Here is a 57,671-nt window from a genome sequence, read left to right as displayed (position 1 = left end):
CGGTCGAACAGACGCGTAAGAGCTTTGACCCTAATACACCCGCAACGCGCAGTGAATACACCCTTGAAGATTACAACAATGGTAATGTGGTCGCTGGCGTGCCAGGCGCACTGAGTAACCAACCGCCTGCCGATGCTTCCATTCCTCAAGATGTGGCCCAAATGAAAGATGGGTCGCTACTTGGCCAAGGTTCTGTGCATAAAGAGGCGACGCGCAACTTCGAACTCGATACCACCATCAGTCATGAGCGTCGTCAAACAGGTGTCGTGAATCGCCAAACGGTCGCCGTCGCGATAAAAAATCGTGCTGTGGTCAATCCTGAAACCGGTGAGACGACCTACCAGCCGCTCTCGGATGCTGACTTAAATTCGATTCGACAAGTATTGGTCGGCGCTGTTGGCTTTAACGAAAATCGCGGTGATTTGTTGAATGTGCTGAGTATGCAATTTGCCGAGCCAGAGATGGACATCGTCCAAGATGTGCCACTATGGGAACACCCGAATTTCAACGACTGGGTACGTTGGTTTGCTAGTGCGCTCGTGATTATTGTGGTGGTACTGGTGCTTGTGCGCCCAGCCATGAAGAAACTGCTCAACCCAGCATCGGATGACGATGAACAACTGTATGGCCCAGATGGCTTACCGATTGGCGCCGATGGTGAAACAAGCTTAATTGGGAGTGATTTAGAAGGTGGCGAGCTGTTTGAGTTTGGCTCAAGTATTGACCTTCCAAATCTACACAAAGATGAAGACGTGCTGAAAGCGGTTCGTGCATTGGTTGCGAATGAGCCGGAACTCGCGGCACAAGTTGTGAAGAACTGGATGCAAAATGCCTAACGAAATGGTCCCACAGGGGGGCGGTGAAGAATCAGAAAACACCGTGGATATTGAATCAATACCGGGTGAGGAGCGCGCGGCGATTCTATTGTTGAGTCTCAATGAAGAGGACGCAGCAGGCATTATTCGCCACTTAGAGCCCAAACAAGTACAACGCGTGGGTAGCGCTATGGCGCGCGCGTCGGATTTAAGCCAAGACAAAGTTGGGGCGGTGCACCGCGCTTTTCTTGAAGATATCCAAAAATACACCAACATTGGTATGGGTAGCGAAGACTTCATGCGTAATGCCCTAGTGGCGGCGCTCGGTGAAGACAAAGCGAATAACTTGGTTGACCAAATCCTGCTGGGTACGGGCTCGAAAGGCCTTGATTCCCTCAAGTGGATGGACCCACGTCAAGTGGCCAGCATCATCGTCAACGAACACCCGCAGATTCAAACCATTGTCTTGTCCTACCTAGAGCCCGATCAATCGGCGGAGATTTTGTCTCAGTTTGCCGAGCGCGATCGTCTCGACCTGATGATGCGTATTGCGAACCTCGAGGAAGTCCAGCCTTCAGCATTGGCCGAGCTAAACGAAATCATGGAGAAGCAGTTTGCGGGTCAAGCAGGGGCGCAAGCCGCCAAGATTGGTGGCTTGAAAGCCGCAGCCGAAATCATGAACTACATGGACAACAACATCGAAGGCGTCTTGATGGAGCAGATGCGCGATCAAGACGAAGATATGGCGACACAGATCCAAGATTTGATGTTCGTGTTCGAGAACTTGATCGAGGTCGACGACCAAGGTATCCAAAAATTGCTGCGTGATGTTCCGCAAGATGCGTTGCAGCGTGCACTCAAAGGTGCCGATGACGCATTGCGCGAGAAGATCTTCAAGAACATGTCTAAGCGTGCAGCTGAGATGATGCGTGATGATCTTGAAGCCATGCCTCCGATCAAGGTGTCGGATGTGGAAACCGCTCAAAAAGAAGTCTTGGCGATTGCGCGTCGCATGGCCGATGCGGGCGAAATTATGCTTGGCGGCGGCGCAGACGAGTTCTTGTAATGGTTTGGGTCATCACCGCTCAACCGAGTGATGACCGCAACGCAAATCAACGCGAAGAGCGATCAGTAATTCAGTGAACGATCAGTACCTCAGTGAGTAAAAGTGTTATGGCCGGAGAAAGAAAGCGCGGTTTTTTACGATTGGATGATGAAGAAGTGGTGGTCCAAAAAGCGGAGCGCTGGGGCATGCCTGACTACACGTCACACACTCACCAGCAAGCCAAAGAAACGGCGCTGAATTACGATCCGAGCTGGATGCCTTTGCCCACCGAACCTGAAGAAGAGGCGCCCGTTGAGCTGACCGATGAGCAAATTGAGCACATCAAGCAGCAGGCGTATCAAGATGGATTGCTGCAAGGTCAAGAAGCCGGTTTCAAGCAAGGCTATGAGAAAGGCAAAGAGCAAGGCTTAGCGGAAGGCCATCAAGAAGGGCTCGAAGCGGGCCGTCAAGAAGGTGTCACGGCAGGCGAAGCCTTTATCAAAGAACAAGTCGATACCTTCATCAACTTAGCCAACCAATTCGCTCAGCCGCTTGAACTGATGAACGCCCAAGTGGAAAAACAGTTGGTCGATATGGTCCTCATCTTGGTGAAAGAGGTGGTGCATGTCGAAGTTCAAACCAATCCTCAAGTCATTCTAGACACCATCAAACAGTCGGTGGAATCTCTGCCTATTTCCGGTCACGCGATTACCTTAAAACTTCACCCCGACGATGTCGCTATTATCCGTTCTGCCTATGGCGAAGACGAATTGAACCTGCGTAATTGGAACTTGATGAGTGAGCCTGCTCTCAATCGGGGCGATGTTCAAATTGAAGCGGGGGAGTCGAGTGTCAACTATCGCCTTGAAGATAGGATTCGCAGCGTGATCCAAAGCTTTTGTGGTGTCAATCGCCATCAAGGTGGTGAGTGATGCTCGAGCTCGCTCAGCGTCTTGGCCAGTACAAAACCCACGGGTTAACGTGTCGCCCAGTGGCGTCCGGTAAGTTGATTCGCGTGGTGGGATTAACGCTCGAAGCGACCGGGTGCCGGGCTCCGATTGGCAGTTTGTGTACCGTGGAAACCATGCACGGTGAAATGGAAGCCGAAGTAGTCGGCTTTTCTGGCGACAACCTTTTTTTGATGCCGAGTGAGCAGATCACCGGCGTGCTGCCCGGGGCGAAAGTGACGCCGCTGACCAGTGATGCAGGCCTGCCTGTTGGTATGGAGCTTCTTGGTCGAGTGATTGACGGCGTAGGCAACCCACTCGATGGTCTTGGCCCGATTTATACCGAGAAAAAAGCCTCGTTTAATGTGGAACCGATTAATCCGCTGGCACGTAAACCGATCACGGAGCCGCTGGATGTCGGCATTAAAGCGATCAACGGCTTATTGACAGTGGGCAAAGGCCAACGTATTGGTCTGTTCGCCGGTTCTGGTGTCGGTAAATCGGTGACACTCGGTATGATGACTCGAGGCACAACTGCGCAAGTGGTGGTGGTCGGCTTGATCGGTGAACGTGGCCGAGAAGTGAAAGAGTTTATCGAAGAAATTTTGGGTGTGGATGGTCGCCAGCGCTCTGTGGTGGTCGCAGCGCCCGCCGATGCCTCGCCGTTGATGCGTTTGAAAGGGTGCCAGACCGCCCTGACCATTGCGGAATATTTTCGCGATCAAGGGCTCGATGTGCTGCTTTTAATGGATTCCTTAACCCGTTTTGCTCAAGCGCAACGTGAAATTGCGCTATCGGTTGGCGAACCGCCGGCAACCAAAGGTTACCCGCCTTCGGTCTTTGCCAAATTACCCGCTTTGGTAGAGCGAGCCGGTAACGGTGGCCCCGATCAGGGCTCCATTACCGCATTTTTTACCGTACTGACCGAAGGGGATGACCTGCAGGACCCGATAGCAGACGCATCGCGAGCCATTCTCGATGGTCACGTTGTGCTCTCGCGAGAAATGGCCGATGCGGGTCATTATCCAGCGATTGATGTCGAAAAATCGGTCAGTCGTGTCATGCCACAGATCACCACCGATGAGCATATTTTGATGTCCAAAGCGGTGAGACAAATCCTCTCGATTTGTCGCAAGAATCAAGATCTGGTCTCTATTGGTGCTTACAAACCGGGTACCGATGCAGCGATTGATGGCGCGTTTACTATCAAGCCGAAACTCGATGGTTATCTACAGCAAGGAATGAAAGAGAGCGTGCCGTACGATATGTGCGTAAATATGCTCAAGAACTTGCTGCAAGGGGAGTGATAGTCGATGGATAACGCGTTGGCATTCTTGCTAGAGCAGGCGAAAGAACAGGAAAATCAGGCGGTCATGGCGCTTACACAGGCTCGCGGTGAGCTAGAAGGCTATTACCGACAGCTCAAACAGATTGAGCAATACCGCCTAGATTACTGCCAGCAACTGGTTGAACGAGGTCAGCAAGGGTTAACGGCTAGCCAATATACCCACTTAAACCGCTTTTTAACCACGCTCGATGAGACCCTCGCCAAACAGCAGAAAGCCGAGCACCATTTTAAGAGTCAGGTAGAAAGCTGTGAGCAGCACTGGCTGGAGCGTCGCAAACAGCGACGTTCGTATGAATGGCTGATGGAGAAAAAACGCAGTGAAAAAGCGCGTGAACAAGAGCATCGCGAGCAAAAGCTGATGGATGAGTTTGCCACCTTGCAATATTCACGGCGGAAGCCGAACTGATCGCTCATTATCATCGTAAAAACTTCGTATTAGCTTCCAACTATGGCGTGATTTTTGCTGATATCCTAGCTAACCCCTGTTCCGTCTCTGCGCTGTTTCGAGATGATTAACTGTGAGTAGCTCAACTATGAATATCAATTTATCGTCTGTTTCTGACAGCGGAAAAGCCGCTAAGGTCGCGCCAAGCACGGGTGAGGCCAGCACTGAGAAAAACAGTGGAGAAGGCTTTTTTTCTAAACTCGCTGCGCTGATTAAAGGTGAAGGCGGAAAAGGCGACGGCTCAGGTGATGGGGTAAAAGCGCAAGGCAAAGTCCCTGTAGAGAAAGCACCCGCAGAAAAAGCCCCCACAGAGCAAGCAAGCGCGAGTGAGGCGTCTAAGTCAACGTCTAACGGCGATAAGTCGACATCGACCGCCAATCAATCTACCGACGAGTTACTCGAGGCCGAATCGGTAAGTTCGAAAGCCGACGGTGCAAAAGGCGAAAGCGATCGCGCAGCCTCAGCTAAGGTGTTGGCTGCGACGGATGATAGCGACGCCTCCCTACCGAAAGACCAAGCGGCGAAAATTGTGTCCGACAATGACCAAGTATTGCAGCGTCTGGATGAATCTAATCGTGCCCTCAAGGCAAAAGACGGCAAGAACTTGCCTCATGAAGCCAATGCCGCCAAGCTCGATCCTGCAACGGATACGCCTAAAGTGTCTGCTGAAGGGCAAGTGTCTGTTCAAGCCGCCGCCATCTCCGCTCAAGGCGATGAAAAGACCCAACCAGAATCCTTTGTGCGCTCAAATGAGAGTGAAACGGTGAGAGTGCACGGCGAAACCCTGCACGCAAATAGCCAGGCGAGAGATGAAGGTCAAGATGCAAATGCAGTGCAAGCCGCCGCGTCTTCGGCCTCGGCTACTGGCAGCGATGGCGAATCGCTTGCTGTAAGCGAGGTATCTGAGCAGGCGAAAGCGGAATCGGCGAAAAAGTACCTTAATGTGGAGTCTCCACTTGTGGATAGCGAACAAGATGGTGCTTCGCCTCAGGTTGCCGCTGCAGTGACCGCGAGTGTGGCGGCAAAAGCGGGACAAGAACCCACACCAACCGATGCACTGCCTGTAGATAAGTCGACTCAACACGGTTTCAACACCGAGCAACATCAAGCCGATGCGACCGCAGCGCCAAACGCACTGAATGTCAGCGCCATGACGGTAGGCACGGAATTAAGCGAAGCTGGCGTTGATACGAACAGAGCAGAGCAAGCGGCCAATGTCTCTGCAGCCTCCTTGACTGCAGAGCCCCAAACCGTATCGGCCGATACTCTTACGGATACCGAAACGCCAACGCAAGCAACAGCCATTCCATGGGCCGTACAAGGTGAGGCGGTGGTCAAAGAGGAGGTCAATCTGGCCCGAGATCCGCAAGTGAAATCTCAGCAAGCGATGCTCGCGCACTCAGTACAACAAGCGATGCATCAAACGCAGTCAGTGACACCTACGCCGCTGCAACAGGCTGCCACTTCGCCTATTCCTAACGCTGCCGCGCAAGCGATTCCCACATCGCCCATACCCACCGACCTAAGCGCCAGCGCGATGCCGAATGTGGCAGCGAACCCGGCACTGCAAGAGCAGGCACTGTTAAAATCGGCGTTGGGAGCGAAAGTCGCGATGGGCGCCGCCCAAAGTGGGGAGAGCAAAGAGGCGGCATCGGTCGAGCATTTTGCTCAGCAGTTGGCTGCCGCGAGTGGGCAGCAGCTTGGCACTCAACCTAATGGCATGCGTGCGGAGCAAGCCAATCCTGCGCAAGTTCCTTTGCAGCTCAGCCGTGATGTAGCCGCGGATCAAGTGGCAGAGCGCGTACAGATGATGATGTCGAAAAACTTGAAAAACATCGACATTCGCCTTGATCCCCCTGAGCTAGGCCGCTTGCAAATTCGCATGAACATGAATGGTGACGGCGCCACAGTCCACTTTACCGTCGCCAACCAAGGCGCGCGCGATATTATCGAGCAATCGATGCCAAGACTGCGTGAAATGCTCGCTCAGCAAGGGGTTCAGCTGGGAGACACCTCCGTTCAGCAACAGGCCTCTGGCCAGCAGCAAGGACGCTATGCAACAGGCAGTGGGCAAGGAAATGGTCAAGGGAGCAGCAATCACGCCTTTGGCGGTGAAGAAAACCTTGAACCAGACACCAATCTTGATTTGAATGTAGCAACAAAGCGTGATGGAATCAGTTATTACGCTTAAACTGTTAGAAAAACTAGGATTTAGAGACCGTTAAGTTATGGCAGACGAAGATATCACCGCAGAAGCTCCCAAAGGGAAAGGCAAATTACTGATCATAGTGGCCGTTGTTGTTGTCTTGCTGCTTGGCGGTGGTGGTGCCGCGTTCTTTTTGATGGGGTCAGATGAGCCCTCGGGTGAACAGGCTGCAACGCAACAGCAAGTGGTGACGCCCGCCGAGCCTGTCTCTTATGTCAATATTCCTCAGCCGTTTTTGTTTAACGTGACGGGCGATAAACGTGACCGCATGGTACAGATCAAAGTGCAGTTGATGGTGCGTGGCAGCGAAAATGAAAACCTGGCCCGCTATCACTCGCCACTGATCGAGAGTTCCCTGCTGAGCACGTTTGCTTCGGCAACGGTGGACCAACTACGCAGCGTCAACGGACGCGTGGAGTTGCGCGACAAAGCGACGGATGACATCAAGGCCAGTTTGACCAGAGCTGTGGGTCAGCCTGTGATTGAGCGTGTGCTATTTACTGATTTTGTAATGCAATAGGTGACGCGTGACTGATCTATTAAGCCAAGATGAGATCGATGCGCTGCTTCACGGCGTCGATGACGTCGATGAGATAGAAGAAGAGAGTAACGAGCAAGACGCGAGCGCCGTCGATTTTGACTTTTCCTCTCAAGACCGCATTGTTCGTGGTCGGATGCCAACCCTCGAGCTGATTAACGAACGCTTTGCTCGTCATATGCGTATCAGCCTGTTCAACATGCTGCGTAAAACCGCCGAAGTCTCGATCAACGGCGTGCAGATGATGAAGTTCGGCGAGTATCAAAATACACTTTACGTACCGACCAGTCTCAACATGGTGCGCTTTCGACCTCTAAAAGGTACGGCGCTGATCACCATGGAGGCACGCTTAGTGTTCATTTTGGTGGAGAACTTCTTTGGCGGTGATGGCCGTTTTCACGCGCGGATTGAAGGGCGTGAATTTACCCCGACCGAGCGTCGAATTGTTCAATTGTTGCTCAAAATCGTCTTTGAAGATTATAAAGAAGCATGGTCGCCTGTGATGGGGGTCGAGTTTGAGTATCTCGACTCCGAAGTGAACCCAAGCATGGCGAACATTGTCAGCCCGACGGAAGTGATCGTTGTGAGCTCGTTTCATATCGAAGTGGATGGCGGGGGCGGCGATTTCCATGTCGTGATGCCATACTCAATGGTAGAGCCGATCCGTGAGCTACTCGATGCCGGTGTTCAATCGGATAAGATGGAAACTGACGTGCGCTGGAGTACGGCGCTACGCGAAGAGATCATGGATGTCCCAGTGAACTTTCGCGTTAACTTGCTCGAGCAAGATATTTCCCTACGCGACCTAATGGAGCTGCGTCCTGGCGATATTATCCCGATCCATATGCCAGAGCACGCCACCATGTTTGTGGAAGAGTTACCGACCTATCGGGTCAAAATGGGCCGTTCAGGGGAAAACCTTGCGGTACAAATATCGGAAAAAATTAAGCGTCCCGATGTAGTGAAAACCGATATTGCCTTCTTGGGCAAAGATGTTATCTCCGAGTTAGAAGATGACGAAGGCGACATTGAAGATTAATTGAAGAGTAGGAATTAGGTATGGAACCAAGTGACGATCAGAAACTGGCGGACGAATGGGCGGCAGCCCTAGGAGAAGATCCCAACGCGCCAGAGATCGATGTGGATGAAGTGATGTCAGCGCAACTGGATGAGTTAGAAGATACCTCCTCACCCATTTCCGATGACGAGCGCCGTAAGCTCGATACCATCTTGGACATTCCGGTTACCATCTCTATGGAAGTGGGCCGCTCGCAGATCAGCATTCGTAACCTACTGCAACTCAACCAAGGTTCAGTGGTCGAACTTGAGCGCTTGGCCGGGGAGTCACTCGATGTATTGGTCAACGGCACCTTGATTGCCCACGGTGAAGTGGTGGTGGTCAATGACAAGTTCGGTATCCGTTTGACTGACGTTATCAGCCAAACTGAGCGTATTAAGAAGCTTCGTTAAGCCATGGGGCCTGCAACCGATAGCCAGTTAGACATAGCGACCACCTTTGGGTCGCTGTTGTTCGTTGTCGCTTTTATTTTGTTTTTGGCTTGGCTACTCAAGCGAATGCGCGTTCCCGCTATTGGCAATCAGCCGGGGTTGAGTGTGGTACGCCAAATCGCGGTGGGCACTAAAGAGCGTATCGTGATTGTTCAAGCCGGAGAAGAGCAGTTCTTAGTCGGCGTGACGGCGCAGTCTATCCAGTTGATTGCGAAGTTGGATAAGCCACTTTCTCAGGAGGAGTTAGCCACCAGTCCGTTTGCAAGCCAACTGACTCAGCTATTGAAAAAGAATGATAAATCGTAGTCGAACTTTTTGGGTCTGGATGACCTTGCTATGGTCTCTTCTCTCTACGGCGGTGGTCGCACAGGAGGAGTTAGCGACATCGGTACCGAGTAATGCGGCGGGCGCATCGTCTGTGACTGTCTCGGCGATGGAGCGTGAACAAGGCGCTTCCGGTAGCAGCGCACAAACGTTGTCGACCGGTAGCTTGACCGGCGGTGGCGGCGGTATCCCTGCCTTTACCATGACCACCAACCCTGACGGCACAGAAGACTATTCCGTCAATCTACAGATTCTCGCTTTGATGACCATGCTGGGCTTTTTGCCCGCCATGGTCATTTTGATGACCTCATTTACCCGCATCGTTGTGGTGATGTCTATTTTGCGTCAAGCGATGGGTTTGCAGCAGACGCCGTCGAACCAAGTGATCATTGGCATTGCTATCTTTCTTACTTTTTTCATCATGTCGCCAGTACTGAGTAAAATTAACGACGACGCGATTCAACCCTACATCAATGAACAAATCACGGCACGTGACGCGTTCGATTTGGCGCAAGTGCCAATGAAAGATTTCATGCTCAAACAGACGCGTGTTAAAGATCTGGAAACCTTTGTCAACATTTCGGGCTCCGACGCAACCGCTCCAGAAGAGGTGTCGATGGCGGTGCTGATCCCGGCGTTCATTACTTCTGAGCTCAAGACGGCGTTTCAAATCGGCTTTATGCTCTTTTTGCCTTTCCTCATCATTGACCTAGTGGTCGCTTCTGTCTTAATGGCCATGGGTATGATGATGCTCTCACCCATGATCGTCTCGCTACCATTCAAACTGATGCTGTTTGTGCTGGTGGATGGTTGGAACCTGATTTTGTCGACCTTGGCCGGCAGTTTTGCGTTGTAGCGGGAGGAGACCATGACGCCAGAGGTTTTTGTCGAAATGTTTCGCGGCGCACTGTGGATGGTGCTCATTATGGTGTGCGCCATCATTATCCCAAGCTTGCTGATTGGTCTTGTGGTGGCGATTTTCCAAGCCGCAACGTCGATTAACGAACAAACGTTGAGTTTCTTGCCACGTTTGATTGTCACATTGCTAGCGTTAATGCTGTTTGCTCACTGGATGACACAAATGCTCATGGAGTATTTCTTTGCCATGGTTGAGCGACTACCTCAGGTTCTCTACTAGGAGCGGGTATGGAATATCCCGCTAGCGTCGTCCTCGACTGGATTGCCAACTACTTTTGGCCCTACACGCGTATTGCTGCCATGTTGATGGTGATGTCGGTCACCGGCGCGCGGTTTGTCTCCACTCGCGTGCGACTCTATTTGGGCTTAGCCATCACCTTTGCCGTTATGCCCGCTATTCCCGCCGTCCCCGATAACATAGAGCTACTCTCATTCGCCGGCTTTATGACGTTACTTGAGCAGATCATCATCGGCGTGGCGATGGGTACCGTCACCCAATTTATGATTCAAACCTTCGTCATTCTAGGCCAAATCTTAGGTATGCAGTCGAGCTTGGGTTTTGCGTCTATGGTAGACCCTGCCAATGGACAGAATACGCCGCTGCTCGGTCAACTGTTCATGTTTTTGGCAACGCTATTCTTTCTGGCGACGGATGGCCACCTAAAGATGATCATGCTGGTGGTGATGAGTTTTCAATCTCTACCCATAGGCTCAGGGTCGCTGACGAATGCCGATTTTCAAGAGTTGGCGAGCTGGCTGGGGATCATGTTTAACGTTGCACTGAGTATGTCGCTATCTGGCATTATTGCGCTACTTACCATCAACCTGTCGTTTGGTGTTATGACGCGTGCGGCGCCGCAGTTGAATATCTTCTCGCTCGGTTTTGCTTTTGCGCTGATGGTGGGGTTGCTGCTCTGTTGGTACATTATCGCCGGCCTGTATAGCCACTATGAGCTATTCTGGTTACAAGGTGAAGCGCAAGTGTGCCGCTTCATCCGGTTGGATTGTTAAGGGAGCGCGATGGCAGAATCCGACGGTCAAGAACGCACCGAAGACGCCACGCCCAGGCGCTTGCAACAGGCTCGAGAGAAAGGGCAGGTTGCAAGGTCTAAAGAACTGGCGTCGGTTTCCGTCCTTGTGGTGGGCGCGATTGCTTTAATGTGGTTTGGTGAAGGGTTGGCACGTGGCTTGTTTCAAGTAATGCGCCGCTTGTTCACTTTGTCGCGTGAGGAAGTGTTTGATCAAGTCAAACTGTTCGACATCGCCCTCGGGTCGTTAGGCAGTTTGATATTACCATTATTGCTGATTCTGGTGACGCTGTTTGTTGCCGCGCTGATTGGCGCAGCGGGTGTTGGTGGCATCAGCTTTTCTGCAGAAGCCGCGACGCCCAAGTGGTCAAAAATGAACCCGCTGAGTGGTTTTAAGCGCATGTTCGGTCTGCAAAGCTGGGTCGAGCTACTGAAATCCATTCTCAAAGTGGCGCTGGTGACCGGCGTGGCGATCTTTCTTATCAACTCAGCGCAGCAGGATTTGTTTCAGCTGAGTATGGACGTTTACCCGCAAAACATCTTCCATGCGCTCGATATCTTACTCAACTTTGTGCTCTTGATTAGCTGCTCTCTATTGGTGGTGGTCGCCATCGATATTCCGTTCCAAATCTGGCAGCACGCCAACCAATTGAAAATGACGAAGCAAGAGGTCAAAGACGAGTACAAAGAGACCGAGGGTAAACCTGAGGTAAAAGGCCGTATTCGGATGCTACAACGGGAAGCCGCGCAGCGGCGGATGATGGCAGAAGTGCCGCAAGCGGATGTGATTGTTACCAACCCAGAGCACTTTTCCGTGGCGCTCAGGTACAAGCAAGATAAAGATCGCGCGCCGATTGTGGTCGCGAAAGGGACCGATCACATGGCGCTTAAAATTCGAGAAGTGGCGCGAGAGCATGATATCTACGTGATCCCCGCTCCGCCATTGGCTCGGGCGCTGTATCATTCAACAGAGTTGGAGCAAGAGATCCCAGATGGGCTGTTTACCGCAGTGGCTCAAGTGTTGGCGTATGTGTTCCAGCTCAAGCAGTACCGCAAACGTGGCGGTCAAAGGCCGAAGCTCAAGGCGTCCGAACTCCCAATCCCGCCAGATTTGCGCCAGTAACGATTATTTTTCGGGGATCGAGAGTAAAACCAGCAACGCGCCATCGCCACCAAACTCAAGCGGTGCTTGGTGAAACGCCATCACATCAGGGTGCTGGGCCAGCCATAGCGGCGTTTTTTGCTTCAGGATATGTTTGCCGATGCCATGCTGAACACAGGCACAGGCAATTTCATTTTTGATGCAATAGGCAATCATCGCGCCGAGTTCACGCTTGGCCTCCAGTTGCGTCATGCCGTGCATATCCAAAAAGACATCAGGCACGTACACGCCACGGCGGAGTCGCTTCACCTCATACTGTGACACGTCGTCGCGGGCGTAGCGTGTTGGCCCTTCTTCATTGAGGAGCGGTACAAACTCGTCAGAGAAGTAAAACTCCGAGTCGCTCGCTTCACGTGCGCTGCGTGTGATTTCTTTCTGCTTAGTGTTTCTTTTTGGCTGTTGGACTATGGTATCCTGTCGCAACTTTTTTACGCCTTGTACTGCATCCCTGAAGAGGGCGAAATCGTCATCAATATCGGTGTCTTTTTTGTTCATGGGTGATTTCAATAGGTATGATTAATGCTATTGGCAGTATTGTAGCGCTTTTCGGAGGCAATTTTGGATAAGATTTTTGTAGAAGAAGCGGTATCGGAACTGCATACCCTTCAAGATATGATTCGCTGGACGGTCAGCCGTTTCAACGCCGCTCACCTATTTTACGGTCACGGCACTGACAATGCTTGGGATGAAGCCGTTCAGTTGATCCTACCCACACTCTATCTGCCGATTGATGTGCCTCCCCATGTTCTCAACTCTCGTTTGACCAGCAGTGAGCGCCTGCGCGTCGTCGAGCGTGTGGTGAAACGCATCAATGAGCGCACGCCTACCGCCTATCTGACGAATCGTGCCTGGTTCTGTGGTTTGGAATTCTTCGTCGATGAACGTGTCTTGGTGCCACGCTCTCCGATTGGTGAGCTGATTCAAGCTCAGTTCGAACCTTGGCTAATCGAAGAGCCGACGCGCATTATGGATATGTGTACCGGCAGTGGTTGTATTGCCATCGCTTGTGCGTACGCCTTCCCAGATGCGGAAGTGGACGCTATTGATATTTCATCCGACGCGCTGCAAGTGGCAGAACAGAACGTTCAAGATCACGGCATGGAGCAACAAGTCTTCCCAATTCGCTCGGATCTGTTCCGCGATTTACCGAAAGAGCGTTACAACTTGATTGTCACGAATCCACCGTATGTGGATCAAGAAGACATGGACAGCTTGCCGCAAGAGTTCACCCATGAACCTGAACTGGGCTTAGCGGCGGGTAGTGATGGTCTCAAGCTGGTGCGCCGCATTCTTGCCAATGCCCCCGATTATCTGACCGATAAGGGTATTTTGATTTGTGAAGTGGGCAACTCCATGGTGCACATGATGGAGCAATATCCAGACATCCCATTCACTTGGTTAGAGTTCGAAAACGGCGGACATGGTGTCTTCTTGTTGACGCGTGACCAACTGGTCGCTTGCGCCGATGAATTCAAGTTGTACAAAGACTGATTTGTTGCCAACTGTGCACGCCTAAACGCCGAGCTTTTGCTCGGCGTTTTGCTCTCTAGCGTTTTCGCGGCAAGCTGAACAAAAATAGTTCTGGCTTGGGGCTTTACATCAAACCGTAATAAAGACACTATGAAAAAACGAACAATTGACGTGTAAAGCCTATTTGACAAGGCTGAAATAATACGAGGAAGTAATGGCAGGAAACAGTATCGGACAACATTTCCGAGTGACCACATTCGGAGAAAGTCACGGTATCGCACTAGGATGTATCGTTGACGGATGCCCTCCAGGTTTAGACCTCTCAGAAGCAGATATTCAAACGGATCTCGACCGTCGTCGTCCAGGCACTTCTCGCTATACCACTGCACGCCGCGAACCTGATGAAGTAAAAATCCTTTCCGGTGTGTTTGAAGGGAAAACGACCGGGACTTCGATCGGTTTGCTGATTGAAAATACCGACCAACGCTCAAAAGACTACTCAGAGATCAAAGACAAGTTCCGTCCCGGTCATGCTGACTACACCTACCATCAAAAGTATGGAGTGCGTGATTATCGAGGTGGCGGCCGTTCGTCTGCTCGTGAAACAGCGATGCGCGTAGCGGCGGGCGCGATTGCGAAGAAATACCTTAAGCAAGAGTTTGGTGTCGAAATTCGCGCTTACCTATCGCAGATGGGCGATGTCGCCATTGAGAAAGTCGATTGGGATGAGATCGAGAACAACCCATTTTTCTGCCCGGATGTGGGTAAGGTCGAGCAGCTCGATCAATTGATCCGAGATTTGAAAAAACAGGGCGACTCTATCGGTGCCAAATTGCAAGTGGTCGCCACTGGCGTACCCGTTGGACTTGGCGAGCCAGTATTTGATCGCCTAGACGCCGACATTGCGCATGCACTGATGAGCATCAACGCGGTGAAAGGCGTCGAAATCGGCGATGGTTTTGATGTGGTAAGCCAAAAAGGCAGCCAGCATCGTGATACTCTCACGCCAAGCGGTTTTGGTAGCAATCATGCTGGTGGCATCTTAGGCGGTATCTCGACTGGGCAAGACATTGTCGCGAATATCGCGCTCAAACCAACGTCGAGCATTACCGTACCGGGTGAAACCATCACCAAGCAAGGGGAGTCGACAGAGCTGATTACCAAAGGCCGCCATGACCCTTGTGTTGGCATTCGCGCAGTGCCGATTGCTGAAGCCATGCTGGCGATTGTGTTGCTGGATCACTTGCTGCGTCATCGCGGTCAAAACCACGGTGTCACGACGCAAACCCCGAAAATTTAATCGTACAAACGGCTTCGCAAGGAAGCCGTTTTCTTTTCGCTGTAGCGCGTCTTAACGCTGGCTGCAGAGTCGGGTACAATGGCGCGCATCGTTACTTTGAACTTCCACATAGATGACCCACGATTATCGCGATTTGATTGCACTCTTCAATCAGACCTTTTTTGAGCAGTATCAGACCCGTCTTGAACTTGGCGGTGATGAGCCTATCTATCTTCCCGCGGATGACTCTACTCCTTACCATCGCATCGTGTTTGCACGAGGTTTCTATGCGTCTGCACTGCATGAAATCGCCCATTGGTGTGTGGCAGGTCCTGAGCGCCGTTTACTGGAAGATTTTGGTTATTGGTATCACCCCGATGGCCGCGATGAACAGGTTCAAGCGCAGTTTGAACAAGTGGAGATACGTCCGCAGGCGTACGAGTGGATCCTATCGGTCAGCGCTGGCTTTGCATTTAGTGTCAGTTGCGACAATCTCAATGGCGACGTTGAACCTGACCGCCTCGGGTTCATGCAAAAAGTCCATCAAGAAGTGATGTCCATTTTAGCAACGGGGTTGCCGCCGCGTGTGCTGGCATTGTCTGAGGCATTACGTGCCTTCTACCAAACCCCGCCACTTAAACCTGACGCCTTTATCGTCAAATAGAGCTTGGAATCAGCCACACCGCCTCTGACTCGCCCTGATGTTGGTAGGTGTATGAGGTTGGTACGCTGCCTTCTTCCATAACCCACACTACAGCAATCAGCGATGACCAATGGTTGGCGACGCTCAAATCAATCTGCGCCAAGCCGTTATTAAGTGAAGACTTCACTAAGCATTGGTCATAGTCAACCAAACTGAGATCGCCTTGTGCCGTGCGATTGTCGCATACCGAGAGGTAAGCGATTTTGCCATTCAATTCATTGAGCATCACGTCGATATTGAGCGTGTAGACTGACGCAAGGTCATTGTCATAACTGATCGAGAGCGCTTGGAGTCCCTCGGTGGTTGCCGCTGGCGTAGCGGATGGGGATGGCTGCACGGCATCGGCGCTCGCGGAGCTTCCCCCCTCGTCACCGCCGCCTCCTCCGCCACAAGCAGAGAGGCCAAGGGAGGCAAGCAATAGTGCGCCTGTAAAGTAAGGGTTGAAGTGTGTAGGCTGTCTCATCGGGCGTCTCCTTTAGTCGATGTAAATTCGGCTGGGTACTGCGAGTGTGTACCAGTTGGTGGCGGTGGTGCCGTTATCATCTTGGGCGAATTCATCAAAACTTGGGTAGGCGTTGAGAATATCGACCTGCTCCAGTGGGTGGGCCCAGTTTGTGGGGATTTCAATCGCCCAAGGTAGCCCGTTGCTGGTGTGAAAGTAAGTGTCACCGGACGAGGCGTCGACGCCATTTGCTCGGTAGCGGGGATCAAACTTGACCGTCGGTGCTTCATTCTTTAGGTGGATCTCTAAGCTACGGCCAGGGTGAGAGCCGGACAATTGATGGCCAATATCACCATGGTAATGGCCGGGTGCGGCAAAGATGAATGGGTCATAGGGAATCGGGCATCTGCGCTAAGCTCGGCGCGTTGAGTAGGGTAACGTGCAGGGTCCAAGTGGGGCGGTAGCTCGTGCCACACTGCTCCTGAGTGGGACATTGCGCAAAAGGCACCTCAGCACGCGCGCTGTGATGTGCTACGGCGAGGGATAAGGCGACGAGAACGTTGACGGACAATCGGGACATCTTCATAGCAATTCCTTGGTTGTTTGCGGTGCATAACTCCCTATTGCAACCGATATGCCAGAGGACAACCCCTTGTGAACACAAGCATTTGCCTTGGGTTTCTCAATGTGAGAAGCTTTGGCCTCTTTTTGAGAATCAAACTGATTTTAGGTAGCTACAAAGAATGATCACGGAATACGAAGAAGCGTTGCTTGCGCTAATTGATGCGCGTATTGAGACAGCATCGGAAGATGAGTTGTTTGCAGGTGGCTACCTGCGTGGGCACATTTCTCTCTCCGCCGCGGCGTGTGAAGAAGAGGGGATCGTCGATCTTGACGTGTTCAAGCACCGCATTCAAGCCAGTTTAGATGAGGCGCGCAGCGAGTTGTCACCTGCTGATCGCACCATAGTGAATGACCTATGGGCCGAGTTAGCTGACCAAGCCTTACGTGCGTGACTCTTAAGTACCTGAGTCTTAAGAGTCTAAGCCAGCCAATCGGGCCTTGTTGACTAAAGCCTATTACAACTCAGTAATAGGCTTCCCCTTTCTTAATTTTCTTACCCACATCCGACTCGGGTGACAGGCGTCGAGGATGTCGACAGGCAGTGGCATCGGATCGCCACACATCTGTGAAGCGAGTGTTTCCGCCAGCAACGGTGCGCTGCTCAATCCACGCGAACCTAGCCCCAACATGCAATATAGATTCGGATAACTTGGTACCGGCAGCGCCTCATCCTCTTGCTGTGTTGCTAATGTTTTGTATTGTTCCACCGTCGCGCTCTGCACACCCACCGCACCGATAAACGGCAGATGGTCGCGGCTCACGCAGCGAATGCCTTGGCGAGATTTGTTCTCACTGGTATCGACATCCTGAGTCCAATCTTGGTTGGGGAGGCAGCGCTTGAGTTTTTCGCCATTGTCGATTTGCGCAGCAGAATCAAACTCTGTATCAAGGCTCGTGCGATCGTAGCTAGCGCCAATACAATGCTGCTGGGTCTTCGGGTTTACTGGCGTCATGTAGCCATCGTAACAAAGTACGTTGCGCAGGCTGCTTAATCGATCGGTGGTCGGGATATGACTTACTTGTCCTTTCACTCGTCCAAGTGGCAGAGTGGAGGTCTGCGTAAGGTCGGTAAATTGATGCCCATTGGCGACCACCACCACATCAAAGGTGCGGGACTCCTGTTGGCTGCATACCGTCCAAGTGCCCTCTGAGTGCGCTTTTAGCTCGGTGACCTTATGCTCAAAGCGAACCTCGAAAAGAGGGTGTGCCGATAAATCGTCAATCATTCCTCGACTAAACTCTGACGGGCAGAGCCAGCCGCCCAATGGATAATGCACGCTAGGCATGGTCAACGGTAAGCCGACGGTTTGCGCCGTCTGCGCTGGGTCCAATGGCGTAACCAGTTGAGCATCAAAGCCCACTTGATTCAGTTTGCTCAGTTTGGTGTGTGATTTTTCATCCCACATCAATTGAGTGACGCCGCACCAGTCGTGGTCGAAATGAAAGCGTTCACTGGCTTGCTCGACAAATTGACGGGCGAAGAGAAAAGCAGGGGCGAAAAAGCGTGACACGCCGCTGTGGGTGCCATTGAGCAGTGGGTACACCGCGCCTTGTCGATTGCCAGAGGCGCCCATTGCTGCGGCTTTATCTTGGCAATAGAGCGTGACGCGTTTCCCGCGTCGAATCAGCGCCGTGGCTAAAGTTGCGCTGGCAATGCCACCACCAACAATGGCGATCGACTCTGCGTCTGCGCTATTTGGCCGCGCAAATAGGGGGGAGAGGTTGCTGTAAGGTGTGCGTTCACTCAACTCACCCGCAATCATCTCTCTTTTGGTGCCAAAGCCTTTGACTTTTTTCATCGCAAAGCCCGCTTCAATCAGCCCTCTACGGACAAAACCGGCGGCAGTAAAGGTGGCGCAGTGACAGCCTTGTTTGGCGAGCCTCGCCATGCCGTCAAACAGCGTTTGATTCCACATTTCTGGGTTTTTACTCGGAGCAAATCCGTCGAGAAACCAGGTGTCGACGAAACCTTGCTCAGGCACTGGAACCAGAGGGAGGCAATCTTTAATGTCACCAAACCAGAGATCTAACGTCACGGCACCGTCATCGAGCACAATACGGTGACACTCAGGCACTGCAATCGGATAGTGCTTTTGCAGCTTTTGCGCGTAGCTGGCCAGCTCAGGCCACGCGAGGTGGGCCTTGGCCAAGTCTTCTTCACTTAGGGGGTACTTCTCAAAACTGACAAAATGCAGCTCTTTAAGTGGCGCATCAGGATGGCGCTGTCTAAATTCATCAAACCATTGCCACAACGCAAGGAAGTTAAGCCCTGTGCCAAAGCCGGTTTCTGCCACCACAAAACGGCGTTGGTCATATTCCTGCCATCTTTGCGGAAGATGATTTTGGGTCAGGAAAACATAACGGGTTTCTTCAAGACCATTGACGTTGGAGAAGTAGACGTCGTCAAATTGGTCGGAAACTGGTGTGCCAGCTTCATTCCAGCCAAGCTGGGCGTGCGAAATAGTGGTCATAGAGAGTCAGAATTCTTTCTATTTAGACATTAAAAGTGTGAAGATTGTACGGATTTATGGGAAAGCTGACCACTTTTGCAGGGCAACTTCGTTATTATCTAGCGGAAATTTAATTTATAGGATTGTCATAATGAAACGTGTCGTAATCACCGGTATGGGTATTGTTTCGAGTATCGGTAACAACGCCGAAGAAGTGTTAGCGTCTCTAAAAGCAGGAAAATCTGGTATCACTGCCTCTGAGCAGTTTAAAGAACACGGTCTACGTTCGCAGGTTTGGGGTGATCTAAAAATCAACCCAGCAGAGCATATCGACCGTAAACAGATGCGCTTTATGGGTGATGCGGCTGCGTATGCTTACCTATCAATGGAACAAGCGATTGAAGACGCAGGCCTGACTCCAGAGTTGGTCTCTAACGATCGTACCGGTATTGTGGCAGGTTCAGGTGGCGCATCTGCGCTCAATCAAACGGTGGCGACTGACACCATGCGTGCCAAAGGCGTGAAACGTGTTGGCCCATACATGGTGCCTCGCACTATGTCATCGACGGTTTCTGCGTGTCTTGCGACACCGTTTAAAATCCGCGGCGTGAACTACTCAATGAGCTCGGCGTGTGCGACTTCTGCGCATTGTATTGGTCACGCGATGGAGCTGATTCAATTGGGTAAACAAGACATCGTATTTGCTGGTGGTGGTGAAGAGCTCGATTGGTCTCAAACCATGATGTTTGATGCGATGGGCGCTCTGTCGACTAAGTACAACGAGACACCAGAAAAAGCGTCTCGTACCTACGATGCGGACCGTGATGGTTTCGTTATCTCTGGTGGTGGCGGTATGTTAGTCATTGAAGAGCTTGAGCACGCGCTTGCGCGCGGCGCGAAAATTTACGGCGAAATTGTTGGCTACGGCGCGACGTCTGACGGCTACGATATGGTGGCGCCATCAGGTGAAGGCGCGGTGCGTTGTATGAAGATGGCGATGCAAGCTGTCGATAGCATTGATTACGTCAACACGCACGGCACCTCTACACCGGTTGGTGATGTTAAAGAGCTTGGTGCGATTCAAGAGCTGTTTGGTCAAAACAGCCCAGCAATTTCAGCAACGAAAGCGATGACAGGTCACGCATTGGGCGCTGCAGGCGTGCATGAAGCCATCTACTCAACCTTGATGCTGACTCACAACTTTATTGCCCCAAGTGTGAATATCGAAAATCTCGACGAAGCGGCTCAAGGCCTTGATATCGTGACTCAAGCGCGTGACGCTGAGTTGAACACTGTGATGTCAAACAGCTTCGGCTTTGGTGGAACGAACGCGACGTTGGTGATTAAAAAGTACCAAGCTTAATTGCTCGCGCTGGTTCGCCAGACACCCGTTTCCAGGACTGGTGGTGAAGAGTTTTACTCACCGCCGAACAGACGCAGACTCTGACCCATGGAGAGCGGGTTAGGATCCTTTTGTTCTGGATAATTGCCCGGCCATGCGCCGGGCTTTTTTACGTCAGGCGGGGCGTGCTACTCGACACCGAGCCTGCTTTTCTGCACAATCGCCCCAACGCCCTTTAATCAAAGACAGCACACCATGAAAATTCTAATCGATGAAAACATGCCTTACGCCGAAGGGCTATTTAGCCAACTGGGTGAGGTGGTGTTGAAATCAGGCCGACAAATCACTGCGCAAGACCTTATCGATGTGGATGCGCTCATGATTCGCTCCGTCACCAAAGTGAACGCAGAGCTTATCGCCAACGCCAATAAACTGAAATTTGTCGGCACCGCAACGGCGGGGATGGACCATGTCGACCAAGCACTATTGCGTGAACGAGGTATCTTCTTTACCGCCGCTCCCGGATGCAACAAAGTCGGCGTTGCTGAATATGTGGTGAGTGTGATGATGGTGCTAGCGCAGCAACACGGTTTCTCGGTGTTTGATAAAACCGTTGGCATTATTGGTGCTGGTCAGGTAGGCAGCTACTTACAAGCGTGTTTGGAAGGGATCGGCATTCAAGTGCTCATCAATGATCCACCAAAACAAGCGCAAGGCGATATTCGTTCGTTTACTCCGCTGGATAACTTGCTCGAGCAAGCGGATATTATCACCATCCATACGCCGATTACGAAAGAGGGTGAGTATCCTACCCATCACCTTATCGATGAAGCGGTACTCAACCGTTTACGCGGTGACCAAATCTTGATCAATGCGGCGCGGGGTCCCATCGTGGACAACAGTGCACTTAAGGCGCGGCTTGCGCGTCGAGATGGCTTTATTGCAGCACTGGACGTGTTCGAATTTGAACCTGAGGTTGATATGGAGTTGCTGCCTCTGCTAGCATTCGCGACCCCTCATGTGGCTGGATATGGGCTTGAGGGGAAAGCTCGTGGCACGACGATGATCTTTAATGCCTTTTGTGAGTTTTTAAATCAAGAGTTGAGCGCGAACGCCAGTGATCTGTTGCCGATCGCGCCGGTTCCTCGTCTTGAGCTTAATCGAGCGTGGGATGAGGCGACGCTACACACGATCACACAGCTCGTCTATGATGTGCGTAAAGATGATGCACTGTTTCGCCGAGAAATCGGTCAGCCCGGCGCCTTTGACGCCATGCGTAAAAATTACTGGGATAGACGCGAATACAGTGCCATCACGCTAGTGGGGACGGCTGATTGTCAGTTGTCACCCCTAGCCAAACTAGGTTTTCAGGTTGAGGTAAATCAATGAGCCAGCAATACAATGTTGCCATTTTGGGCGCGACAGGCGCCGTCGGTGAGACGATTTTAGACGTTTTACAAGAACGTAAATTTCCCGTGGGTGATCTTTACCTACTTGCCAGTGAGCGTAGTGAAGGCAAAAGCTACCGTTTTAATGGCAAGACGATCAAAGTAGAGAATGTTGAGAATTTTGACTGGTCTCAAGTTCATATTGCGCTGTTTTCTGCTGGGGGTGATTTGTCGGCGAAATGGGCACCCATCGCTGCAGAGGAAGGCGTTGTCGTGATCGACAATACGTCACATTTCCGCTACGAATATGACATTCCTCTTGTGGTGCCTGAGGTCAATCCAGAAGCGATTGCGGAATTTCGTAACCGCAACATCATCGCTAACCCAAATTGCTCGACCATTCAAATGCTGGTGGCGCTCAAGCCAATTCATGATGCTGTCGGAATCGAGCGCATCAATGTCTCGACTTACCAATCAGTGTCAGGAGCAGGCAAAGCCGGTATTGATGAGCTGGCAGGGCAAACGGCCAAGTTGCTCAATGGGCTACCTGCTGAAACCAACCAGTTCTCTCAGCAGATCGCGTTCAACTGTATTCCACAGATCGACCAGATGATGGAAAACGGCTACACCAAAGAAGAGATGAAGATGGTGTGGGAGACGCAAAAAATCTTTAATGACCCATCCATTACGGTGAACCCGACCTGCGTTCGCGTGCCGGTGTTTTATGGCCATGCTGAAGCGGTCCACGTAGAAACTCGTGCGCCGATTGACGCAAGCGAAGTCGTGCAGATGCTGGAGCAAACCGAAGGGGTTGAAGTATTCCATGGCGAGGATTTTCCGACCCAAGTTCGCGATGCTGGCGGCAAAGATCACGTCATGGTCGGACGAATCCGCAATGACATTAGCCACCACAGTGGCGTCAATTTGTGGGTGGTGGCTGACAACGTCCGAAAAGGCGCGGCGACCAACGCGGTACAAATCGCCGAAGTGTTGATTCGCGATTACTACTGAGTACTGAGTGTGCGCTTCGCTTTTAAGAGCCTCGCCCTTGTGCGAGGCTTTTTTAATCAAAGTAAGAAAATTAGTGTGAGATTCATGCGATTATGGCGTAGGACACACATTTTTTGGCTCTCAGCCTATAGTTTTACTGCGTTTATCCGATATATTTAACAGATCAACGTTTTCAAACTATTAAGCACATAGCTGAGCCTTTTATGCTTCATATTTTTAAGCGCCTGCTTTTGCCCTTGGCATTGGTGGTCGTGACTCAGACATCCATCGTTAGTGCAGAAAGCATTCGCCTAAAGGGTCCAAATGGCGAAATTCAGTCTTCTCCACAGTTTGCACAGCCGCTTGCGCGTCGCTCTGGACTATCGAATGAACCGTCACGCTTCTACGGACCGACTGGCGAACAAGAGACCTTATGGAGCATAGCTTCGCAACTGAGACCCTCTAATCAAGTCTCTGTGCAGCAAACCCTCTACGCTATTTATCAGATCAATCCCCAAGCTTTCGACAACCAAAATATCCATGAACTGATCCCAGGCAGCAATCTTCGTATCCCTTCATTAGCGCAAATCCAGAGTGCTACCACTGAACAAGCGGTCAATGTGATGGCGGCGCACCAAGCGCGCTTAACACCGACTCAACCCGTCGCCCCAGTGCCTCAGCCTCAACGGGCAACCCCTGCGGTCACGGCGCCAGTCGACGCTTCGGTCGTTGAGTCTACAACGCCTGACATGATAGACAAACCGGCGCAAGATGTGCCGAGTACGCCTGAAACTCGCCCACAAGACAGTGCCTCACAAATCAGCGATCTTAAAGAGATGGCCAATCAAGAGCGCCAAGGTGAAGTCTCGACGCTAGAAAATCAGCTCAAAACCTCTGAAACAGAGTTGATGGCGTTGGAGGAGAAAAACCACAAACTGCGCCTGATGCTTGCACAGGTTCAATCGGAAGTGGACGTACTCAAAGACTCCTTGGGCGATGAATCACGCATTCGCAACGAAGTTGAAAAACTGCTGGAAGCCGAACGTCTCAAGCTGGCGGAAGAGCAAAAAATGGCGCCAAGCCAATGGGATAAGTTGCTATCGAACACTTGGGCAGTGGCCGCAATGGCGGTGGTTCCTGGTTTGATCATTGGTTTGTTGGTCGTGTTGTTACTCGGGCGCCGTTCTAAATCGGAGCCTCAAGCAGAAACCACACCGGAAGCGACACCAACGGTTGCACCTGTTGTCCCCGATACCCTCAATGAAGATATTGGTGATGATCTTCTGCTTGATGATGACTTGTTTGGCGAGTCAGATGACGGTGAAGCGCTGTTCTCCGATGAGTCGGAAGAGCAAAGTGATGAAGCGGATGTGTTTGCCGACCTTGATGACAGCGATTTAGACTTCAACCTCGAGGGCGAAGAGGGTGAGGACCCATTCGCCGGTATCGGCGATGACGGCGATCTGGATGAAACCCTTGCCGATGAAGTGGACAGTGCCAACGGTATCAGCGTCAAAGGGGACGATAAAGCGCTCAGCTTGGAAGAGATGGAACGTGCGCTTGATGATGTCGTGATGGACGACGATGAAGATGACAGTTTCGACCTCTCGGATGGGGGTGACTTTAGTCAAGATGACATTGACTCGTTGCTCGCCGGTGACAGCGATGACGACTCGCTAGAAAGTAGCGAGCTCGATCAATCCATGTTGGATGACTTGTTTGAGCAGAACAAAGAGAGTGATGAAGGCGATGTTGACTTCGATGAGTTGCTTGATGAAGCGGAAAATGCGTTTGACTTGAGTGATGAGGCCGATGACGAACTGACACAAACCTCAATTGCATCCGATGATGATATTGATGCGCTGTTCGCAGAAGCGGAGGCGCAAGCTAACTTAGAGGAACTCGAGTCTAACTCGGTCGATGACGCCGCTCTGCTTGACGAAATGCTAGAGTCAGACTTCCAGCTCGATGATGACGAAGAGGATGACTTCGACGACTTGATTGGCACTGATATTGAGGAGAGCGTTGAGCCTGAGAGCACCGAGTTACTCGACGAGTTGCTGGAGGTCGATGAAGAGGACCCGTTTGAGGATTCACAATCTCTACTCGATAGTGAACTCGATGAGCTGATTGGTACCGATGAGTTAAATGCCCCTCTTGATGCCGGCACGGATCTGCTCGATGAACTGGTAGGGCAAGATGGCGAAGAGGATCTCAACGATGACGCCACTGATTTGTTCGAAGAGCTGCTTGATATTGAGCAGAGTAGTGAAGAGAGCCTAGAAGCCACTGCTGACGACGTGTCGCCTAGCATGAGTGAAGATGTCGATACCTTGCTTGACCAAGCGCAAGCAGAGGAACAGACTTTACCAGAACCAGAACCAGAACCAGAACCAGAACCAGAACCAGAACCAGAACCAGAACCAGAACCAGAACCAGAACCAGAACCAGAACCAGAACCAGAACCAGAACCAGAACCAGAACCAGAACCAGAACCAGAACCAGAGAAAGGTTTTTCTAGCGAAGAGTTCATCGACGATATGATGAGTGTTGCCCCACAAGGTGACCCATTGCTCGACGCACAAGAACAAGACCCTGATTTATCTACGTTAGCGCTTGACGAGCAGGACGAGTCTGATCTCATCCCTGCAGAGCCAGAGCCAGAGCCAGAGCCAGAGCCAGAGCCAGAGCCAGAGCCAGAGCCAGAGCCAGAGCCAGAGCCAGAGCCAGAGCCAGAGCCAGAGCCAGAGCCAGAGCCAGAGCCAGAGCCAGAGCCAGAGCCAGAGCCAGAGCCAGAGCCAGAGCCAGAGCCAGAGCCAGAGCCAGAGCCAGAGCCAGAAGAAGAAGACGACTGGTTAAGCGCCGCTATCGACGAAGTGGAAAATCCTGACTATGACTCAGAGACGCCGCTCGATAGTGACGAGTTGTTGCCGCAAAGCGGCAGTGAGGAAACGCCAGCAGAGCCAGCTACGCAGAGTGATGATGACCAAAGTGATGATGCTGACGATGATGATTGGCTGACGTCTGCCGTTGAAGAGGTTGAGCAGCCACACGTTGAAGAGAGCCCATTAGAAGAAAGTCCGGTTAAGGAAGAGTTAGCGACTGAGCTAGAACCAACACAATCTGTAGAGGATGAGAGTACACCTGCCGTTGATGCTGGATGGGACCAGGACAGTGATCAACCAGCTTCTAACACACAGGAGAGTGAAGCGGTAGAAGCACCGGAATCGGATGAGAAGGAATCATCAGACGAGCTGGAGCTTGCGCCATCATCAGCCCCTGAAGTCGCTGCGAATGAGTTTGGTGTTCCGCAAGATGAAGATTGGCTGGTGGAAGACCCAACACCAGAGATACAAACTGATGCGGATACATTGGACAGTGCAGATCCACTGTCGCAATCTGTCAGTGATATCTCTGACGTCGATGATTTGGAACTTCCAGAACGTACTGAAGAAGATGACCTCGCGGATGTGGCCAATGAGCCTGCAACATCAGAGCCAGAGAAATCAGTCAGTGACGATGAGACTCACGATTTTGATGATTTAGAGCTTCCAGAATACAGTGAAGACGATGCGCTTGCGGATATGGCCAACGAGCCTGCCGAACCAGAGGCAGAGAGATCAGTCAGTGACGATGAGACTCTCGATTTTGATGATTTAGAGCTTCCAGAATACAGTGAAGACGATGCGCTTGCGGATATGGCCAACGAGCCTGCCGAACCAGAGCCAGAGAGATCAGTCAGTGACGATGAGACTCTTGATTTTGATGATTTAGAGCTTCCAGAATACAGTGAAGAAGACGCACTTGCGGTTATGGCCAACGAGCCTGCCATACCAGAGCCAGAGCAATCAGTCAGTGACGACGAAACTCTTGATTTTGATGATTTAGAGCTTCCAGAGTACAGTGAAGACGATGCGCTTGCGGATATGGCCAACGAGTCTGCCACATCAGAGCCAGAGACATCAGTCAGTGACGATGAGACGCTCGATTTTGATGATTTAGAGCTTCCAGAGTACAGTGAAGAAGATGCGCTTGCGGATATGGCCAACGAGCCTGCCACACCAGAGCCAGAGAAATCAGTCAGTGACGATGAGCCTTTCGACTTCGATGCTCTCGAGCTTCCCGAATACAACGAAGACGATGCTCTGGCGGATTTGGGCGATGAGCCATTCATTGATCTTGAAGAGAAGGCGCTAGCGTCGAGTGCAGACTCTCCTCAAGAGGAGCAAGCGACGGAATCAGTCGATACCGATGAGCTTGAGCTGCCTGAATATAATGAGGATGACGCACTGGCAGATATGGCTTCAGAGCCGATGTCTGATGGCCAAGGCGAGCCTGTTGGGCAGGAACTGACCGAGTTTGATGAGCTGGAATTGCCTGAATATGGTGAAGACGAAGCGCTGGCTGACATGCCGACCACAGATGGGGACGTAGAGAGTGCCGATGAGGTCAATTTCAATTTAGACGATTTGGAGACGCCTGAACTGTCGGAAATTCCTTCCGAACGCCGCGTTGATATCGACGTCGCTGAGGCAATGGCTGCACAAGAGTTTGATGAGCAGGCGTTTGATGAGTTGCTTGCAGACAGCGAGGATGCCACACCTAGCTTCTCATTTGACAGCCCGATCGATGCCACAACGTCTGACAGTGCCGGTATGGATATTGACGCTATGCTCGAGATGGGCGGCGAAGATTGGAACGGCTTTACGCTCTCTCCCGAGCAGCAGGCACAGATTTCGGATGACATTCCTGAAGAAGAGCGTGGGGTTTGGGATCAAGATAATGCTTTAGAGCAACCTGAGGTCAGCGATGAAGATTGGAGCATTCAAGACAGCGCCGACGATTTCAGCCCACAGCAAAATCAGTTTAGAACCATTGATGAACTGATGGCAGAAGTGGAGATGGAAGAGCAGCAAGAGTTGGATGACGAGCTCAAGTTGGATGTTGGCCTGAATGATTTCCCTGATGTGATCGGTGACATTGGTGATGAGATTGATGTCGATTCAAACGCAGAGGCGGCAGGAAAACTTGATCTCGCCAAGATTTACGTTGAGATGAATGACGCGCAAGGGGCCATCAAACTGCTCGAAGAGGCGATTGTTGATGGCAGTGACGAGATTCGTCGAGAAGCCAAACGTCTGATTGACAAAATCAACCGCGGATAGGCGAGTTAGAGTGAGGTAAGAGGGCTGCGGCCCTCTTATTTTTTATCCCTATTAAAGGTATACTGCCCGGCCCATTTTTAAAGAGATTCTGCAGATGAGAATAGCGTTAGGTATCGAATATAACGGTACTCAATACTATGGCTGGCAACGCCAAAAAGAGGTGAAAAGTGTTCAGGAAGCGCTCGAGAAAGCGTTGAGTGTTGTCGCCAATCACCCCGTTGAAGTGCAATGTGCTGGCAGGACAGATGCAGGCGTACATGGCACAGGCCAAGTGGTTCACTTTGATACCACGGCAGAAAGAAAAATGGTGGCGTGGACTATGGGCGTGAACGCCAATTTGCCATCGGATGTCTGTGTTCGCTGGGCGAAAGAGGTACCGGAGTCGTTTCATGCTCGTTTTTCTGCGACCGCGCGACGCTACCGCTATATTATCTTCAATAGCCCTCTCAGACCCGGGATCCTCTCGTCAGGCGTGAGCCACTACCACGGTGAACTGGATGAAGCATTGATGCACCAAGCTGGGCAGTATTTGCTCGGCGAAAACGACTTTACCTCATTTCGAGCGGTGCAATGCCAATCTCGTAGCCCTTGGCGCAATGTGATGCACCTGCATGTGTCTCGTCACGGGCAATATGTCGTGATTGATATTAAGGCCAATGCCTTTGTGCATCATATGGTACGTAACATTACCGGCAGCCTTATCTGCGTGGGACGTGGGGAACAAAAGCCCGAGTGGATAGAGTGGTTGCTTGGCGTGAAAGACAGAAAATTGGCGGGCGCCACAGCGAAAGCAGAAGGATTATACTTGGTGGATGTGGATTATCCGGATGAGTATCAGTTGCCACGCGTACCGATCGGACCTCTGTTTTTGCCAGACAATCTGAACTAATTCGTGATAAATTGTCGAATCAATCAGGACGTTAGGGCGTGAGACAGAGAGTCAGAAAATAGGTACAACCAGTTTTTTGTCTACACTTGGCATTTAATATGCTTTAATCCTCACGCGTAAATTCAGAATTTGAATCCCTGTATTGAACGGGGATCGAGAGAGAAAAGGTCTTCCATGAGTTGGCTTGAAAAGATTTTAGAAAAGAGCAATATCGGCACATCGAGAAAAGCGTCAATCCCTGAAGGGGTATGGACCAAATGTACATCGTGTGAACAAGTGCTTTATCACGCTGAACTAGAGCGAAATCTAGAAGTTTGTCCTAAATGTGATCACCACATGCGCATGTCGTCGCGTCGTCGTCTTGAAACATTTTTGGATGAAGGCAATCGTACTGAGTTAGCCACTGAGCTTGAGCCACAAGATAAGCTCAAGTTCCGCGATTCGAAGAAATACAAAGACCGTATTTCTGCTGCGCAAAAGAGCAGTGGTGAAAAAGACGCGCTCATCGTTATGCAAGGCGAGCTGTTGGGTCTACCTGTGGTTGCGTGTGCGTTTGAGTTCTCCTTTATGGGTGGCTCGATGGGTTCAGTCGTTGGCGCTCGTTTCGTACGTGCGGTTGAAGCGGCGATGGAAAACAACTGTGGTTTAGTTTGTTTCTCGGCCAGTGGTGGTGCGCGAATGCAAGAGGCGCTAATGTCTCTGATGCAGATGGCAAAAACCAGTGCAGCGTTAGAGCGACTATCGCAAAAAGGATTGCCGTTCATCTCAGTGATGACGGACCCAACCATGGGCGGTGTATCGGCGAGCTTAGCGATGCTAGGCGATATCAATATCGGTGAACCCAAAGCACTGATTGGTTTTGCTGGTCGCCGTGTGATTGAACAAACCGTTCGTGAAGATCTTCCAGAAGGCTTCCAGCGCAGTGAGTTCCTATTGGAACACGGGGCTATCGATATGATTGTTGATCGCCGTGAAATGCGTCAACGCATCGGCAGTTTGTTGGCCAAAATGACCAATCAACCGTCGCCACTGGTGGTTTCTGTGAATGATGCGCCAAATGAACCTGCATATGAAGTACCAGAAGCGGACGAAAAAGGGTAAAGTAACACACTAACAAACCACCACAATTTATGGTTTCAGTTAGATGAGTCAAACCCAAATTCCACAAGCCACATCCCCTCTTACGATGTGGCTTGATTATTTAGCCAACATTCACACCTCAGCGATCGATCTCGGGCTAGACCGAGTCCAAGCCGTCGCACAACAAGCCAACTTAACCAAACCCGCTCCGACAGTCATTACCGTTGCTGGTACCAACGGCAAAGGTTCTACCTGCGCTTTGATGGAAGCGATTTTGCTCGACGCAGGGTATAAAGTCGGTGTCTACTCTTCTCCTCATTTAATTCGATACAACGAGCGCGTGCGCGTCAATGGCGTCGATTTAGCCGACGAGAAGCATTGCCAAGCCTTCGATTTCATTGAACAGCAGCGCGGGGATATCAGCCTAAGCTTTTTTGAGTTTGGCACGCTTGCGGCGTTACGCCTGTTTCAAACCGAGCAAGTGGATGTTGTCTTGCTTGAGGTCGGTTTGGGCGGGCGTTTAGACGCCACTAATGTCGTCGATCATGACGTATCCGTGATTACCAGTTTAGCCATCGACCACGTCGATTGGCTGGGCGATGACATTAACGTAATTGGTTTTGAGAAAGCCGGCATCTTTCGCGCAGGCAAACCAGCGATTTGCGGTCAGCCGAAAGCGCCATCAACCGTGGCAGCACACGCCGACGATATTCAGGCTGAGCTCTTTCAAGTGGGGATTCAATACCACTATGAGCAACAATCAGAGACACAATGGCGCTGGCAACTTGGCACTTTTGAATTAAACGAGCTACCCATTCCCGGACTGCCACTGCAGAACGCGGCGACGGCCTTAACGGCGCTGGCAAACGCCAATCTGGATATCACAGATATCAATATCGTCAACGGCCTTGAAAACGCCACCTTGCCAGGGCGCATGCAAATTCTGCACACTTCGCCAGTGATACTTTTGGATGTCGCGCACAATCCACATTCAGCGCAATACTTGGTTGAACGTGTAGCAAAGCAATACCCAAAACGTGTGATTCATACTGTGGTGGGCATGCTGCATGATAAAGACATCAAGGCGACGCTGGCTATCTTGAGCGAGCTTTCTTCGCATTGGTATCCAGCTTCACTGCATGGCCCTCGCGCCGCGCACGCTAATGAACTGGCAAGTCATTTACCAGCCGCGACTCAAACCTTTGATTCTCCGGTGCTGGCTTTTGAAGCCGCGATGACAAAGGCGGGCCAAGACGATGTGATACTGGTTGTTGGCTCATTTCATACCGTTGGGGAAGTGTTGGCGCATTGGCAAACACAAGGAGATTAAATGGCGAGCAAATTTCAAAACCGCTTAGTCGGTACCATCATCTTAGTGGCGATTGGCGTCATCGTATTGCCCGATGTGCTCGATGGCAAGAAAAGCCACTATCAGGAAGAGATCGCCAGTATTCCGCTAAAACCGGAGCTTGAAAGCGATCTGGAATCGTTTGAGATTCTCGAGCCGGTGGATGACTCGAAAGCGCTGCCCGATACGCCTGTCGCGGTCGTCACTCAAGAGGAGAGTGCAGAAGAGGCGCCACTCGAGGTGATCGTTAAAGCCATCCCTGAACGCAATGAGTATCAAGACAGTGCATGGATCATCCAACTGATGGCGTTAAAAAACGCAGAGAATGCGCAGAGCGTCGTGGATGATTTGCAAAAGCGCGGATACCAAGCACACACCAAATTAGAGAATGGTTTTACCCGAGTAATTATTGGTCCTGATGTGTCGAAGAGTAAACTCGAACGCCAAGTGATTGAACTGGAAAAGATCACTGGCTCAAAAGGTCGATTGCTTAAATTTAAACCACTAAATCCATAAGAAAACGTTTGCGTCAGCGTTTTTTCTGTTAAAATGCGCGCCAACTTAAGATGTAGAACAACATGAACTGGTTAGATATTGTCATTTTAAGTGTGATCGGCCTCTCAGCGCTGATCAGTTTAATTCGTGGCTTCGCGAAAGAAGCACTGTCTCTTGTTATCTGGTTTGGCGCCTTTTTTATTGCCAGTCAGTACTACGCGAAATTGGCGATGTATTTCACCAATATCGAAGATGACATGATCCGAAACGGATCCGCGATCGCTGCTCTGTTTATTGCAACTCTGATTGTCGGTGCTATCGTCAATTATGTGATTGCTCAATTAGTGCAGAAGACAGGTTTGTCTGGAACGGATAGAGTCCTTGGTATCGTGTTTGGCGGTTTACGAGGTGTTCTTATAGTGTCAGCGGCACTATTCTTCATGGATGCGTTTACGTCGTTTCCAGACTCACAGTGGTGGAAAGGGTCGCAGTTGGTACCGGAATTCAGCCGCATCATCGCACCTTTTTTTGAACACCTACAAGCAACATCTAGTTTCTTATCTGGGGCGTTATAGCGCTCCAGCCATTGTCGAAAATCGAGGGTTAAGACATGTGTGGTATTGTTGGAATCGTGGGCACAACGCCTGTAAACCAGTCTATCTATGACGCATTGACGGTATTGCAGCATCGTGGCCAAGATGCCGCGGGTATTTGTACCATAGATAGCAATCGTTTTCGTCTTAGAAAGGCGAACGGTTTAGTAAAGGATGTGTTTGAAGCCAAACACATGCAAAGACTTCAAGGTACAGTGGGTATCGGCCATGTTCGCTACCCAACAGCAGGAAGCTCAAGCGCGTCTGAAGCGCAACCTTTCTACGTGAACTCACCATTTGGTATCACACTAGCTCACAACGGTAACCTCACAAACGCACACGAAATTCGCGAAAAGTTGTTCGAGAAAGATCGTCGTCACATCAACACCACCTCTGATTCAGAAGTGTTGCTTAACGTGTTGGCTCATGAGATTGATACTGTCAAAGGTAACGTTACCTCTGAAGATGTGTTCCGTGCTGTCACCAATGTGCATCGCGCGATTCGTGGTGCTTACGCGGTGACGGCTATGATCATCGGTCACGGCATGATTGCGTTCCGCGATCCTAACGGCATTCGCCCACTGTGTTTAGGTAAACGCGAGGTTGAAGGTCGCACCGAGTACATGGTTGCCTCTGAATCAGTAGCCCTAGATGCGGTCGGTTTTGACTTTATGCGCGATGTCGCGCCAGGTGAAGCAATCTATGCGACGTTTGATGGTCAACTGCATACTAAGCAGTGTGCGGACAACCCTCGACTCAACCCATGTATTTTCGAATTTGTTTACTTTGCACGTCCCGACTCCTTTATCGATAAGATTTCGGTTTACAGCGCACGTGTAGAGATGGGTAAGAAACTGGGCGACCGAATCCGTGACGAATTTGCTGATTTGGACATTGATGTGGTTATCCCGATTCCAGAGACCTCGTGTGACATCGCTCTACAAATCGCTCAAGCGATTGAAAAGCCTTACCGCCAAGGTTTTGTGAAAAACCGCTATGTTGGCCGCACGTTCATCATGCCGGGTCAGCAGCAGCGTAAGAAGTCAGTACGTCGTAAACTCAACGCGATTCGTTCAGAGTTTAAAGACAAGAATGTCTTGTTGGTTGATGATTCTATCGTACGTGGTACTACGTCAGAGCAGATCATCGAAATGGCCCGCGATTCAGGTGCGAAGAAAGTGTACATGGTCTCTGCTGCGCCAGAGATTCGCTTCCCGAACGTGTACGGCATTGACATGCCAAGCGCCAATGAGCTTATCGCCCATGGCCGAGACAACGAAGCGATCTGTAAGCAAATTGGTGCCGATGAGCTCATTTTCCAGACGTTGGAAGACCTTACGGACGCCGTTGGCCTAGGCAACACAGACATCTCTCAGTTCGAAACGTCGGTATTTAGCGGTGAATACGTAACCGGCGACATCAATCAGCAGTACTTAGACTTTCTTGAGTCTTTGCGCAGCGATGATGCAAAAACGCAACGAGAGATTCAGCAAGAGCTTGCTAACCTAGAGTTGCATAACGAAGGTGCGTAACCTCCACGCCCTCTACGTAAACGTATTTAATGGTCATCCAACGGATGACCATTTTTTATTGCGCCATCCGGCTGCTGTCAGATGACAATAACGTGCGATTACTTTTTGGGTTTAAAGCCGTAATTAGCTGAACACGCGTTATCTCATTTCTGCCCCAAACCGCCTTATTGCTATTACTCAGCAACGAGTTACGCTGCGGAGTTTGTGATACGTGAAGTTATGGCAGACACCAGAACAGCGCTGCACGGAATCTCCCATTTCCAATCAAAAACGATGCCCTTACCCAGAAAATATCACCTGAGTTGTTATGCAAATTCACAACCGGACAGAAGTTTATTGGAGTAGCATCCCATAGTGTTGCTTTCAGGAACTCCTTCGTACCCAAAAACGTAAAAGGCCACCGTTTGTAGCGGTGGCCTGTTTGCTCTGAACTAGAAGGAAACGCGCATCATGTAAATGTCTAATTCACTATTGCGGTACACGCTCATTCTCCTTGAGTAGATATTTTTAGTTTGTTGATACTGCTAACTTTACACCCAGACCAGCAAACATTGTTCCGACAGCACGATCTAACCAGATGCTGAGTTTTTTACTGCTTCTAACTCGTTCAGAAATCTTGTCTGCCGCAAGAACATATGCAGCTTCCACAACGATAGCAACCGCAATAACAAGTAACCCGAGATAGAACAACTGGAATGATACAGAGCCTGCGTCTTCACGAACAAACTGTGGTAGAAACGCCATAAAGAAAATAGCTACTTTAGGGTTTAGAATGTCGATTAGTACCCCTTGCTTAAATGCTTCAAATGCTGTTTCTTTGCTCTGATTTGAGCCATCGGCATTTAACTCAAATCCAGATGATCTAAATGACTGATAAGCAAGATATATCAGATAAGCCGCACCAACATACTTAACAATGCTAAATGCTAGTGCAGAAGAGACTAAAATAGCAGATAAGCCAATGGAAGCAGCAAACACATGGAAAAGCGCTCCGGTACATACACCAATAGCCGATGCTAAGCCTACCTTTTTTCCATTGCTAATTGTCTTCGTCAGGATGTACAGCAGATCAGGCCCCGGAGCGACATTTAGAGCAAAAGCGGTGGTTAGAAACAATAACCAAAAGTTAAAATCAGACATTCTTACCTCAATATATATTATGGAGGCTACTAGAACAGCGATGCAGGATGCAAAGCTTTGGGGGGACACATATAAACTGGCTCACCATCCATCTGTAGCGCTCCATAGAAAACGTGTTTTTGTCATCCTAACGAGTTTACTATGGCAGTGCTGTACCTATTCGATACAACCCCAGCACTACGGGGTGACGCCCGTGGCACTTCGGCATTGACTCCTTTCACTCAGGGTCAATGGTTGTCAACCTAAACTGAGCTACTGATAGGTAATGCGCCTCTACATTGCTGCACTGATTTTCGCCAATACAGCTTTGCAAATGAAGATAAACTATAAGGTAGAATGATTGCAAATATTTTTTGCGTCGCTTAAACCTCCCAACGGAGCTCTGGGAAAATCAATTCGGGCCGAACGAGATTCTGCATACTTTGCGGCGAATTCTGCATATAGAGAATCTAACAATGTAGATCGCAGGTGGAAGATTATGTCCAATTCCGCGCAGACAGACCATCGCTGACAACGGTGGTCTTTGACGTTTTGGGGTACGAAAAGTTATCCGTAATAACCTAAATTAGCAGTGTTCCAGCTAGCAGAAAGAATTACCAACTCATTCATGCTCTGTATCTTTCCCAAAATCTCGATCAATATTTCGTTATGGCAAGTGCACTAATATTACAAATTATCCTTAATTTGCAGGGTCTCTCATATGCTCTAGTTTGAAAATTCTACTAAGAGTTAAGGTAATCTCAGATAAAAGAATTTAAAAACAATAAGTTAAAATAAAATTTAAGAGAGCTATTGACCTGAACCAAGACCCTTTACAACCATTAAATAGCATGGTCTATTTGTATTATTAAATTGTTTGAACTTATCCACAGTTTAACAAAGCCGACGCGATTCAGACCACATTCCAAGGGCGAATCAGTTTTCTCGCCCTCTTGTGTGTTGCTAACCTTGCCTCATACTCAAATACCCTACGAAAGAGATACTAATGAAAAAGTCACCAATTGCATTTATTTTAGGTTCATTACTATTCGCAAGCGCGACAACGAGCCACGCAAGCACAGAACAAGTTACCCAACCGACAGCAGTTATGGTTGATCAAGGTGTTGCTGTTGCTTCTGCACAAGAGGTACTGGAGCTACGCGAGAGCATCAACAACGCGCAAGATGGCGATGTGATTAGCATCAAACCAGGTCGCTATGCCGATTTAGGTCGTGTGACGTTATCAGCGGACAACGTCAAGATTGTCGCTCAAGAGCCTGGAACTGCCATTTTTAACGGTTCAACTCAGTTCTTGATTAAGGGTGACAATAACCTAATTGAGAGCTTAGTCTTCACTGAAGGTGGCGCAACGCTAAGCACTGAAAGTCATGATGCAAACATCATGGGCGTGTTTGGTATCTTTGGTAAAAACAACACCTTAAATAACTCTGTTATCTACAAGTTCAACGACTACGAATACGTAGCGGATGAGAAAGGAAAATACCCTAACATCCGTTGGATCACGGTTGGCGGCGAAAATAACAAGATTACCAACAATACTTTTGAAGGTAAGTACAAGCGCGGCGCGATGCTTGTTGTGGCAACATCAGACAAGTTAGAGAAAACTCTGATCGAAGGTAACATCTTTAAAGACCTGACGGCTTTAGATATGGAGCTGATCGAAAACTCAAACCCGAAAATGGTGAGAACCAACCGCAACGACAGACAAGCGATCCGCGTGGGTGACAGCCACAACTCACTGTTTGATTCACAAAGTATTATCCGCAATAACTACTTCGACAATATCAGTGGTTATGTCGGTAAAAACGGCTCTGGCGAGATCGAGCTTATCTCAGTGAAGGCGAGCGGCATCACTTTTGATGGCAACACAATCAAAAACAGTACTTCGATGATTTCTTTGCGTCATGGCCATAATAATGTTGTGACAAACAACGTGATCTTACCGGGTAACACGGCTAACTCAGGCGGTATCCGTATCTATGATGAGAACCACATAATTGAAAACAACTATATCGAAGGTACATTAGGTAAAGGTACTTACCGTGGTGCTCTTGTGCTGAACACAGGCATCATCGATGTAGCGAATGGCGAAGTGCTAAGTAAAGATTCAACAGACGGTAAAACACTGCAAAAGCAGTGGACACCAAAAGACGTTGTTGTTAAGAACAACACGCTAGTAAACAATACACAAGGCATCTTTGCGAGTAATGCGATTCACCGTGTGAGCTTAACCAACGATGAACGTGTTGAAACAATCTTCCCAGCTGTTAATACGCTATTTGAAAACAACCTGTCTATCGCAACTGAAGATGGTACAAACGCATTCCGACAATTTGAAGGCGAAAAATTCCAGATGGTTGGTTCTAAGTTTGTGAACAATATCTTCTATGGTCAAATCGAAGGCTTAGACCAATTGCCTGAGGGTATTACTACAGACGCACCAGCAATGGAGCGTGACGAGCAAGGTCTATTGAAAGCGGTGGGTACAGTAGGTGCGTCTAACCTAACAGTACTAAATGAAGAAATGGTTGGTTCAACTATCGTTATCAACTAATCGATTTCCATAATTTAATTTGGTTCGTTCAGCCATCTATTCTCTGAACGGGCCGGCCATCCGGCTGTGACATATTCACCATTCACAAAGATCTGAACGTAAAAAAGCCCAACTTATTTTAAGCTGGGCTTTTTTGAATTTGGCTCCCCTGCGGGACTCGAACGGGCCGGCCATCCGGCTGTGACATATTCACTGTTCACAACGCTCTGAACGTAAAAAAGCCCAACTTATTTCTAAGCTGGGCTTTCTTGAATTTGGCTCCCCCTGCGGGACTCGAACCTGCGACATACGGATTAACAGTCCGCCGTTCTACCAACTGAACTAAGGGGGAATTGCTCTAAAGCGAGCGGAATATTAGCAGTACCAGAAAATCTGTCAAGTTTCATTCTGCGTAAAAACGCAAAAATTAATCATAAAAAAAGCTTTACTTTTCTGTAGCCCTTGCGGCATTTGGGCTCTATTTACTTATCCACCAAAATTGTGGATAAGTGTGTGTATGAGATCTGATCAAGTAATATTTCCGTCAAAATTAATGCCTTTACTCTAATTTGTAACGTGAAGAGTTTGGGTTACAACACCTTGTTCTATCAGATGATAATCGAGAAAATGCCTGAGAAACAGCGAGATCTTAGCCTGTGTATAACAAAAAGAGAATGTAACAAATTAGCTTGAAATGTGAGTAAGCTGTGGAGTAAAAGAGAGGAGTTTTAGGAGTAGATTTCCTTTAGGGGGAGGAATATTAACAGGAATGAATATCATGATCTAGAGTAAATTCTACAGATAAGAAAAATCGGTAATTTATTTTTCTCTCGCCTATTGAGTCTGTATATCTATACAGCCAAAATAGACGAAATTGTCTCACGGTGTACATGCGTATGAATAAAGTATTTGATCTGGTCTCAGACTATCAGCCATCAGGGGATCAGCCAACCGCGATCAAGCAGTTACTCGAGGGCCTTGATGCAGGGCTTGCCCATCAAACACTGCTCGGTGTTACGGGCTCTGGCAAGACGTTCACACTGGCTAATGTGATTGCTCAAGCACAAAGGCCAGCCATTCTACTTGCACCGAATAAAACACTGGCTGCGCAGCTGTACGGAGAGATGAAGTCGTTTTTCCCTAATAATGCTGTTGAGTATTTCGTCTCTTACTACGACTACTATCAGCCTGAAGCCTACGTACCCACCACCGACACCTTTATTGAAAAGGACGCCTCGGTTAACTCGCACATAGAGCAAATGCGCCTGTCGGCCACCAAAGCGCTACTTGAGCGTAAAGATGCCATCATCGTCGCGTCGGTGTCTGCGATCTATGGTTTGGGCGATCCTGAATCCTATTTGCAAATGATGTTGCACATCCGTCGCGGCGATGTGATGGACCAACGTGACATCCTACGTCGTTTGGCCGAATTGCAATACAGCCGCAACGACGTTGCGTTCGAGCGCGGCCAATTTCGAGTGCGTGGAGAGGTGATCGACATCTTCCCGGCTGAATCGGATCAAGATGCGGTACGGATTGAGATGTTTGATGATGAGATAGATTGCATCAGCGTGTTTGACCCGCTCACGGGTGTGGTGAAACAGCGAGACCTACCGCGATTTACCATTTATCCCAAAACGCACTACGTTACCCCTCGAGATCGTATTTTAGATGCGATAGAAAAAATCAAGGTAGAGTTGGAAGGGCGTAAGAAAACGTTGCTGGAAAACAACAAATTGCTTGAAGAGCAGAGGATCTCCCAGCGTACTCAGTTTGATATAGAGATGATGAACGAGCTGGGTTTTTGCTCGGGGATTGAAAACTACTCCCGCTACCTCAGTGGTCGAAATGAGGGAGAGCCGCCGCCGACCTTGTTTGACTATCTACCGCACGATGGCTTGTTGGTGATTGATGAATCGCACGTTACAGTTCCGCAAATCGGCGCGATGTTCAAAGGGGATCGCTCACGAAAAGAGACCTTAGTGGAGTTTGGTTTTCGTCTGCCTTCGGCGCTCGATAATCGTCCATTGAAGTTTGAAGAGTTTGAATCATTGGCACCGCAAACCATTTTTGTTTCAGCGACGCCAGGTAATTATGAGCTAGAGAAATCGGATGGGGAGATCGCCGATCAGGTCGTTAGGCCGACGGGTTTGCTTGACCCACAACTTGAAGTGCGCCCCGTGGCGACTCAGGTGGATGATTTACTGTCAGAAATTCGTATTCGAGCGGCGAAAGATGAACGTGTGTTAGTCACGACGCTGACCAAGCGAATGGCGGAGGATCTCACTGAGTACTTGAGCGAGCATGACGTTAAAGTGCGTTATTTACACTCAGACATCGATACGGTGGAGCGGGTCGAGATCATTCGCGATCTGAGACTTGGCGAGTTTGACGTCCTAGTGGGTATTAACCTTTTGCGAGAAGGGCTCGATATGCCGGAGGTCTCTCTCGTAGCGATTTTAGACGCCGATAAAGAAGGCTTCTTGCGTTCAGAGCGTTCCTTGATTCAGACCATAGGCCGCGCGGCGCGAAACATTGAGGGTCGAGCGATTCTGTACGCGGACACCATCACCAAGTCGATGAAGAAAGCGATGGACGAAACGAATCGACGTCGCGAGAAACAGCAAGCTTACAACGAGAAAATGGGCATAGAGCCACAAGCATTAAAACGTAATATCAAAGATATTATGGAGCTAGGTGATATCACGAAGTCGAAGCGTCAGAAGAATCAAAACGCCGTGCCTTTGTCCAAAGTCGCCGAGTTGTCTCAATCCTATGGCAATATGAGCCCACAAGAGTTAGAGAAAGCGATCAGTCAGCTCGAAGCGCAAATGTATCGTCATGCGCAAGAGTTGGAATTTGAGCTTGCTGCTGAGAAGCGTGACCAAATTGACAAGCTGAGGCAGCAATTTATTGCCAACAGCTAATCCCAGATCACAAGACAAAAAAAAGCCAACAGAAATCAGTTCTATTGGCTATTCTTGTGAATACTTTGTTCACTAACAACGTCAGTTGGCTAGGTGACCCATGAGGGTCACAGTATTTATTGCATCTAGCGTGCCAACTTTTAAAGCGTGATTTTCATTCAATTACGTGCTTTTTAGGTGATAAATTTGCAAAATGCAATGCGCAATGCAATCATTTAGTCGAATGCAAAATAAAAATAGACGGCTAGGCAATGAATACTCAAAAATCCAAATACCTACTCATGGTAGAAGATACGGCGTCCGTTGCGGCGCTCTATCGCTCGTATCTCACGCCGCTGGGGATAGACATCAATATCGTCGGCACTGGGCGTGATGCGATTGAGAGCCTCAATTTTCGCACACCGGATCTCATCCTACTCGACTTAAGACTTCCCGATATGACGGGGATGGACGTATTAACCGCGGTGAAAGCGAAAGTTCCGGATGTCCCTGTTATCTTTATGACTGCCCACGGCTCGATTGATAGCGCGGTAGAAGCGATGCGTCTTGGCGCGCAAGACTTTATGATTAAGCCGTGTGAAGCTGATCGCCTGCGCGTAACCGTGAACAACGCGATTCGTAAAGCCACTAAGTTGAAAAACGAAGCCGATAACCCGGGAAATCAGAGTTATCAAGGGTTCATCGGCAGTAGCCAAACCATGCAAGCTGTCTATCGCACCATAGACTCTGCCGCAACCAGTAAAGCGAGTATTTTTATCACTGGTGAGAGTGGCACAGGTAAAGAAGTGTGCGCCGAGGCTATTCATGCCACCAGTAAACGTGGCGATAAGCCCTTTATTGCGATCAACTGTGCGGCGATTCCTAAGGATTTGATTGAGAGTGAGCTGTTTGGCCACGTGAAAGGGGCGTTTACGGGCGCATCAACCGACAGGCAGGGCGCCGCAGAGCTGGCCGATGGAGGAACACTCTTTTTGGACGAGCTGTGCGAGATGGATCTAGACTTGCAAACCAAATTGCTGCGTTTTATCCAGACCGGTACTTTCCAGAAAGTCGGGTCGTCTAAAATGAAAAGCGTGGACGTGCGTTTTGTGTGTGCAACTAACCGCGACCCTTGGAAAGAAGTGGAAGAGGGGCGTTTTCGGGAAGATTTGTACTATCGCCTGTATGTGATCCCATTGCATCTCCCGCCACTGCGTGAGCGTGGCGAAGATATTATAGAGATTGCCTACTCGCTGCTGGGTTTCATGTCCAATGAAGAAGGGAAAGACTTTGTTCGTCTGGCACCGGATGTGGTCGAACGTTTTAAACGTTATGAGTGGCCGGGCAATGTGCGTCAGCTGCAAAACGTGTTACGGAACGTCGTTGTGCTTAATAATGGCCGCGAGATCACCTTAGACATGTTGCCGCCGCCGCTAAACCAACCGGCGACCAATGAAATCCGAGTCTCTTTACCGCAACCGGAGACGATTTCAGTGCATGAGATTTTTCCGTTATGGTTGACTGAGAAAAACGCCATTGAGCAGGCGATCGCCGCATGTGATGGCAATATCCCGAAAGCCGCAGGGTATTTGGATGTCAGCCCGTCAACGCTCTATCGAAAATTACAAGCGTGGAACGCTAAGGAAAGCTAATGGAACCTGTTTTGAATCAGGCTAAAGTCGATAAGTTGGCCGATGAAATCGGCCAAGAGAACGTCCCCGTGCTATTAGACATCTTTTTAGGGGAACTGAGCAGTTACATTGAGCATCTCTCCGATGACGGTGCAACGGACGTGTTAGAGTACCTTAAAGAGATCAGCCACGCGTTGAAAAGTAGCGCCGCCAGTTTTGGCGCCGATGCCCTGTGTCATCTCTCTACGCAAATAGATACCAAAGCCAAAACCGGGGCGGAGTTGGACGTAGAGCAATCAAAGCATGCCATGATTACTCTGTTGCACGAGACCAAGCAAAGTTACCACTCGTTATTGGTCAACTAAATGTTCAATGGCGCGCTGCAATTTCACTCGGTCGTGACGCCAGTCGCGATTGGGTGAGGCAAGGGGCGTCGTCACACAGTTCCACTCGCTGAGCTCAGGGTGAGGCGTATCACCGAGCACCACATCAATCCTACGCCCTTGGCATGCGCGTTCACACCATTCGAGCTTTTCCTTTAAGGACATTTTCCCCGCAGGACCATGCTCCTTGGATAAGTTTTCGACGAAAATCAGTGTCGCTTTGCGATTGAGCGCGATGGCTTTGCTTAATTCAGGCAGCAGCAGCGGGGGCATAATGCTGGTCAGAAAACTGCCAGGGCCAAGTACGATTGCATCTGCCTGTTCAATAGCGAGGACGCCCTCTTTCGTCGCCGGTACCTCTGGCTCTAAGTCTAAACGAATCAACTTATCTGGCATTTCATCGACACTGGTTTCACCGGTGACCCAGCGTCCGTTAGGTGCAAGGGCTTTCAAGTCAGAAGGGTGCTCTGACATGGGGATGATATTGACATCCACTTTAAGCATATTGCGAATGAGATTGGTCGCCTCCAGTGGGCGTACGGACAGGTTATCCAGTGCCGTGAGCATAAGATTGCCAAGGTTATGACCATCGAGCTCTCCCGCGCCTTTGAAGCGATATTCGAACATCATTGAGCTGATGGAGGGTTCGGTGATCAATTGGTTGATACAGTTACGAGTGTCGCCCCAGGCAATGCCGCCTTGGCAGTGGCGAATGCGCCCAGTTGAGCCACCGTTATCTGTCGTCGCCACGATCCCCGTGGCGTTACTACCGAAATCTTTTAGAGCCGCCAACATGCGCCCTAGACCGTGACCGCCGCCAACTGCGACCACTTTTTTTGTATTGTATAACGTCATGTGTGTGTCATTGTAATTATCACTATGGACTACAATGTAGAGTAATCGAGGCGCCGCAAGTACTCAATAGTGGGTATTTTGGGCGCGAGATTCGGTTTTTTTACGCCAAAGGTAGAAAGGCCCACAAATTTTAAGTATTTTATCGCTTAGCTGCTGGTTCAAAACGGAACCGGTTGCCATAACTCCGAGCTTATCGGGCTAAGTTTTCAACAAGAGAATAAGCGCGCTAAGCCAGTGACATAAGGTCACAAGGGCTTGATTGGAAATGGTCATGCCTCCCGTGTTTGGAAAGGTGTTTCGTGGCGCAACAATTCGAAGATAGTTTTCAACGCAAGTTTTACTACTTGCGTCTCTCTGTTACAGATGTCTGTAACTTCAAATGTACCTACTGCTTGCCTGATGGTTATCAACCTGCGGGGCGTCGTAGCTCGTCTTTTTTATCGATAGAAGAGATCCAACGGGTCGTCAATGCGTTCGCTGAGTGCGGCACTAACAAGGTGCGCATCACAGGCGGAGAGCCCAGCTTACGTAAAGACTTCACGGATATCATTCATACCGTCTCAAGTACGCCGGGCATCAAGAAAGTCGCCACTACGACCAATGGCTACCGGATGGAGAAGCAGGTTGAACAGTGGAAGCAAGCTGGGTTGACTCACATTAACGTTAGCGTCGATAGCCTTGACTCGCGCATGTTCCACCAGATCACCGGTGAGAACAAATTTACCCAAGTCATGGCGGGCATTGATAAAGCGTTTGAAGTGGGGTATTCGCAGGTCAAAGTGAACGTCGTGTTGATGAAAGATCTCAATGCGCAAGAACTGCCGGCGTTTCTCGCTTGGATAAAAGACCGGCCAATCCAGTTACGTTTCATTGAACTGATGCAAACGGGTGAGATGGACGAGCTGTTTCAACGACATCATGTCTCCGGTGTGGCGATTCGCAATCAGCTTATTGCCAACGGCTGGCTGCTCAAGGCTCGAGCCAGTAACGATGGCCCGGCTCAGGTGTTTATTCACCCAGATTACCAAGGTGAAATTGGTTTGATCATGCCTTACGAGAAGGATTTTTGCCAAAGTTGCAATCGTCTACGAGTCTCGGCAATTGGTAAATTGCACTTATGTCTGTTTGGCGAAGAGGGGGTGGATCTGCGAGATTTGCTCCAAAGTGATGGCCAACAAGCGGCGCTGACGTCGCGTATTCAGCAAGCACTTCAAACCAAATCCGTCAGTCACTTTCTTCATGATGGCAACTCAGGTGCTACACCTCATTTAGCCTCTATCGGTGGATAGTCACGTCAGAATGACGAAAGCGAAATTGTGATCACGGGGGGACACTCGTGATGGAAAAAAAACAACGTAAATTATGTGAAAGGTGAACAAATGGGTCACGCAGAAAGCAAATTTCAACCGGCGACAATCGCGGTGTTAACCGTGTCGGATACCCGTAACGAAGAAAACGATACCTCGGGACGCTACTTGGTCGAGCAAGCTCAAGAGGCAGGACACCAAGTGGTTGATAAGCAAATTGTGATTGATGACATGTATAGGATTCGTGCCATCGTCTCTCAGTGGATTGCGGATGAGTCAATCCAAGCGGTGATGATCACCGGCGGTACGGGGTTTACTTCTCGCGATAGTACGCCTGAAGCACTGAAGCCTTTATTTGACAAAGAAGTGGAAGGGTTTGGCGAGCTATTTCGCATGGTCTCTTTTGAAGAAATCGGCACTTCAACGATTCAGTCTCGCGCCATTGCTGGCTTTGCCAATCACACCGTGATTTTTGCCATGCCGGGTTCGACAGGGGCGTGTCGCACAGGCTGGACTAAGATCATCAAGCAGCAGTTGGATGCCAGCCATCGTCCTTGTAACTTTATGCCTCACTTATCGGTATAAGGGGATCGCATGAGTGAACTGACTCACATCAATGCTTCGGGTGAAGCGAATATGGTCGATGTGTCGAGCAAAGCAGACACAGTGCGCGAGGCGCGCGCTGAAGCTTTTGTTCACATGGCGCCAGAGACGCTGCAACTGATTCTCTCTGGAGAACATCACAAAGGTGACGTGTTTGCCACCGCTCGTATTGCCGGTATTCAAGCCGCGAAAAAAACCTGGGACTTGATTCCGTTATGCCACCCGCTGCTCCTGTCCAAAGTGGAAGTACAGTTGGAAGCGCTGACCGAAAAGAGTCAGGTGCGCATCGAGTCGGTGTGCAAGCTCGCCGGCAAAACCGGTGTGGAGATGGAAGCATTGACCGCGGCTTCAGTGGCGGCGCTGACCATCTACGACATGTGTAAAGCGGTGCAAAAAGACATAGTGATCGGTTCGGTGCGGCTTTTGGAGAAAACGGGCGGAAAATCCGGGCATTTCAAGGTGGATTATGATTAACGTATTGTTTTTTGCGCAAACGCGCGAGTTGGTTGGCGTTGATACATTAACGCTCCCTGACCAATTTGACACCGTAGAGTCATTGCGTGCGCATCTTGCGCAGCAAGAGGGCAAATGGTCTCTCGCACTCGAAGCGGGTAAACTGCTCGCAGCGGTGAATCAAGCAATTGTGCCGCTTACCCATCCGCTGAAAGATGGCGATGAAGTGGCCTTTTTCCCGCCAGTAACAGGGGGCTAACGATGACGGTGCGTATCTCTGTTCAAGCGGATGATTTTGATGTCGGTGAGGAGTATGGTCAGTTGGCGCAAGACGCCAGTATTGGCGCAGTGGTGACCTTTGTCGGCAAGGTTAGGGACATGAACTTGGGCGACCAAGTGACCGGTCTTACCCTTGAACATTACCCAGGAATGACGGAGTCATCGCTGCAAAAGATTTGCGACAGCGCATTGGCGCGTTGGCCGCTGGATTGTGTGCGTGTGATCCATCGTATTGGCGATCTTGATATTGGCGATCAAATTGTGTTTGTCGGTGTAACGAGTGCGCATCGCAAAGCCGCGTTTGAAGCGTGCGAATTTGTGATGGACTACCTCAAGACACAAGCGCCGTTTTGGAAAAAAGAGCGCACGACAACCGATACGCGTTGGGTGGAATCGCGTGAGTCCGATGCGCAAGCCGCACAGCGCTGGCAACAACCTTAGTTGATGCCTTGCTCTACCACTGATTGATTTGATGAATCGTACCCCGGCGCTGTTTTTTGGCAAAGAACAGCGCTTTGTCAGCTGGAAGTACTTGGTACTGGTCCAGCCCGGCAATGACTCTTGGTTCATGGTGACGCGTCGTATCGCGTCCACCCCACGCCTCCACATAGACGCCCGTTTTGCTGATTAAAAAGGTCGGCTCAGGCAAAGAGGCAAACACTGTATGCATCAACGCGGGGGTCACTTTCATCAATTCAGTCAACGTTGAGTTCACGGGCTCATGCCTCTCCATCGCTATCACTAATTACAGTTTAGTCATTAAGTTGAGGGTCGGTGGAAAAATGCGCAGCGCCATTTGTGAAATCAAGAAATTAGACGACAATATATAGTATGACCCGCCCAGAGCACGGACAAGGAGACGCAGATGGAATCATTAAAGGTCAGAGACTATATGACGTTACAAGCGGTGACATTTACCCCCAATATGTCGTTGAGTGCGGCGCTTGAAAAGGTGATGAACTCAAATTATCTCGGTGGGCCCGTGATTGACGAGAGCAAAAAAGTGATTGGTTTTCTCTCGGGCCAAGACCTGTTGGATAAACTCATCAAGGTGAGTTACTACTGCCAAGATACCCATATCGTATCGGACTGTATGAGCAAGGAGGTACTTTCAGTGACTCCTGATACCTCTATTATCGAGTTGGCGGATATGATGAAGGTCGGTAAGCCTAAGGTCTACCCTGTCATTGATAATGGTCGATTGGTTGGGATCATCACGAGAAGAGATGTGTTACGCGCGATCGGTAAAACCATCAACGATTGCTTTAAGCATCCGGTTTAATCAACGTCTCGCCGTTTATTTCGCTCTCGGAGGCATCGCTGTTGACCTCGGGGTGATGGCCGTAGCGATGAGAAAACGTGAGATCAAACGGCGGTTTTATGTGCAAAATTGACGATATTGCGCATTAAAGTGTGATGCAAAACGGTTTATTGTGAAATTGAATGTTTTGTTGCTTTGTTATGTGTGATCTAAATCACTCTATATTGCTGCTGACTTGGTTAGAGTAGCCGGGTACCCAAACAAATGTAAGAACAGGCCGCCACCCATTCGATGAGCCTGTCACTATAAGGAGCCTCCCCTATGTCTCAAGCTGTTTTCCACCTTGGTGTTACGAAAGATGATCTTGCTGGTGCGACACTCGCGATCATCCCTGGCGATCCTGCACGTGTGCAAAAAATTGCTGAAGAGATGGATAATCCGGTGTTTCTCGCCAGTCACCGTGAATACACGCTGTACCGCGCTGAATTAGAGGGCAAGCCTGTTGTTGTGTGTTCAACCGGTATTGGTGGCCCATCGACTTCTATTGCGGTTGAAGAGTTAGCGCAGTGTGGTGTGCGTACCTTCCTACGTGTTGGTACCACTGGTGCAATCCAACCGCATGTGAATGTTGGCGATATGATTGTTTCAACCGGCTCTGTGCGTCTCGATGGTGCCAGTCTGCATTTCGCGCCTATGGAGTTCCCAGCGGTGGCTGATTTTGATGTGGCAACAGCGATGAAGGCGGCGGTAGAAGAGACAGGTGCAACGGTTCACATGGGTGTCACGGCTTCCAGTGATACCTTCTACCCTGGTCAAGAGCGTTACGATACCTTCTCCGGTCGCGTGGTGAAACGTTTCCAAGGCTCGATGAAAGAGTGGCAAGATATGGGCGTACTGAACTTCGAGATGGAGTCAGCGACCTTATTGACGATGTGTGCAAGCTCAGGCCTAAAAGCAGGTTGTGTGGCGGGTGTCATCATCAACCGAACTCAAAAAGAGATCCCTGATCACTCTACGCTAAAAGAAACCGAAGCACGCTCGATTAAAGTTGTCGTCGAAGCGGCGCGCAAAATGCTCTAAGTAAAAATGATCTAAATATCAGAGTCTTTAGCGCATATTCGCGTTGAGCAAGCAATGATGAAAACGGCCAGGTCTTATCACCTGGCCGTTTTATTTACAATAGATTGGCAACCATAGATTTTGCTAAAACGTGTATCGTTAGCCGTTCACGCTATCGCTACTCGAGGAAGTGGCAGATAGAGTGTTTCCGTCATGTCCGATAACACTTGGTCATAGACTTGCGAGATGACCGCAGACACGTCACTGGTCAGTTCATACAAGGCTTCTTCTGTCCAATCTAGCTCTTCGCTGATGGCGATTTCAGTCAGATCACGCATCGCGGCACTGCTGGCTGGCGAGGCAACACTCAATGGACTGATGATCGACAGTTGGTTAAGTTTACGACGCGTTTTGTCACAATAGTATTTAACGCGCAAGCGACCATCAATAGTATCGATTTCTGGAATGCACAAACGCAGTTGAGTCAGCACTTCCATACTGTCGAGGATTTGTTGCCAGTTCATGTGGTACTCATCACTGAGATCTTCACGCTCAGACTCAATCAACCATGCAATCGCGACTTCATCCATCAAGAACATGCAGTGACGAATGGTTTTACCGTGGATGACTTGGTTGCGAATCACGGTTCTGTCTTGCCACTCTTTATGCATGCCTTTGAGTTTCAATTGGAAAATTCGGTACATGGGTTTGTTGTCAAAGGGCGCGTTGGCCACCAAGCCATTGGTGATATCGACCATTTGATCGTAGAGCGCTTCAATCTCTTCCAGCTCACTATCCGTCACCTCCTTGGTTAACGCTATGTGGGTCGCGCTACGATGTTTGCGGCTAAGCAACATCACCTGTCGCAGCAAGACCAGTGTTTCAAACTTGCGCTCTAAAGTGCTTTGACGCTTTTTAGAGAAGTAAAGCATGACAGCCAATACGGCTATCGATAGAACCACTGAAATCAACACAAACATAACGTACTCCTTGTACTCGCCTACTACTAAGTGGGTAGAGCAGGAACCGTGCCAACTTATAAGTTGTTTAAATACAGTGGGTTACATTCTGTAGGGCGAAGGGGTTGAACGGTTTTGGTGCAAAGTAAGCCCTAATATTGTGATTGAGGGCACAAAAAATCCCCGCGGACGGTGTCACGCGGGGATGAGTGATACGAGCCTGGTGATTACATCACGCGCATACCTGGCTGTGCGCCTTCATGAGGCTCAAGAATCCATAGCTCGCTGCCACCAGGGCCTGCTGCTAGGATCATGCCTTCCGACATACCAAATTTCATCTTACGCGGCTTAAGGTTCGCAACCATCACGGTGAGTTTGCCTTCAAGCTCTTCGGGTTTGTAAGCAGACTTAATACCAGAGAAGACTTGACGAGTTTCACCGCCGATATCGAGCTGGAACTTAAGCAGCTTGTTGGCTTTTGGCACTTCTTCGCAAGAGATGATACGAGCGATACGCATGTCCACGGCGGCGAATGCATCAAATTCAATCTCATCGGCGATAGGATCTTTATCCAGCTCAGTTTGGCTCGCTTGGTGCTTCGCCGCTTCTGCTGCTTCCTTCGCTGCCACTTCGGCTGCCGCATCTTCTTTAGACGCTTCCACCATCGCTTCCACTTTCTTCGGATCAATGCGATTGAACAGCGCTTTGAACTTAGTGATTTCGTGATCGGTCAGCGGTGACGCGACCCCTTCCCACGTCAGCTCTTCGTTTAGGAAGGCTTCAGTGCGTGCAGCGAGCGCAGGCATCACAGGTTTTAGGTACGTCATCAATACGCGGAATAGGTTGATACCCACAGAGCAGATGTCTTGCAGCTCTTGGTCTTTACCTTCTTCTTTCGCAATCACCCACGGCGCTTTCTCATCGACGTATTGGTTTGCTTTGTCAGCAAGGGCCGTGATTTCGCGGATTGCGCGACCAAATTCACGGCTCTCATAAAGCTCTGCGATGCGAGAAGCCGCTGTTGCGAACTCGTTGTATAGTTCTGGCTCTGCAAACTGTGCTGAAAGCTTGCCGTCAAAGCGCTTGCTGATGAAGCCTGCGTTACGTGATGCTAGGTTAACAATCTTGTTCACGACGTCAGCGTTCACGCGCTGAGTGAAGTCTTCAAGGTTGAGGTCGAGGTCATCGATGCGGCTGTTGAGCTTCGCCGCGTAGTAGTAACGTAGACACTCTGGATCTAGGTGATCTAGGTAAGTAGCTGCTTTGATGAAGGTCCCTTTAGACTTAGACATCTTCGCGCCGTTAACCGTTACATAGCCGTGGACGAATACGTTGTCTGGCTTGCGGAAACCGCTGCCTTCAAGCATCGCTGGCCAAAACAGAGAGTGGAAGTAAACAATGTCTTTACCGATAAAGTGGTAAAGCTCTGTTGTGCTGTCTTTTTTCCAGTACTCGTCGAAGTCGAGATCATCACGCTTGTCACACAGGTTTTTGAACGAGCCCATGTAGCCAATTGGCGCATCTAGCCAAACATAAAAGAACTTGTCCTTTTCACCTGGGATCTCGAAGCCAAAGTAAGGGGCATCGCGTGAGATATCCCACTGTTGCAGGCCTGACTCAAACCACTCTTGCATCTTGTTGGCGGTTTCAGCTTGAAGAGAACCAGAACGTGTCCACTCTTTCAGCATGCTTTCGAACTGAGGCAAGTCGAAGAAGAAGTGCTCAGAATCTTTCATGATGGGCGTCGCGCCAGAGACCGCTGATTTAGGATCAATCAGTTCCGTTGGGCTGTAGGTTTCACCACAGTTGTCACAGTTATCACCGTACTGGTCTTCGGATTTACACTTCGGACAGGTCCCTTTTACGAAACGGTCCGGAAGGAACATCTCTTTCTCAGGGTCAAACAGTTGAGAAATGGTACGGCTAGAAATAAAGCCGTTTTTCTTTAGCTCTAAGTAGATGTGTGACGCTAGCTCACGGTTCTCTTCTGAGTGTGTGCTGTGGTAGTTATCAAAGCTAATATCGAAGCCAGCGAAGTCTTTTTGGTGCTCTTCACTTACGGTAGCGATCATCTCTTCTGGTGTCATCCCCATCTGTTGTGCTTTTAGCATGATTGGCGTGCCGTGAGCATCGTCAGCACAGATGAAGTTTACAGTGTTGCCACGTAGGCGTTGGTAGCGTACCCAGATATCGGCTTGAATGTGCTCAAGCATGTGACCTAGGTGAATCGAACCGTTAGCGTACGGAAGGGCACAAGTTACCAGCAGTTTCCTTGGATCAAGGGTTCTTGGATCGTTTGCCATACTTAATATTCGCTTCTTAAGGTGTAGGAAAAAATAGACGGTAATACTACCTTATCCCACCAGTGACTCCAAGGTATCTAGTTGCTCAAACACCCAGTTTTTTCAGGGTTCTGTCAGGACCTCGGGAGTGATAGCATGTGCGGTGCTATCCTTCTGTACAAAGAGCGTGTGTTTTCTGCGCGCCCTCTGCCAGTTCAGTGGGTCTTATAACAAGGAGCATTCATGCAGCAGTTTACTTCTAAGCAAGCGCTATGCGACTGGCTTAATCAGTTTCAACATCCACAGCTTGTGGCCGATTGGGCCTCAACGCCACATCTCGTTCATGTCGCCGCCGACCAATGTCAGATTCGACTGCCGTTTTCTTCGCGCTCTTTGCCTAGTGAACTCACTACTTGGATTGAAGGTCAGATAGAGCGCGGTCAAATCCAGCGTTTCCCGTATTCTATCCAAATCGATGTGAAACCGCTCAGCACTCATGTGAGCGCGGAAGTGAAAGGCGTGAAAAATATCCTTGCCGTAACCTCAGCCAAAGGCGGTGTGGGAAAATCAACAACGTCGGTCAACTTGGCGTTGGCGCTGGCCGCAACAGGTGCCAACGTCGGTTTGTTGGATGCGGATATTTATGGGCCATCGGTGCCGATGATGATTGGTCAGCAAGACGCTAAGCCACAAGTGAGAGACAACAAATGGATGCAACCTATCAAGGCGCACGGCATCGTGACGCAATCTATCGGTTATCTGGTCTCCAAAGACGAAGCCGCGATTTGGCGTGGGCCGATGGCCTCTAAGGCGTTAGCTCAGCTGTTGAATGAGACCGAATGGCCAGATTTGGACTATTTAGTGGTCGATATGCCGCCGGGTACGGGGGATATTCAACTGACGCTGGCGCAGCAAATCCCCGTCACCAGTGCTTTGATTGTCACCACACCGCAAGATTTGGCGCTCGCCGATGCACGTAAAGGCGCGGCGATGTTCAATAAAGTAGAGGTGCCAGTTGTCGGCTTGGTCGAGAACATGAGTTACCATATCTGTTCTCATTGCGGTGAGCGTGAGCACATCTTTGGCGCAGGCGGCGCAGAGAAAATGGCGCAAGAATATGGGTTGGATCTGCTCGCTCAAGTGCCGCTGCATATTGCGATGCGTGAAGACATCGATCAAGGCGTGCCTACGGTGGCGGCAAGGCCAGACTCAGAGCACAGTCAAATCTACCTTACCCTTGCCGAAGCGATCACTGCGCGCATGTATTGGCAAGGTGAAGAGCGCCCTGCGGCAATCCAATTCACCATGGTCGAGTAACCCTCACTCGGTGTAATCGATTGCTTGCGTTTTTCTCCATTCAAATGCGGTTTTGTTGCGAAGTGTGACTAGCAACAAACCGCGCTTCTCCCTATAATCAGGCGGTTTAGCCAATTTACACTGATATGCATGCGTCTATTTGCACACTTGCTAATATTAGTGAATATGACACCAATTCAAACATCGAGTGCAAGAATAATGTCTGAGAATAATCAATGTGTGATCGTCGGTATTGCTGGCGCGTCTGCTTCTGGGAAAAGTTTAATCGCAAGTACGATTTACCGTGAGTTGCGTGAGAAGGTGGGCGATCATCAAATTGGTGTGATTACGGAAGATAGCTACTACAACGATCAAAGCCACCTTAGCATGGAAGAGCGTGTAAAAACCAATTATGACCACCCAAGTGCGCTAGATCATGACTTGCTTTGTGACCATCTAGGACAGTTGATCCGCGGTGAAGCGGTGGAAGTCCCTGAGTACAGTTACACTGAGCATACCCGCTTAGATAAAACCACCACGTTAACCCCAAAGAAAGTCATCATCCTTGAAGGCATTCTGCTCCTGACTGACCCGCGTCTGCGCGATTTGATGCATGCGACGGTCTTTATGGACACGCCGCTTGATATCTGTTTGCTGCGCCGCGTGAAGCGTGATGTGGAAGAGCGTGGTCGTACGATGGATTCCGTTTTGAAGCAATATCAGAAAACGGTTCGCCCGATGTTTATGCAGTTCATTGAACCTTCTAAACAATATGCGGACATCATTGTGCCTCGTGGCGGTAAAAACCGTATCGCCATTGATGTGTTAAAAGCGCACATTGCAAAACTTTTGAAAGCATAATCCCAGCGGGGTTTATTTTTTTAGTGAGAAGTGGCACTTTAAGTGCCACTTTCTTTTTATGGCGACAAGTATTTGTTCAATCACGACTTATACTTGGGGAAGACCTAAAATTGTCTCTTACTTAGCAAGGATAATGCTGATGAAGAAGTTACTCATAGCCATAGCGGTCGTCGTTGTGGTCCTCCTTGGCGGGGTGGTTGCATTGGTAACCCTCGTCAATCCCAACCAATTTAAACCCCTGATTGTCGAACAGGCCAAAAAGCACACCGGCTTAGATCTGGTCATTGAGGGGGATATCAGTTGGCAGTTTTTCCCATCGATTGGCTTTGAGCTCGGTAAAACTGAACTGAGAAACCCAGCCGGGTTTGATAAACAAAATCTGTTTAAAGTCGATTCAGTGGGTATTGATGTCTCGGTCATGCCGCTATTTAGCCAGCAGCTCAACATTGGCAAACTTCGCTTTGATGGTGCTGAGTTCGCGCTGATCACGCGTAAAGATGGCTCGACCAATTTGGATGCTTTGACTCAATCGTCATCCTCATCGCAACCGGCGACTCAAACCCAGAGTACGGCAGGGGACGTAGCAAGCTCAACCAGCAGCGAGCCGTCGTCCACCGAAACAGAAGCTGGGGCCGCTTGGAGCATCAATCTCGCTGGCGTGAGCGTCAGTAATGCCGCTGTAGAGATCCAAGACCTGCGTACAGGTAGTTTCACCAAACTGTTCGATGTGGCGTTTAACTTGTCTGAGTTTGTCTTCGATGAATGGAGCTCGGTGACGTTTGCAGCGAAAGGGCAAAACAACCAACAAGTGTTTGAAACCAAGGGTGACCTTGAGCTCAAATTAGCCCCCGGGTTGCGTGATTATGCGCTGCGCAATATCAACCTAGATAGCCGTTTTAGTGACCCAAGCACCAAAATGGAATCCATTAAGCTGGCGTTAGAGACGTTTCAGTTTGATGCGGTGAATCCGTTGACTTTCGAGATCAAAGGCCAAGCCGCTGATATGGACATCGATATGACGGGCGCGGCCAAACTGAGCGTTGATAAAGCGATGACGCTAGTGCAAGTGAATCAATTCACGCTCGACGGTCAGTTGCAAGGCGAGAGCCTACCTCAATCCCCTATGGCTATTGGCTTGTTATCGGACATACGTTTTGATCTCACTAAGAGTCATCTGAGCCTTGTGCTGAGTAAACTGACTGCCAATGCATTGCAATTTGATGGCAAAGCCGAAGTCACCTTGGCCGAAATCGCGAAAGTGCGCTTTGCGCTTCACAGTCCAAACATCGACTTGGATGAATTTCTTGGACTAGGCGAAGCCAGCTCAAATCAAGGCGAGTCTACCGACTCATCTCAATCGACGTCAAGTTCTTCACCGCAATCAGGCACGTCACAAGCGGGGACGTCAGCTGCGAAACAACCGAGTGCAGAAGTAGAACCTGACTTGTCAGCGTTGGCCAATTTGGACGTGAAGGGTGACATCACCATCGATAAGTTCAAGGCCAACAACGCCAAGATGGAGAAGGTGAGCACAAGCTTCTCGATTGACCGAGGTGTGGTTGATTTGAGCGCTTTTACCGCCAACCTCTACCAGGGCAGCGTCACAGCCACAGGACGATTGGATGCGCGTAAGAGCCCTGCGACCTACAGTGCCAAAAAACAGATTCGCGGCGTGAAAGTGCAGCCTTTGCTGGTGGATGTGGCCAACACTGATCAGTTGGAAGGCACAGGTAACATTGATGTTGACGTCAAAGGCAGCAGTTTGACTCCAAGTGGTATTCAGCAAAACCTTGTTGGCACGATAGGAATAAGTTTCACTGATGGTGCGGTCAATGGGATCAACGTTGCGCAGTTGATTCGTGAAAACTACGCCAAGATCAAAGGTCAAAAAGTGGAAGCCGCAACGGGTGTTAAGAAAACCGACTTTAGTGCGATGAAAGCTACGTTAGTCCTTAACAAAGGCAATGTCTCGACCAACGATCTCACCATGCAATCCCCTCTGCTACGAATCCGTGGTCAAGGCGGAGCGAACTACATCAAGCAGACAGTGAACTTTACCGTGAGCACCTCAGTGGTTGGTTCTTTGGAAGGCCAAGGTGGTAAAGATATCGATGAGCTGAAGGATGTCACGATTCCAATTAACATCTCCGGCTCGTGGGATGCGCCTAAGTTCAAGTTAGTTTTTGATGATGTACTGAAGCAAAAAGCGCAGAAAGAGATTGACCGTGGCTTAGAGAAGTTAGACGGGAAAATCAAAGACGAAAAAACCAAGGAAGCCGTCAACAGTTTGATCAAAGGTTTGTTCAACTAACCTCACAGCGCACCACAGCAACAAACAAAAAGCCTAGCTCGCGATTGTCGCTATGAGCTAGGCTTTTTTAAATCCCAGTAATGGGAAAATCGTGTTACCAATCCACCCCTTTGAGGGCTTTGACACCGGATTCAAAGGCGTGCTTGATGTTTTTCACTTCTGAGACGGTATCGGCCATCTCAATCAAACTGCGATGGGCACCACGCCCGGTGATGATCACCGATTGCATTGCTGGGCGTTGCTCGAGTGCCTCGATCACTTCATCGAGTTCAATATACCCATAGCTCACCATGTAGGTGAGTTCGTCAAACAGAATCACATCCAGTGATTCGTCTTTGAGCATGCGCTGGCACTCTTTCCACACCACTTGAGCCGCTTCGGTATCAGTGGTTTTGTTTTGCGTTTCCCATGTAAAGCCTGTCGCCATCACTTGAAACTCGACGCCGAGTTTTTCCAGCAGGTTGCGTTCGCCGTTCTCCCAGGTTCCTTTGATAAACTGCGCGACAGCACACTGTTTACCATGACCGACCGCGCGAGCAATTGTGCCAAACCCTGAGGTGGATTTGCCTTTGCCGTTGCCCGTGATGATGAGCAACAAGCCTTTCTCTTCTTGTGCCGCTGCAATTTTCTTATCAACTTGTTCTTTGACTTTCTGTTGACGCTGTTGGTGTTTTTGCTCTTTGTGAGAAGGTGCTTGGTCTGACATATCGTTACCTTGTGATCATTCCTTTGCTCGCCATCATAGCGGACAACGCAAAGGGAAAAAACCGTCATCGACTGTGGTTACTCTCTCGCGTGATATCACATTTTGAGAGGGAGAAGTTTCATCCTGCTGGGATAGATTTCATGCCGCCAATCTAAAAAGTGTCGCTGTTCAAGATATGGATAACAAATTGAATTTACGAATGTTGTACCCCTTAGCCACGGTGTATAACCAAGATGTGTTTTGAGAAGGAGGCACAGAGATGATACACCCGACTTGGCAACGATACGCGATGGCCGCAGCCCTGAGTTTTATCGCACTTAACACACAAGCTGACGTGTCCAATCAAGATACTTTGGTTCAGTCTGGGCGGTTAAATACGACGTCTGTTCCACTCTATGGCGCAGAAGTATACAGCCATGACAAGGTCACCTTTGGCAAGTTCGTAATGAGGTTGAAGTTGGTCTCTGAGCCCGGCGTCGTCTCGTCTTTTTTCACCTACGATAATGAATCTTGGCAAGGCGGCATTCCTTGGCGTGAGATAGATATCGAGGCGATCGGCAAAGCGCCCAACCAACTGCAAACCAATCTCATCACAGGCGCCCTTGGCGAGCGGATTCACTCCGAACATCTCCACCCCGTGCCACTGAGTACCTTTCAGGAATACACGCTCATCTGGACTCCAGATGAAATCACTTGGTTGGTCAATGGTGAGGTGTTGCATCGCGTATTAGCCAAGGACTCGCAACAGGTGATAGACATGCGAGACAGCCC

General features: G+C 49.8%; 54 protein-coding genes, 1 tRNA gene and 2 riboswitches (2 of these 57 running past the window's edge). Of the genes, 43 read left to right on the top strand and 12 right to left on the bottom strand.

All coding sequences use genetic code 11. The features are described 5' to 3' along the window. The 14 genes from fliF to flhB all read left to right on the top strand — a co-directional run. Positions 1 to 836, top strand: partial view of a flagellar basal-body MS-ring/collar protein FliF gene (gene fliF, locus AC6R1A_RS13810; protein ID WP_487902635.1) — the 3' portion only. It extends 907 nt beyond the left edge of the window; 836 of the gene's 1,743 nt are visible here — the last part of the coding sequence; the start codon falls outside the window, past its left edge; the stop codon is at positions 834 to 836. Continuing rightward, complete coding sequence (gene fliG, locus AC6R1A_RS13805; RefSeq protein ID WP_487902636.1) at positions 829 to 1,881, top strand: flagellar motor switch protein FliG; 1,053 nt, start codon at positions 829 to 831, stop codon at positions 1,879 to 1,881. Before fliF ends, fliG begins: the two co-directional genes overlap by 8 nt. 107 nt (positions 1,882 to 1,988) lie before the next feature. After that, the gene (gene fliH / locus AC6R1A_RS13800; RefSeq protein WP_500632780.1) at positions 1,989 to 2,792 is read left to right on the top strand and encodes a flagellar assembly protein FliH; all 804 of its coding nucleotides are present in this window, start codon (positions 1,989 to 1,991) and stop codon (positions 2,790 to 2,792) included. After that, complete coding sequence (fliI, locus tag AC6R1A_RS13795; RefSeq protein ID WP_500625996.1) at positions 2,792 to 4,114, top strand: flagellar protein export ATPase FliI; 1,323 nt, start codon at positions 2,792 to 2,794, stop codon at positions 4,112 to 4,114. Before fliH ends, fliI begins: the two co-directional genes overlap by 1 nt. A 6-nt stretch (positions 4,115 to 4,120) precedes the next feature. Next, entirely contained in the window at positions 4,121 to 4,561 is a 441-nt protein-coding gene (gene fliJ, locus AC6R1A_RS13790; protein WP_334555250.1) for a flagellar export protein FliJ, read from the top strand. 127 nt (positions 4,562 to 4,688) lie between these two features. Then, positions 4,689 to 6,791 (top strand): flagellar hook-length control protein FliK, encoded by a 2,103-nt coding sequence (locus AC6R1A_RS13785; protein ID WP_500632781.1) that lies wholly within the window; start codon positions 4,689 to 4,691, stop codon positions 6,789 to 6,791. A 37-nt stretch (positions 6,792 to 6,828) separates the two neighbouring features. Next, positions 6,829 to 7,326 (top strand): flagellar basal body-associated protein FliL, encoded by a 498-nt coding sequence (gene fliL / locus AC6R1A_RS13780; RefSeq protein ID WP_334555252.1) that lies wholly within the window; start codon positions 6,829 to 6,831, stop codon positions 7,324 to 7,326. A gap of 7 nt (positions 7,327 to 7,333) precedes the next feature. Beyond that, positions 7,334 to 8,383, top strand: a complete 1,050-nt coding sequence (gene fliM, locus AC6R1A_RS13775; RefSeq protein ID WP_334555253.1) for a flagellar motor switch protein FliM — start codon at positions 7,334 to 7,336, stop codon at positions 8,381 to 8,383. A 20-nt stretch (positions 8,384 to 8,403) separates the two neighbouring features. Next, positions 8,404 to 8,814 (top strand): flagellar motor switch protein FliN, encoded by a 411-nt coding sequence (gene fliN / locus AC6R1A_RS13770; protein ID WP_334555254.1) that lies wholly within the window; start codon positions 8,404 to 8,406, stop codon positions 8,812 to 8,814. A 3-nt stretch (positions 8,815 to 8,817) separates the two neighbouring features. After that, the gene (fliO, locus tag AC6R1A_RS13765; protein WP_487902640.1) at positions 8,818 to 9,159 is read left to right on the top strand and encodes a flagellar biosynthetic protein FliO; all 342 of its coding nucleotides are present in this window, start codon (positions 8,818 to 8,820) and stop codon (positions 9,157 to 9,159) included. A gap of 19 nt (positions 9,160 to 9,178) precedes the next feature. After that, a complete protein-coding gene (gene fliP, locus AC6R1A_RS13760; protein ID WP_334555277.1) occupies positions 9,179 to 10,033 on the top strand; it encodes a flagellar type III secretion system pore protein FliP in 855 nt (284 codons plus the stop codon). 12 nt (positions 10,034 to 10,045) lie between these two features. Beyond that, positions 10,046 to 10,315, top strand: coding sequence for a flagellar biosynthesis protein FliQ (gene fliQ, locus AC6R1A_RS13755; protein ID WP_487902641.1), 270 nt, complete (start codon positions 10,046 to 10,048; stop codon positions 10,313 to 10,315). 8 nt (positions 10,316 to 10,323) lie between these two features. Beyond that, complete coding sequence (fliR, locus tag AC6R1A_RS13750; protein ID WP_334555257.1) at positions 10,324 to 11,106, top strand: flagellar biosynthetic protein FliR; 783 nt, start codon at positions 10,324 to 10,326, stop codon at positions 11,104 to 11,106. Positions 11,107 to 11,115: 9 nt separating this feature from the next. After that, positions 11,116 to 12,246 (top strand): flagellar biosynthesis protein FlhB, encoded by a 1,131-nt coding sequence (gene flhB / locus AC6R1A_RS13745; RefSeq protein ID WP_334555258.1) that lies wholly within the window; start codon positions 11,116 to 11,118, stop codon positions 12,244 to 12,246. Positions 12,247 to 12,249: 3 nt separating this feature from the next. Here flhB and smrB read toward each other — a convergent pair whose 3' ends face one another. After that, entirely contained in the window at positions 12,250 to 12,780 is a 531-nt protein-coding gene (smrB, locus tag AC6R1A_RS13740; protein WP_334555259.1) for an endonuclease SmrB, read from the bottom strand. A gap of 63 nt (positions 12,781 to 12,843) precedes the next feature. On the opposite strand from smrB, the gene prmB reads away from it, so the two are divergent. The 3 genes from prmB to AC6R1A_RS13725 all read left to right on the top strand — a co-directional run bounded on the left by prmB (position 12,844) and on the right by AC6R1A_RS13725 (position 15,698). Next, a complete protein-coding gene (prmB, locus tag AC6R1A_RS13735) occupies positions 12,844 to 13,776 on the top strand; it encodes a 50S ribosomal protein L3 N(5)-glutamine methyltransferase (protein WP_500632782.1) in 933 nt (310 codons plus the stop codon). Between the two features lie 193 nt (positions 13,777 to 13,969). Next, the gene (gene aroC, locus AC6R1A_RS13730) at positions 13,970 to 15,055 is read left to right on the top strand and encodes a chorismate synthase (protein ID WP_500632783.1); all 1,086 of its coding nucleotides are present in this window, start codon (positions 13,970 to 13,972) and stop codon (positions 15,053 to 15,055) included. A gap of 112 nt (positions 15,056 to 15,167) precedes the next feature. Then, positions 15,168 to 15,698 carry an elongation factor P hydroxylase gene (locus tag AC6R1A_RS13725; RefSeq protein WP_500626001.1) on the top strand — a complete coding sequence of 177 codons (531 nt, stop codon included), beginning with the start codon at positions 15,168 to 15,170 and terminating at the stop codon, positions 15,696 to 15,698. Here the strand turns inward: AC6R1A_RS13725 and AC6R1A_RS13720 are convergent. Genes AC6R1A_RS13720 through AC6R1A_RS13710 form a run of 3 tightly spaced genes read right to left on the bottom strand, consistent with a single transcriptional unit; the run spans position 15,691 to position 16,765 of the window. Then, positions 15,691 to 16,200, bottom strand: a complete 510-nt coding sequence (locus AC6R1A_RS13720; RefSeq protein WP_500632784.1) for a hypothetical protein — start codon at positions 16,198 to 16,200, stop codon at positions 15,691 to 15,693. The genes AC6R1A_RS13725 and AC6R1A_RS13720 overlap by 8 nt on opposite strands. A gap of 12 nt (positions 16,201 to 16,212) precedes the next feature. Further along, positions 16,213 to 16,527, bottom strand: coding sequence for a DUF4842 domain-containing protein (locus tag AC6R1A_RS13715; protein WP_500646189.1), 315 nt, complete (start codon positions 16,525 to 16,527; stop codon positions 16,213 to 16,215). A 40-nt stretch (positions 16,528 to 16,567) separates the two neighbouring features. Beyond that, the gene (locus AC6R1A_RS13710; RefSeq protein ID WP_500632785.1) at positions 16,568 to 16,765 is read right to left on the bottom strand and encodes a hypothetical protein; all 198 of its coding nucleotides are present in this window, start codon (positions 16,763 to 16,765) and stop codon (positions 16,568 to 16,570) included. Between the two features lie 157 nt (positions 16,766 to 16,922). On the opposite strand from AC6R1A_RS13710, the gene AC6R1A_RS13705 reads away from it, so the two are divergent. After that, on the top strand, positions 16,923 to 17,195 hold the full coding sequence (locus AC6R1A_RS13705; protein ID WP_500632283.1) for a YfcL family protein: 273 nt from the start codon (positions 16,923 to 16,925) through the stop codon (positions 17,193 to 17,195). 63 nt (positions 17,196 to 17,258) lie between these two features. Here the strand turns inward: AC6R1A_RS13705 and mnmC are convergent, their stop codons facing one another. Beyond that, positions 17,259 to 19,274 (bottom strand): bifunctional tRNA (5-methylaminomethyl-2-thiouridine)(34)-methyltransferase MnmC2/FAD-dependent 5-carboxymethylaminomethyl-2-thiouridine(34) oxidoreductase MnmC1, encoded by a 2,016-nt coding sequence (mnmC, locus tag AC6R1A_RS13700; RefSeq protein WP_500646187.1) that lies wholly within the window; start codon positions 19,272 to 19,274, stop codon positions 17,259 to 17,261. Positions 19,275 to 19,404: 130 nt separating this feature from the next. Here mnmC and fabB point away from each other — a divergent pair, with 130 nt between their 5' ends. The 10 genes from fabB to purF all read left to right on the top strand — a co-directional run bounded on the left by fabB (position 19,405) and on the right by purF (position 34,075). Beyond that, positions 19,405 to 20,616, top strand: coding sequence for a beta-ketoacyl-ACP synthase I (gene fabB, locus AC6R1A_RS13695; protein WP_487902647.1), 1,212 nt, complete (start codon positions 19,405 to 19,407; stop codon positions 20,614 to 20,616). A 234-nt stretch (positions 20,617 to 20,850) separates the two neighbouring features. Next, positions 20,851 to 21,984, top strand: a complete 1,134-nt coding sequence (locus AC6R1A_RS13690; protein ID WP_500633537.1) for a 4-phosphoerythronate dehydrogenase — start codon at positions 20,851 to 20,853, stop codon at positions 21,982 to 21,984. Further along, a complete protein-coding gene (locus AC6R1A_RS13685; RefSeq protein WP_334555269.1) occupies positions 21,981 to 22,994 on the top strand; it encodes an aspartate-semialdehyde dehydrogenase in 1,014 nt (337 codons plus the stop codon). The genes AC6R1A_RS13690 and AC6R1A_RS13685 overlap by 4 nt, the downstream gene beginning before the upstream one ends. Positions 22,995 to 23,197: 203 nt before the next feature. Then, positions 23,198 to 28,138: a FimV/HubP family polar landmark protein gene (locus AC6R1A_RS13680; RefSeq protein WP_500638881.1), complete on the top strand. Its 4,941-nt coding sequence runs from the start codon at positions 23,198 to 23,200 to the stop codon at positions 28,136 to 28,138. Between the two features lie 94 nt (positions 28,139 to 28,232). Further along, positions 28,233 to 29,027, top strand: a complete 795-nt coding sequence (gene truA / locus AC6R1A_RS13675; protein ID WP_500632278.1) for a tRNA pseudouridine(38-40) synthase TruA — start codon at positions 28,233 to 28,235, stop codon at positions 29,025 to 29,027. A 174-nt stretch (positions 29,028 to 29,201) separates the two neighbouring features. Further along, positions 29,202 to 30,128 carry an acetyl-CoA carboxylase, carboxyltransferase subunit beta gene (gene accD / locus AC6R1A_RS13670; protein WP_500626009.1) on the top strand — a complete coding sequence of 309 codons (927 nt, stop codon included), beginning with the start codon at positions 29,202 to 29,204 and terminating at the stop codon, positions 30,126 to 30,128. Between the two features lie 43 nt (positions 30,129 to 30,171). Next, the gene (gene folC / locus AC6R1A_RS13665; protein WP_500632277.1) at positions 30,172 to 31,437 is read left to right on the top strand and encodes a bifunctional tetrahydrofolate synthase/dihydrofolate synthase; all 1,266 of its coding nucleotides are present in this window, start codon (positions 30,172 to 30,174) and stop codon (positions 31,435 to 31,437) included. Then, positions 31,438 to 31,971 (top strand): SPOR domain-containing protein, encoded by a 534-nt coding sequence (locus tag AC6R1A_RS13660; RefSeq protein ID WP_500632928.1) that lies wholly within the window; start codon positions 31,438 to 31,440, stop codon positions 31,969 to 31,971. A 62-nt stretch (positions 31,972 to 32,033) separates the two neighbouring features. After that, positions 32,034 to 32,525 (top strand): CvpA family protein, encoded by a 492-nt coding sequence (locus AC6R1A_RS13655; RefSeq protein WP_334552740.1) that lies wholly within the window; start codon positions 32,034 to 32,036, stop codon positions 32,523 to 32,525. A 35-nt stretch (positions 32,526 to 32,560) separates the two neighbouring features. Next, the gene (gene purF / locus AC6R1A_RS13650) at positions 32,561 to 34,075 is read left to right on the top strand and encodes an amidophosphoribosyltransferase (RefSeq protein ID WP_500626012.1); all 1,515 of its coding nucleotides are present in this window, start codon (positions 32,561 to 32,563) and stop codon (positions 34,073 to 34,075) included. 507 nt (positions 34,076 to 34,582) lie between these two features. On the opposite strand, the gene AC6R1A_RS13645 is transcribed toward purF, so the two are convergent. Continuing rightward, positions 34,583 to 35,215 (bottom strand): LysE family translocator, encoded by a 633-nt coding sequence (locus AC6R1A_RS13645; protein WP_263837520.1) that lies wholly within the window; start codon positions 35,213 to 35,215, stop codon positions 34,583 to 34,585. An 87-nt stretch (positions 35,216 to 35,302) separates the two neighbouring features. Then, positions 35,303 to 35,499, bottom strand: a riboswitch (Lysine riboswitch). Positions 35,500 to 36,200: 701 nt separating this feature from the next. Between AC6R1A_RS13645 and AC6R1A_RS13640 the strand changes: the two genes are divergently transcribed. Further along, positions 36,201 to 37,769, top strand: a complete 1,569-nt coding sequence (locus tag AC6R1A_RS13640; protein ID WP_500632927.1) for a polysaccharide lyase 6 family protein — start codon at positions 36,201 to 36,203, stop codon at positions 37,767 to 37,769. 255 nt (positions 37,770 to 38,024) lie between these two features. Here the strand turns inward: AC6R1A_RS13640 and AC6R1A_RS13635 are convergent. Further along, a tRNA-Asn gene (locus tag AC6R1A_RS13635) sits at positions 38,025 to 38,100 on the bottom strand. Between the two features lie 544 nt (positions 38,101 to 38,644). Here AC6R1A_RS13635 and uvrB point away from each other — a divergent pair. The 3 genes from uvrB (at position 38,645) to luxU (ending at position 42,650) form a co-directional block, all read left to right on the top strand. Continuing rightward, positions 38,645 to 40,675 carry an excinuclease ABC subunit UvrB gene (gene uvrB, locus AC6R1A_RS13630; RefSeq protein ID WP_500646186.1) on the top strand — a complete coding sequence of 677 codons (2,031 nt, stop codon included), beginning with the start codon at positions 38,645 to 38,647 and terminating at the stop codon, positions 40,673 to 40,675. Positions 40,676 to 40,926: 251 nt separating this feature from the next. Continuing rightward, positions 40,927 to 42,306 carry a quorum-sensing sigma-54 dependent transcriptional regulator LuxO gene (gene luxO / locus AC6R1A_RS13625; protein WP_500632942.1) on the top strand — a complete coding sequence of 460 codons (1,380 nt, stop codon included), beginning with the start codon at positions 40,927 to 40,929 and terminating at the stop codon, positions 42,304 to 42,306. Further along, the gene (gene luxU, locus AC6R1A_RS13620) at positions 42,306 to 42,650 is read left to right on the top strand and encodes a quorum-sensing phosphorelay protein LuxU (protein ID WP_500632941.1); all 345 of its coding nucleotides are present in this window, start codon (positions 42,306 to 42,308) and stop codon (positions 42,648 to 42,650) included. The genes luxO and luxU overlap by 1 nt, the downstream gene beginning before the upstream one ends. On the opposite strand, the gene yvcK is transcribed toward luxU, so the two are convergent. Further along, a complete protein-coding gene (yvcK, locus tag AC6R1A_RS13615) occupies positions 42,636 to 43,523 on the bottom strand; it encodes a uridine diphosphate-N-acetylglucosamine-binding protein YvcK (protein ID WP_500632940.1) in 888 nt (295 codons plus the stop codon). The genes luxU and yvcK overlap by 15 nt on opposite strands. A 170-nt stretch (positions 43,524 to 43,693) precedes the next feature. Next, positions 43,694 to 43,834: riboswitch (molybdenum cofactor riboswitch) on the top strand. Here yvcK and moaA point away from each other — a divergent pair. The 5 genes from moaA to moaE all read left to right on the top strand — a co-directional run bounded on the left by moaA (position 43,823) and on the right by moaE (position 46,606). Next, entirely contained in the window at positions 43,823 to 44,812 is a 990-nt protein-coding gene (moaA, locus tag AC6R1A_RS13610) for a GTP 3',8-cyclase MoaA (RefSeq protein WP_334552731.1), read from the top strand. Its footprint overlaps the riboswitch before it by 12 nt. 90 nt (positions 44,813 to 44,902) lie before the next feature. Further along, positions 44,903 to 45,415, top strand: coding sequence for a molybdenum cofactor biosynthesis protein B (gene moaB / locus AC6R1A_RS13605; RefSeq protein ID WP_500632939.1), 513 nt, complete (start codon positions 44,903 to 44,905; stop codon positions 45,413 to 45,415). 9 nt (positions 45,416 to 45,424) lie between these two features. Next, positions 45,425 to 45,907: a cyclic pyranopterin monophosphate synthase MoaC gene (gene moaC, locus AC6R1A_RS13600; protein WP_334552727.1), complete on the top strand. Its 483-nt coding sequence runs from the start codon at positions 45,425 to 45,427 to the stop codon at positions 45,905 to 45,907. Beyond that, on the top strand, positions 45,900 to 46,145 hold the full coding sequence (gene moaD, locus AC6R1A_RS13595; protein WP_334552725.1) for a molybdopterin synthase sulfur carrier subunit: 246 nt from the start codon (positions 45,900 to 45,902) through the stop codon (positions 46,143 to 46,145). The genes moaC and moaD overlap by 8 nt, the downstream gene beginning before the upstream one ends. 2 nt (positions 46,146 to 46,147) lie before the next feature. Next, the gene (gene moaE / locus AC6R1A_RS13590) at positions 46,148 to 46,606 is read left to right on the top strand and encodes a molybdopterin synthase catalytic subunit MoaE (RefSeq protein ID WP_500632938.1); all 459 of its coding nucleotides are present in this window, start codon (positions 46,148 to 46,150) and stop codon (positions 46,604 to 46,606) included. Between the two features lie 13 nt (positions 46,607 to 46,619). Here the strand turns inward: moaE and AC6R1A_RS13585 are convergent, their stop codons facing one another. Next, on the bottom strand, positions 46,620 to 46,880 hold the full coding sequence (locus AC6R1A_RS13585) for a hypothetical protein (protein WP_500632937.1): 261 nt from the start codon (positions 46,878 to 46,880) through the stop codon (positions 46,620 to 46,622). A gap of 150 nt (positions 46,881 to 47,030) precedes the next feature. On the opposite strand from AC6R1A_RS13585, the gene AC6R1A_RS13580 reads away from it, so the two are divergent. Then, complete coding sequence (locus tag AC6R1A_RS13580) at positions 47,031 to 47,447, top strand: CBS domain-containing protein (RefSeq protein ID WP_500632936.1); 417 nt, start codon at positions 47,031 to 47,033, stop codon at positions 47,445 to 47,447. Between the two features lie 300 nt (positions 47,448 to 47,747). After that, on the top strand, positions 47,748 to 48,506 hold the full coding sequence (gene udp / locus AC6R1A_RS13575; RefSeq protein WP_334552719.1) for a uridine phosphorylase: 759 nt from the start codon (positions 47,748 to 47,750) through the stop codon (positions 48,504 to 48,506). Between the two features lie 146 nt (positions 48,507 to 48,652). Here udp and AC6R1A_RS13570 read toward each other — a convergent pair whose 3' ends face one another. Both AC6R1A_RS13570 and metG read right to left on the bottom strand, forming a co-directional pair. Continuing rightward, positions 48,653 to 49,465 (bottom strand): hypothetical protein, encoded by an 813-nt coding sequence (locus AC6R1A_RS13570; protein WP_500632935.1) that lies wholly within the window; start codon positions 49,463 to 49,465, stop codon positions 48,653 to 48,655. A gap of 206 nt (positions 49,466 to 49,671) precedes the next feature. Then, positions 49,672 to 51,747 carry a methionine--tRNA ligase gene (metG, locus tag AC6R1A_RS13565; protein WP_500632934.1) on the bottom strand — a complete coding sequence of 692 codons (2,076 nt, stop codon included), beginning with the start codon at positions 51,745 to 51,747 and terminating at the stop codon, positions 49,672 to 49,674. A 222-nt stretch (positions 51,748 to 51,969) separates the two neighbouring features. On the opposite strand from metG, the gene apbC reads away from it, so the two are divergent. The 3 genes from apbC to AC6R1A_RS13550 all read left to right on the top strand — a co-directional run bounded on the left by apbC (position 51,970) and on the right by AC6R1A_RS13550 (position 56,194). Then, positions 51,970 to 53,043 (top strand): iron-sulfur cluster carrier protein ApbC, encoded by a 1,074-nt coding sequence (apbC, locus tag AC6R1A_RS13560; protein WP_500632933.1) that lies wholly within the window; start codon positions 51,970 to 51,972, stop codon positions 53,041 to 53,043. 198 nt (positions 53,044 to 53,241) lie between these two features. Continuing rightward, complete coding sequence (udk, locus tag AC6R1A_RS13555; protein ID WP_500632932.1) at positions 53,242 to 53,883, top strand: uridine kinase; 642 nt, start codon at positions 53,242 to 53,244, stop codon at positions 53,881 to 53,883. 139 nt (positions 53,884 to 54,022) lie between these two features. Then, a complete protein-coding gene (locus tag AC6R1A_RS13550) occupies positions 54,023 to 56,194 on the top strand; it encodes an AsmA family protein (RefSeq protein WP_500632931.1) in 2,172 nt (723 codons plus the stop codon). Positions 56,195 to 56,288: 94 nt separating this feature from the next. Here AC6R1A_RS13550 and cobO read toward each other — a convergent pair whose 3' ends face one another. Beyond that, positions 56,289 to 56,900, bottom strand: a complete 612-nt coding sequence (cobO, locus tag AC6R1A_RS13545; RefSeq protein WP_500632267.1) for a cob(I)yrinic acid a,c-diamide adenosyltransferase — start codon at positions 56,898 to 56,900, stop codon at positions 56,289 to 56,291. 259 nt (positions 56,901 to 57,159) lie between these two features. On the opposite strand from cobO, the gene AC6R1A_RS13540 reads away from it, so the two are divergent. Beyond that, a protein-coding gene (locus AC6R1A_RS13540) for a family 16 glycosylhydrolase (RefSeq protein ID WP_500638755.1) crosses the window boundary here: on the top strand, positions 57,160 to 57,671 show its 5' portion. 283 nt of this gene lie beyond the right edge of the window; 512 of the gene's 795 nt are visible here — the first part of the coding sequence; the start codon lies at positions 57,160 to 57,162; the stop codon falls past the right edge of the window.

It is taken from the genome of Vibrio sp. R10-SG3-ISO3 (genome assembly GCF_059834225.1).
Note: the sequence above shows the minus strand (reverse complement) of the source record. Positions and strands in the feature narration are given on the sequence as shown.

Coding starts and splice junctions, on each gene's coding strand:
- fliG (WP_487902636.1), top strand. CDS start 829: ATGCCTAACGAAATGGTCCCACAGGGGGGCGGTGAAGAATCAGAAAAC.
- fliH (WP_500632780.1), top strand. CDS start 1,989: ATGGCCGGAGAAAGAAAGCGCGGTTTTTTACGATTGGATGATGAAGAA.
- fliI (WP_500625996.1), top strand. CDS start 2,792: ATGCTCGAGCTCGCTCAGCGTCTTGGCCAGTACAAAACCCACGGGTTA.
- fliJ (WP_334555250.1), top strand. CDS start 4,121: ATGGATAACGCGTTGGCATTCTTGCTAGAGCAGGCGAAAGAACAGGAA.
- AC6R1A_RS13785 (WP_500632781.1), top strand. CDS start 4,689: ATGAATATCAATTTATCGTCTGTTTCTGACAGCGGAAAAGCCGCTAAG.
- fliL (WP_334555252.1), top strand. CDS start 6,829: ATGGCAGACGAAGATATCACCGCAGAAGCTCCCAAAGGGAAAGGCAAA.
- fliN (WP_334555254.1), top strand. CDS start 8,404: ATGGAACCAAGTGACGATCAGAAACTGGCGGACGAATGGGCGGCAGCC.
- fliO (WP_487902640.1), top strand. CDS start 8,818: ATGGGGCCTGCAACCGATAGCCAGTTAGACATAGCGACCACCTTTGGG.
- fliP (WP_334555277.1), top strand. CDS start 9,179: ATGACCTTGCTATGGTCTCTTCTCTCTACGGCGGTGGTCGCACAGGAG.
- fliQ (WP_487902641.1), top strand. CDS start 10,046: ATGACGCCAGAGGTTTTTGTCGAAATGTTTCGCGGCGCACTGTGGATG.
- fliR (WP_334555257.1), top strand. CDS start 10,324: ATGGAATATCCCGCTAGCGTCGTCCTCGACTGGATTGCCAACTACTTT.
- flhB (WP_334555258.1), top strand. CDS start 11,116: ATGGCAGAATCCGACGGTCAAGAACGCACCGAAGACGCCACGCCCAGG.
- smrB (WP_334555259.1), bottom strand. CDS start 12,780: ATGAACAAAAAAGACACCGATATTGATGACGATTTCGCCCTCTTCAGG.
- aroC (WP_500632783.1), top strand. CDS start 13,970: ATGGCAGGAAACAGTATCGGACAACATTTCCGAGTGACCACATTCGGA.
- AC6R1A_RS13725 (WP_500626001.1), top strand. CDS start 15,168: ATGACCCACGATTATCGCGATTTGATTGCACTCTTCAATCAGACCTTT.
- AC6R1A_RS13720 (WP_500632784.1), bottom strand. CDS start 16,200: ATGAGACAGCCTACACACTTCAACCCTTACTTTACAGGCGCACTATTG.
- AC6R1A_RS13710 (WP_500632785.1), bottom strand. CDS start 16,765: ATGAAGATGTCCCGATTGTCCGTCAACGTTCTCGTCGCCTTATCCCTC.
- AC6R1A_RS13705 (WP_500632283.1), top strand. CDS start 16,923: ATGATCACGGAATACGAAGAAGCGTTGCTTGCGCTAATTGATGCGCGT.
- mnmC (WP_500646187.1), bottom strand. CDS start 19,274: ATGACCACTATTTCGCACGCCCAGCTTGGCTGGAATGAAGCTGGCACA.
- fabB (WP_487902647.1), top strand. CDS start 19,405: ATGAAACGTGTCGTAATCACCGGTATGGGTATTGTTTCGAGTATCGGT.
- AC6R1A_RS13690 (WP_500633537.1), top strand. CDS start 20,851: ATGAAAATTCTAATCGATGAAAACATGCCTTACGCCGAAGGGCTATTT.
- AC6R1A_RS13685 (WP_334555269.1), top strand. CDS start 21,981: ATGAGCCAGCAATACAATGTTGCCATTTTGGGCGCGACAGGCGCCGTC.
- AC6R1A_RS13680 (WP_500638881.1), top strand. CDS start 23,198: ATGCTTCATATTTTTAAGCGCCTGCTTTTGCCCTTGGCATTGGTGGTC.
- truA (WP_500632278.1), top strand. CDS start 28,233: ATGAGAATAGCGTTAGGTATCGAATATAACGGTACTCAATACTATGGC.
- accD (WP_500626009.1), top strand. CDS start 29,202: ATGAGTTGGCTTGAAAAGATTTTAGAAAAGAGCAATATCGGCACATCG.
- folC (WP_500632277.1), top strand. CDS start 30,172: ATGAGTCAAACCCAAATTCCACAAGCCACATCCCCTCTTACGATGTGG.
- AC6R1A_RS13660 (WP_500632928.1), top strand. CDS start 31,438: ATGGCGAGCAAATTTCAAAACCGCTTAGTCGGTACCATCATCTTAGTG.
- AC6R1A_RS13655 (WP_334552740.1), top strand. CDS start 32,034: ATGAACTGGTTAGATATTGTCATTTTAAGTGTGATCGGCCTCTCAGCG.
- purF (WP_500626012.1), top strand. CDS start 32,561: ATGTGTGGTATTGTTGGAATCGTGGGCACAACGCCTGTAAACCAGTCT.
- AC6R1A_RS13645 (WP_263837520.1), bottom strand. CDS start 35,215: ATGTCTGATTTTAACTTTTGGTTATTGTTTCTAACCACCGCTTTTGCT.
- AC6R1A_RS13640 (WP_500632927.1), top strand. CDS start 36,201: ATGAAAAAGTCACCAATTGCATTTATTTTAGGTTCATTACTATTCGCA.
- uvrB (WP_500646186.1), top strand. CDS start 38,645: ATGAATAAAGTATTTGATCTGGTCTCAGACTATCAGCCATCAGGGGAT.
- luxO (WP_500632942.1), top strand. CDS start 40,927: ATGAATACTCAAAAATCCAAATACCTACTCATGGTAGAAGATACGGCG.
- luxU (WP_500632941.1), top strand. CDS start 42,306: ATGGAACCTGTTTTGAATCAGGCTAAAGTCGATAAGTTGGCCGATGAA.
- yvcK (WP_500632940.1), bottom strand. CDS start 43,523: ATGACGTTATACAATACAAAAAAAGTGGTCGCAGTTGGCGGCGGTCAC.
- moaB (WP_500632939.1), top strand. CDS start 44,903: ATGGGTCACGCAGAAAGCAAATTTCAACCGGCGACAATCGCGGTGTTA.
- moaC (WP_334552727.1), top strand. CDS start 45,425: ATGAGTGAACTGACTCACATCAATGCTTCGGGTGAAGCGAATATGGTC.
- moaD (WP_334552725.1), top strand. CDS start 45,900: ATGATTAACGTATTGTTTTTTGCGCAAACGCGCGAGTTGGTTGGCGTT.
- moaE (WP_500632938.1), top strand. CDS start 46,148: ATGACGGTGCGTATCTCTGTTCAAGCGGATGATTTTGATGTCGGTGAG.
- AC6R1A_RS13580 (WP_500632936.1), top strand. CDS start 47,031: ATGGAATCATTAAAGGTCAGAGACTATATGACGTTACAAGCGGTGACA.
- udp (WP_334552719.1), top strand. CDS start 47,748: ATGTCTCAAGCTGTTTTCCACCTTGGTGTTACGAAAGATGATCTTGCT.
- AC6R1A_RS13570 (WP_500632935.1), bottom strand. CDS start 49,465: ATGTTTGTGTTGATTTCAGTGGTTCTATCGATAGCCGTATTGGCTGTC.
- metG (WP_500632934.1), bottom strand. CDS start 51,747: ATGGCAAACGATCCAAGAACCCTTGATCCAAGGAAACTGCTGGTAACT.
- apbC (WP_500632933.1), top strand. CDS start 51,970: ATGCAGCAGTTTACTTCTAAGCAAGCGCTATGCGACTGGCTTAATCAG.
- udk (WP_500632932.1), top strand. CDS start 53,242: ATGTCTGAGAATAATCAATGTGTGATCGTCGGTATTGCTGGCGCGTCT.
- AC6R1A_RS13550 (WP_500632931.1), top strand. CDS start 54,023: ATGAAGAAGTTACTCATAGCCATAGCGGTCGTCGTTGTGGTCCTCCTT.
- cobO (WP_500632267.1), bottom strand. CDS start 56,900: ATGTCAGACCAAGCACCTTCTCACAAAGAGCAAAAACACCAACAGCGT.